This is a genomic window from Variovorax atrisoli, assembly GCF_014195185.1.
Classification (GTDB): domain Bacteria; phylum Pseudomonadota; class Gammaproteobacteria; order Burkholderiales; family Burkholderiaceae_C; genus Variovorax; species Variovorax atrisoli.
Window position 1 is genome coordinate 56,534 of record NZ_JACIBG010000004.1, and the last position, 57,368, is coordinate 113,901.

At 70.1% G+C, this 57,368-nt stretch carries 44 protein-coding genes (2 of these 44 running past the window's edge); 19 read left to right on the top strand and 25 right to left on the bottom strand.

Going from position 1 to position 57,368, the window contains the following annotated elements:
- From tssM to phnD, 5 genes are all read right to left on the bottom strand, one after another.
- Positions 1 to 3,106 carry the 5' portion of a type VI secretion system membrane subunit TssM gene (gene tssM, locus FHY06_RS15520; protein ID WP_184605716.1) on the bottom strand. Its footprint begins 497 nt before the window's first position, so the window shows 3,106 of its 3,603 coding nt (coding positions 1–3,106); the start codon lies at positions 3,104 to 3,106; its stop codon lies off the left edge, out of view.
- Positions 3,103 to 4,473, bottom strand: a complete 1,371-nt coding sequence (locus tag FHY06_RS15525) for a DotU family type VI secretion system protein (RefSeq protein ID WP_184605717.1) — start codon at positions 4,471 to 4,473, stop codon at positions 3,103 to 3,105. The genes tssM and FHY06_RS15525 overlap by 4 nt, the downstream gene beginning before the upstream one ends.
- A gap of 121 nt (positions 4,474 to 4,594) precedes the next feature.
- Positions 4,595 to 5,926, bottom strand: coding sequence for a type VI secretion system baseplate subunit TssK (gene tssK, locus FHY06_RS15530; RefSeq protein ID WP_019655681.1), 1,332 nt, complete (start codon positions 5,924 to 5,926; stop codon positions 4,595 to 4,597).
- Positions 5,927 to 6,115: 189 nt separating this feature from the next.
- On the bottom strand, positions 6,116 to 7,177 hold the full coding sequence (locus tag FHY06_RS15535; RefSeq protein WP_184605718.1) for a phosphate/phosphite/phosphonate ABC transporter substrate-binding protein: 1,062 nt from the start codon (positions 7,175 to 7,177) through the stop codon (positions 6,116 to 6,118).
- Entirely contained in the window at positions 7,174 to 8,211 is a 1,038-nt protein-coding gene (phnD, locus tag FHY06_RS15540) for a phosphate/phosphite/phosphonate ABC transporter substrate-binding protein (protein WP_019655679.1), read from the bottom strand. The genes FHY06_RS15535 and phnD overlap by 4 nt, the downstream gene beginning before the upstream one ends.
- A 162-nt stretch (positions 8,212 to 8,373) precedes the next feature.
- Here phnD and FHY06_RS15545 point away from each other — a divergent pair, with 162 nt between their 5' ends.
- From FHY06_RS15545 to FHY06_RS15555, 3 genes are all read left to right on the top strand, one after another.
- On the top strand, positions 8,374 to 10,266 hold the full coding sequence (locus FHY06_RS15545; protein ID WP_019655678.1) for an ATP-binding response regulator: 1,893 nt from the start codon (positions 8,374 to 8,376) through the stop codon (positions 10,264 to 10,266).
- Between the two features lie 479 nt (positions 10,267 to 10,745).
- Entirely contained in the window at positions 10,746 to 11,816 is a 1,071-nt protein-coding gene (locus FHY06_RS15550) for an ABC transporter substrate binding protein (protein WP_311733700.1), read from the top strand.
- Positions 11,813 to 13,804 (top strand): hybrid sensor histidine kinase/response regulator, encoded by a 1,992-nt coding sequence (locus tag FHY06_RS15555; protein WP_184605720.1) that lies wholly within the window; start codon positions 11,813 to 11,815, stop codon positions 13,802 to 13,804. The genes FHY06_RS15550 and FHY06_RS15555 overlap by 4 nt, the downstream gene beginning before the upstream one ends.
- 321 nt (positions 13,805 to 14,125) lie before the next feature.
- Here FHY06_RS15555 and FHY06_RS15560 read toward each other — a convergent pair whose 3' ends face one another.
- Positions 14,126 to 15,091: a GlxA family transcriptional regulator gene (locus tag FHY06_RS15560; RefSeq protein WP_145760143.1), complete on the bottom strand. Its 966-nt coding sequence runs from the start codon at positions 15,089 to 15,091 to the stop codon at positions 14,126 to 14,128.
- A gap of 99 nt (positions 15,092 to 15,190) precedes the next feature.
- Between FHY06_RS15560 and FHY06_RS15565 the strand changes: the two genes are divergently transcribed.
- A complete protein-coding gene (locus FHY06_RS15565; RefSeq protein ID WP_184605721.1) occupies positions 15,191 to 15,829 on the top strand; it encodes a cysteine hydrolase family protein in 639 nt (212 codons plus the stop codon).
- A 213-nt stretch (positions 15,830 to 16,042) separates the two neighbouring features.
- Here FHY06_RS15565 and FHY06_RS15570 read toward each other — a convergent pair whose 3' ends face one another.
- From FHY06_RS15570 to FHY06_RS15590, 5 genes are all read right to left on the bottom strand, one after another.
- On the bottom strand, positions 16,043 to 21,409 hold the full coding sequence (locus FHY06_RS15570; protein ID WP_184605722.1) for a two-partner secretion domain-containing protein: 5,367 nt from the start codon (positions 21,407 to 21,409) through the stop codon (positions 16,043 to 16,045).
- A gap of 255 nt (positions 21,410 to 21,664) precedes the next feature.
- Positions 21,665 to 23,383, bottom strand: coding sequence for a ShlB/FhaC/HecB family hemolysin secretion/activation protein (locus tag FHY06_RS15575; RefSeq protein WP_184605723.1), 1,719 nt, complete (start codon positions 23,381 to 23,383; stop codon positions 21,665 to 21,667).
- 22 nt (positions 23,384 to 23,405) lie between these two features.
- Positions 23,406 to 25,460: a CHAT domain-containing protein gene (locus tag FHY06_RS15580; RefSeq protein WP_260310460.1), complete on the bottom strand. Its 2,055-nt coding sequence runs from the start codon at positions 25,458 to 25,460 to the stop codon at positions 23,406 to 23,408.
- Positions 25,461 to 25,713: 253 nt separating this feature from the next.
- Complete coding sequence (katE, locus tag FHY06_RS15585) at positions 25,714 to 27,915, bottom strand: catalase HPII (protein WP_132752048.1); 2,202 nt, start codon at positions 27,913 to 27,915, stop codon at positions 25,714 to 25,716.
- A gap of 66 nt (positions 27,916 to 27,981) precedes the next feature.
- A complete protein-coding gene (locus FHY06_RS15590) occupies positions 27,982 to 28,131 on the bottom strand; it encodes a hypothetical protein (RefSeq protein ID WP_019655668.1) in 150 nt (49 codons plus the stop codon).
- 224 nt (positions 28,132 to 28,355) lie between these two features.
- On the opposite strand from FHY06_RS15590, the gene FHY06_RS15595 reads away from it, so the two are divergent.
- Entirely contained in the window at positions 28,356 to 29,174 is an 819-nt protein-coding gene (locus FHY06_RS15595) for a transglutaminase-like domain-containing protein (protein WP_184605724.1), read from the top strand.
- Positions 29,175 to 29,195: 21 nt separating this feature from the next.
- Here the strand turns inward: FHY06_RS15595 and ligD are convergent, their stop codons facing one another.
- From ligD to FHY06_RS15610, 3 genes are all read right to left on the bottom strand, one after another.
- Positions 29,196 to 31,808, bottom strand: a complete 2,613-nt coding sequence (gene ligD / locus FHY06_RS15600) for a DNA ligase D (RefSeq protein WP_184605725.1) — start codon at positions 31,806 to 31,808, stop codon at positions 29,196 to 29,198.
- Between the two features lie 21 nt (positions 31,809 to 31,829).
- Positions 31,830 to 32,852, bottom strand: coding sequence for a non-homologous end joining protein Ku (gene ku, locus FHY06_RS15605; RefSeq protein WP_184605726.1), 1,023 nt, complete (start codon positions 32,850 to 32,852; stop codon positions 31,830 to 31,832).
- A gap of 72 nt (positions 32,853 to 32,924) precedes the next feature.
- Complete coding sequence (locus tag FHY06_RS15610; protein ID WP_019655664.1) at positions 32,925 to 33,932, bottom strand: succinylglutamate desuccinylase/aspartoacylase family protein; 1,008 nt, start codon at positions 33,930 to 33,932, stop codon at positions 32,925 to 32,927.
- Between the two features lie 172 nt (positions 33,933 to 34,104).
- Here FHY06_RS15610 and FHY06_RS15615 point away from each other — a divergent pair, with 172 nt between their 5' ends.
- Positions 34,105 to 34,371 carry a hypothetical protein gene (locus FHY06_RS15615; protein WP_126183953.1) on the top strand — a complete coding sequence of 89 codons (267 nt, stop codon included), beginning with the start codon at positions 34,105 to 34,107 and terminating at the stop codon, positions 34,369 to 34,371.
- Here FHY06_RS15615 and rpe read toward each other — a convergent pair.
- Positions 34,361 to 35,056: a ribulose-phosphate 3-epimerase gene (gene rpe / locus FHY06_RS15620; protein ID WP_019655662.1), complete on the bottom strand. Its 696-nt coding sequence runs from the start codon at positions 35,054 to 35,056 to the stop codon at positions 34,361 to 34,363. The two genes, FHY06_RS15615 and rpe, sit on opposite strands and share 11 nt — an antisense overlap.
- Positions 35,057 to 35,116: 60 nt before the next feature.
- Between rpe and apaG the strand changes: the two genes are divergently transcribed.
- The 5 genes from apaG to thiL all read left to right on the top strand — a co-directional run bounded on the left by apaG (position 35,117) and on the right by thiL (position 41,028).
- Entirely contained in the window at positions 35,117 to 35,512 is a 396-nt protein-coding gene (gene apaG, locus FHY06_RS15625; RefSeq protein ID WP_019655661.1) for a Co2+/Mg2+ efflux facilitator ApaG/CorD, read from the top strand.
- 69 nt (positions 35,513 to 35,581) lie between these two features.
- Positions 35,582 to 37,573 (top strand): transporter-like protein TlpB, encoded by a 1,992-nt coding sequence (locus FHY06_RS15630; RefSeq protein WP_184605727.1) that lies wholly within the window; start codon positions 35,582 to 35,584, stop codon positions 37,571 to 37,573.
- A 17-nt stretch (positions 37,574 to 37,590) separates the two neighbouring features.
- On the top strand, positions 37,591 to 38,835 hold the full coding sequence (locus FHY06_RS15635) for a cation:proton antiporter (RefSeq protein WP_184605728.1): 1,245 nt from the start codon (positions 37,591 to 37,593) through the stop codon (positions 38,833 to 38,835).
- Entirely contained in the window at positions 38,832 to 40,040 is a 1,209-nt protein-coding gene (locus FHY06_RS15640; RefSeq protein WP_019655658.1) for a YbdK family carboxylate-amine ligase, read from the top strand. The genes FHY06_RS15635 and FHY06_RS15640 overlap by 4 nt, the downstream gene beginning before the upstream one ends.
- Before the next feature lie 31 nt (positions 40,041 to 40,071).
- Complete coding sequence (gene thiL / locus FHY06_RS15645) at positions 40,072 to 41,028, top strand: thiamine-phosphate kinase (protein WP_184605729.1); 957 nt, start codon at positions 40,072 to 40,074, stop codon at positions 41,026 to 41,028.
- Between the two features lie 120 nt (positions 41,029 to 41,148).
- On the opposite strand, the gene FHY06_RS15650 is transcribed toward thiL, so the two are convergent.
- Together FHY06_RS15650 and FHY06_RS15655 are read right to left on the bottom strand one after the other, a co-directional pair.
- A complete protein-coding gene (locus FHY06_RS15650; protein WP_019655656.1) occupies positions 41,149 to 41,859 on the bottom strand; it encodes a DUF3053 domain-containing protein in 711 nt (236 codons plus the stop codon).
- 36 nt (positions 41,860 to 41,895) lie between these two features.
- Entirely contained in the window at positions 41,896 to 42,792 is an 897-nt protein-coding gene (locus tag FHY06_RS15655; protein WP_184605730.1) for a LysR family transcriptional regulator, read from the bottom strand.
- 97 nt (positions 42,793 to 42,889) lie between these two features.
- On the opposite strand from FHY06_RS15655, the gene FHY06_RS15660 reads away from it, so the two are divergent.
- Together FHY06_RS15660 and FHY06_RS15665 are read left to right on the top strand one after the other, a co-directional pair.
- Positions 42,890 to 43,924, top strand: coding sequence for a Bug family tripartite tricarboxylate transporter substrate binding protein (locus FHY06_RS15660; RefSeq protein ID WP_184605731.1), 1,035 nt, complete (start codon positions 42,890 to 42,892; stop codon positions 43,922 to 43,924).
- Positions 43,925 to 43,945: 21 nt separating this feature from the next.
- Positions 43,946 to 45,661 (top strand): FAD-dependent oxidoreductase, encoded by a 1,716-nt coding sequence (locus tag FHY06_RS15665; RefSeq protein WP_184605732.1) that lies wholly within the window; start codon positions 43,946 to 43,948, stop codon positions 45,659 to 45,661.
- Between the two features lie 21 nt (positions 45,662 to 45,682).
- Here the strand turns inward: FHY06_RS15665 and FHY06_RS15670 are convergent, their stop codons facing one another.
- Positions 45,683 to 47,152 (bottom strand): MFS transporter, encoded by a 1,470-nt coding sequence (locus FHY06_RS15670; protein WP_184605733.1) that lies wholly within the window; start codon positions 47,150 to 47,152, stop codon positions 45,683 to 45,685.
- Positions 47,153 to 47,353: 201 nt separating this feature from the next.
- On the opposite strand from FHY06_RS15670, the gene FHY06_RS15675 reads away from it, so the two are divergent.
- Positions 47,354 to 47,881 (top strand): phosphatidylglycerophosphatase A family protein, encoded by a 528-nt coding sequence (locus FHY06_RS15675; protein ID WP_026346494.1) that lies wholly within the window; start codon positions 47,354 to 47,356, stop codon positions 47,879 to 47,881.
- Positions 47,882 to 47,921: 40 nt separating this feature from the next.
- Positions 47,922 to 48,434, top strand: a complete 513-nt coding sequence (locus FHY06_RS15680; RefSeq protein WP_184605734.1) for a CinA family protein — start codon at positions 47,922 to 47,924, stop codon at positions 48,432 to 48,434.
- A 20-nt stretch (positions 48,435 to 48,454) separates the two neighbouring features.
- On the opposite strand, the gene FHY06_RS15685 is transcribed toward FHY06_RS15680, so the two are convergent.
- Positions 48,455 to 49,639 (bottom strand): Acg family FMN-binding oxidoreductase, encoded by a 1,185-nt coding sequence (locus FHY06_RS15685; RefSeq protein WP_038115207.1) that lies wholly within the window; start codon positions 49,637 to 49,639, stop codon positions 48,455 to 48,457.
- A gap of 88 nt (positions 49,640 to 49,727) precedes the next feature.
- Between FHY06_RS15685 and FHY06_RS15690 the strand changes: the two genes are divergently transcribed.
- Together FHY06_RS15690 and FHY06_RS15695 are read left to right on the top strand one after the other, a co-directional pair.
- A complete protein-coding gene (locus FHY06_RS15690; RefSeq protein WP_184605735.1) occupies positions 49,728 to 50,222 on the top strand; it encodes a nuclear transport factor 2 family protein in 495 nt (164 codons plus the stop codon).
- The gene (locus FHY06_RS15695; protein ID WP_126183961.1) at positions 50,219 to 50,539 is read left to right on the top strand and encodes a GNAT family N-acetyltransferase; all 321 of its coding nucleotides are present in this window, start codon (positions 50,219 to 50,221) and stop codon (positions 50,537 to 50,539) included. The genes FHY06_RS15690 and FHY06_RS15695 overlap by 4 nt, the downstream gene beginning before the upstream one ends.
- Before the next feature lie 202 nt (positions 50,540 to 50,741).
- Here FHY06_RS15695 and FHY06_RS15700 read toward each other — a convergent pair whose 3' ends face one another.
- A complete protein-coding gene (locus FHY06_RS15700; protein ID WP_440870528.1) occupies positions 50,742 to 51,995 on the bottom strand; it encodes an MFS transporter in 1,254 nt (417 codons plus the stop codon).
- A 102-nt stretch (positions 51,996 to 52,097) separates the two neighbouring features.
- Complete coding sequence (locus FHY06_RS15705; RefSeq protein WP_019655645.1) at positions 52,098 to 52,889, bottom strand: YecA/YgfB family protein; 792 nt, start codon at positions 52,887 to 52,889, stop codon at positions 52,098 to 52,100.
- A gap of 58 nt (positions 52,890 to 52,947) precedes the next feature.
- Here FHY06_RS15705 and FHY06_RS15710 point away from each other — a divergent pair, with 58 nt between their 5' ends.
- Complete coding sequence (locus FHY06_RS15710; RefSeq protein WP_184605736.1) at positions 52,948 to 54,735, top strand: FMN-binding glutamate synthase family protein; 1,788 nt, start codon at positions 52,948 to 52,950, stop codon at positions 54,733 to 54,735.
- The gene (locus FHY06_RS15715; RefSeq protein WP_019655643.1) at positions 54,732 to 55,652 is read left to right on the top strand and encodes a BUD32 family EKC/KEOPS complex subunit; all 921 of its coding nucleotides are present in this window, start codon (positions 54,732 to 54,734) and stop codon (positions 55,650 to 55,652) included. The genes FHY06_RS15710 and FHY06_RS15715 overlap by 4 nt, the downstream gene beginning before the upstream one ends.
- On the opposite strand, the gene FHY06_RS15720 is transcribed toward FHY06_RS15715, so the two are convergent.
- From FHY06_RS15720 to FHY06_RS15735, 4 genes are all read right to left on the bottom strand, one after another.
- The gene (locus tag FHY06_RS15720; protein ID WP_260310461.1) at positions 55,649 to 55,846 is read right to left on the bottom strand and encodes a hypothetical protein; all 198 of its coding nucleotides are present in this window, start codon (positions 55,844 to 55,846) and stop codon (positions 55,649 to 55,651) included. The two genes, FHY06_RS15715 and FHY06_RS15720, sit on opposite strands and share 4 nt — an antisense overlap.
- A 465-nt stretch (positions 55,847 to 56,311) precedes the next feature.
- The gene (locus FHY06_RS15725; protein WP_020723168.1) at positions 56,312 to 56,557 is read right to left on the bottom strand and encodes a hypothetical protein; all 246 of its coding nucleotides are present in this window, start codon (positions 56,555 to 56,557) and stop codon (positions 56,312 to 56,314) included.
- Positions 56,554 to 57,150, bottom strand: a complete 597-nt coding sequence (locus FHY06_RS15730) for a type VI secretion system amidase effector protein Tae4 (RefSeq protein ID WP_244164351.1) — start codon at positions 57,148 to 57,150, stop codon at positions 56,554 to 56,556. The genes FHY06_RS15725 and FHY06_RS15730 overlap by 4 nt, the downstream gene beginning before the upstream one ends.
- 32 nt (positions 57,151 to 57,182) lie before the next feature.
- Positions 57,183 to 57,368 carry the end of a PIN domain-containing protein gene (locus FHY06_RS15735; protein WP_019655639.1) on the bottom strand. 243 nt of this gene lie beyond the right edge of the window, so the window shows 186 of its 429 coding nt (coding positions 244–429); its start codon lies off the right edge, out of view; the stop codon is at positions 57,183 to 57,185.

Genomic DNA, 57,368 nt, shown 5'->3' on the forward strand with positions numbered 1-57,368 from the left:
AGCGCCACGGGCGCGTGCTGGTGTCGACGATGGCGGCCAGGCGCTTCTGGAAGAAATCGTCCATCAGGCCGCCGGGGCCGAACATCTGGCCGAAGTCCTCGGGCAGCACGTCGCGCTTGCTGCTCTGCACGAAGGGATAGCGGCCAGCGATCGCACGCGCGCAGAACTCGGTGACGGGGCGCAGGTCCTGGCTGAGGTTGCCGCGCTCGGCCACCTGCGCCTGCGCGGCGCCGGCCTGGCTCAGGTTCTCGACCATGGAGCGCACGGGCTCCGGCAGGCGGCCGGCGTCGGACTTGAGCTTGCCGGCCACGTCGCCCGGCGGCGGCGAGGTGCGGCCCTTCACAGCCGTGTCGACGGCGTTGAGGTACACGTAGACCTCGTTGAAGAGCTTCAGCGCGTCGTCGATGGGCGCCGGCTGGTTGGGGCCGCCCGCGGTGACGAGCCGGCGCAGCGCCTCGAATCGGTCGTCCACGATGCTCTCGATGCGCTTGCCTGGGGCCACCTGCCGGCCGGGGTCGGCGCCGAACAGGTCTTCCAGGCCCTTGCGGGTGTTGCGCACGGTCTCGGTGGCCTTGCTGACCACGTCCTTGTTGGCGTCGGCGGCGGGGATCAGCGTGGTCTGCTTGACCACGGCGCGCAGGAAGTTCGCGAGCGGCGAATCGACGCCCGAGAGGATGCGCGCGGTCTCGATGTTCTTCTCCAGCCCGTTCACGCGGATCAAACGCACGTCGGCCAGCAGCGCCTCCCATTGCTTGACGTACTCCTCCAGGTAGAGGCGGCGCACGCGGTCGGTCAGCGCGCCGAGCGCGGCGGCGTCGCGCAGGCGGTCGGCGGCGTTGCGGTCCTGGCCGAGCACCCACGGGTCTTCGTTCGCGAGCAGGCCGGTGAGCACCACCACTTCGTTCTGGAAGCGCTTGTGGTAGCCGTCGTAGGTGAACATGCCCGGCACGCCCTCGGACAGCGGCTTGCCGCTGATGCGCTCGAACACCAGCGGACCCGACGGGCCGGTGGCTGCCGCCACGCTGAAGGCCGGGATGTCCTTGCTGGCGCGCTGGCGCTTGAGGCGGCTGAACACGCGCTGCTCCAGCGGATAGCTCGCGAGCACGGCGCGCACGCTGCGCACAAGGTTCTCGTCCATCTTCAGCGGCGAGCGCGGCGGGCCCTGGGCGATGAGCACGTCGAGCTGGTCTTCCAGCTGCTTGCGCTGGTCCTCGGGAATGCCGCGGTCGAGGTTGCGCGCCCAGTCGAGCGTGATCCAGGCCTTCAGCGCCTCGGCGTCGAAGTGCTCGGGCTGGTAGAGCATCAGGTAGCTCTTGAGCGCCTCGTAGGTGAACTCGAGGTTGTCCTTCTGCGCGGTGCGCAGCTGGTCCTCGATGCGCTTGGCGATCTGCGGCAGGAAGGCGTCGTTGAGCGCACGCTGGTGCGTGAGCATGGCGGCGGCGTCGAGCTTGTCGCCCTGGTAGAGGCCCAGCGTCATCGACAGCGGCTCGTCGCCCTGGCGGTTCTCGGGCGTCTTCCAGATGTCGCGCAGGCTCTGCAGCACGGGCGCGACTTCCACCAGGTTCTGCACGCGCGCGGGCAGCGCCGCGAGGTTCTGCCGGGCGGGCTCCACGCGGGCCTCGACCGACTTCAGGTAGTTCATGTTCTGCAGCGTGCTGTAGCCCCAGGCCGCGAGCAGGCCGACGGTGACCAGCGTCATCGCCGTCACGCCGATCACGCGCAGCGTGTGGCGGCGGCGCTCCAGCTTCACGTCGGCGCCGGCCAGGCGCTGCTCGGGGAACACCACGTCGCGCAGCAGCGAGGTAAGGAAATAGCTGCGCCCGCTGGACTTCTGCGGCGCGAGCATCGCGCGCTCGATGCCGAAGCTGCGCGCCAGGCTGCCCATCACGCGGTCGATGGGACTGCCTTCCTGCGTGCCGCTGGTGAAGTACACGCCGCGCACCCACGGCGGCTGCGCGAAGCGCGAGCCGGTGAACACCTGCTCCAGCAGGTCCGAAAGCAGCGGCCCGATGGAGCCGAACTGCGCGGGAAAGCCGAAGATCGCCGCGCGGCGGTTGCCGTCGGTCTCGCGCTGCATGCGCGCGATGAGGCCGTCGTTCACGCGGTTGTGCAGCAGCGCGAACTCGCGGTTGAAGGCGGCGGAGAGTCCCTTCTCCTCCACCTGCAGGTTCTCGTCGGCCGGCAGCGTGAAGCCGAAGACCTGCGCGCGCTGCTCCTTGCCGAGGTCATCGAAGTAGTCGGTGAAGCCGTAGAGCAGGTCGCTCTTGGTGACGAGCACATACACCGGCAGCCGCGTGGTGAGCTTGCCGTCGAGCTCCAGCAGGCGCGCGCGGATCGATGCCGCGAGCTGCGTGCGCGCCTCGGGGCCCTGGCTCAGCAGGTCGGCCACGCTGACGGTGAGGAACACGCCGTTCAGCGGCCGGCGCGGGCGCACCTTCTTCAGCAGCCCCAGGAAGCCTTCCCACGCGCTCTTGTCTTCCGACTGGTGGCTGTCCTGCGTGGTGTAGCGGCCCGCGGTGTCGATGAGCACCGCCTCGTCGGTGAACCACCAGTCGCAGTTGCGCGTGCCGCCCACGCCGCGGATCGCGCCGGGACCGAACTTCTCGGCCAGCGGGAAGCTCAGGCCCGAGTTGACCAGCGCGGTGGTCTTGCCCGCGCCGGGCGCGCCGATGAACACGTACCAGGGCAGGTCGTAGAGATAGCTGCCGCCCGATATGGAAAGCCAGTCGCGCCAGCCCGGCTTCCTGCCGGCGGCGTGCAGCCGCATCTGCTTGAGCGTGGCAACGGCCTCGCTGAAGCGCGTGTCGAGGATCTTCTGCTCGCCGTTGACCGGCGCATCGGCCTTGGCGGCCGGCGCCTTCATGAGGCCGTCGGTGAGGTGCCGGCTCGCGCGGCGGGCGCGCCAGCGGCGGTACAGCGCGCGCAGCACCACGACGAGCACGATGACGCCGATGACGATGGCGCGCGTGGTCTCGCTCTCCAGCGGCGCGAGCGAGCCGATCTTCACCAGCGGGCCGATCCACCAGATCAGCAGCGCGACGACGATCAGCGCCAGCAGTGTGAGCAGCAGCGGGCTGAAGAGGAAGCCGAAGATTTTCTTGATCATTTCGTCGCTCCCGTGGCCGGAGCAGGAACGGCGGCCGGCGCGACAGCAGTCGGCGCGGGTGTGACGCCCTCGGGGCCCGTCAGCAGCACGATCTCGACGCGGCGGTTGCGCGCGCGGTTGGCCGGCGTGTCGTTGGGCGCCACCGGCTCGGCGTCGGCCTTGCCGTCGGAACGCATGCGGGCCGGGTCGACCAGCGTGGAAAGCGCGCCCTTCACCGCATCGGCGCGCGCGGCCGACAGGTGCCAGTTGGACGGATAGCGCAGCGAGCGGATCGGCTGGTTGTCGGAGTGGCCGGTGATCAGCACCTCGCCCTTCACCTCGGACAGCGCCTGGCCGATGCGGCGCAGCACCGGCAGCGACTGCGGCATCGGGTCGGCGCTGCCGGAGCCGAAGAAGGAGTCGCCGCGCAGGCGCACCAAGCTGCGGTCGGCCTCGTCGGTCACCGTCACCAGGCCCTGCTTCACCTCGGGCTCGAGGAAGCGCGCGAGGCGCGGCGTCTTCGCCGGCAGCGCGGGCGGCGCGATCTGGATGTTGGGCGCGCGCAGGCTCGACACCGCGGCGTAGGTGGTGTCGGAGCGGTGGTTGAGCGTGAGCCGCAGCCCGAACCATGCGAGCGCCAGCAGCAGCGCGAAGCCCGCTGCGAACACCCACAGCGGCAGCGACTCGCGCAGCCGCACCGTGCCGGCGCCCTGCCCGCGCCAGTGCGGCGAGAGCTCGGCTTCCACGGGCGGACGGTCCTTCGCGATGAGGTCGGCCAGGCGCTGGCGCACCGAGTCGAGCTGCGCGCGGCCGTTGTCGATCACGCGGTAGCGGCCCTCGAAGCCGAGGGCGAGCACGCTGTAGATCAGCTCCAGCAGCTGGCGGTGCGTGGGCACGTCCTGCGCGAGCTTGGCCAGCAGCTGGAAGACCTTCTCGCCGCCCCAGGTCTCGTTGTGGAACTGCACCAGCAGGCTCTGCTTGTTCCAGCCGGCCTGCACGCCCCAGGGCGTGTTGGCCACGGCCTCGTCGAGCGCGGTGCACAGCACGTAGCGCGCGGCCAGCACCGATTCGTTGCCCACGCCCGCACGGCGCGCGCTTGCGTCGAACTGGTTGACCGCATCGGCGGTCGATGCACGCAGCGCCGGCACGTTGGGCGGCTGCGCGAGGTTGCGCAGCTTGCCGATCAGAACCAGCAGCTTGCCGGCGGCCGACACCAGCGGATTGAGCAGGCCGAGCTCACCAACGTCGGCGGCGGGTGTCGGATCGGCCCCTCCGAAGAAAGGCGCAGGCGCGGGCGCACTCGGCGTGCCCGCCGGCGTGCGCGGCTTGGGCTTGATGACCGTGCGCTCCGACTCGAAGGCGGCGAAGGGATCGGGAGGTGTGCTCATGATGGCTCCACGCTGACGGCGCCGATTCGTGGAATGCCGCGGAACCGGCCTTGCCGGGCCACAGGCGTTGCGCCCTCGAAGGAGGTTGGCGCAGCGGCACGAAGTGCGCGAAGACTGGGGGTCATGCTCGTATTGCCCAGAACTGGAGATCGAGCCCGGGGAAATCGCCCGCGATGTGCATCGCGATGCCCCCCGACTGCTCTAGCTGCCGCCACAGGTCGCTGTTGCGCGTCTCCAGCTCGAAATAGCTGGCGCCCGTGTGGAAGGGGATCTGCCTCGGCGCCACCGGCATCGGCGTGAGCGTGACGCCCGGCAGCGCGAGGTTGACGAGGTCGCGGATGCGCTCGACCGGCCCGATCTTGACCTGCGTGGGAAAGCGCGCGCGCAGCGCCTCGCTGGGCATGCTCGCACTCACCGCGAGCACGAAGGTGGCCTTGCGCTGCAGCTCCACGTCGGTGACCACCGCCACGCGCACACCGTGCTTGCGGTCGTGCAGGTCGATGCGGATGGCCGACTGCTCGAACACCATCGACAGGCTGCGGCGCAGGTCGTCCATGAGCGGACGGAAGCTCATCGCGAGGTCGTCGTGGATGTAGGGACCGAAGCGCGACACGCGGCGCGAGTCGCGAAAGCTCGCGAGGTCGCCCGCAAGGCCCAGCGCATGCTCGAAGAAATGCTGCGGATGCAGCATCGCGCTCTTCGCGAGGTGCGCGAAGACGGCCTCGTTGCGGTTGACGGCCTGCAGCAGCATGAAGTCGGCGATCTCGGCCACGCCGCCGGTGCCGCCCTGCGTGAGCCGGCCGGCCAGCGCCTCGCCACGCTGGCGCAGCAGGCCCAGCAGTTCGTCGAGCCAGGCGCGGATGACGGCATGGCCGGCCACGTCGAGCAGCGGCGGCAGCATCGCGCGATCGAGCTGCACCTGGTTGTCGACGCGGCGCTCGACCACGCGGGCCACGCCGAGAGTGGTCCACGCATCGGTGGCCTCGCTCGCGCGCATCAGGCGCGTGTGGAGCTGGCCCAGCTGCAGCATCGCGGTGCGCTCGCCGGCGGTGTTGGAGTCGGGCACCTCCGACTCGAGCACGCGGTGGCGCACCAGCTCCTCATACTCTTCCGCGTCGGCCTCGCGCGCGCCCGCGCGGCGCAGCGGCAGCGCGAGCACCACGGCCTCGTCGCGCATGGTGGATGGAATGTCGATGGGCTCGGGCAGCGGGTCGACCGCAGGCATGTCGAAGACGGTGCCGTCGCCGAACAGGCCCACCGCGCGCACCAGCGCCAGCTTGCCCAGCGTGAGCGCGGCCGGGTCGATCTCCAGCTCGGCGAAGCCCCAGGCGTAGGGTGTGGTGGAACGCAGCAGCACGTGCCGCGCGTGATCGGCATGACGCTCGCTCTGCTGCAGGTGCTGAGGCTGCAACAGCATCCCCTCGCTCCAGACCACTTTTGTTCGCCAACTCATCCGCACTCCGTCAACGGCAAGGGTTGCCTGAAAGAAACACGAAGTTTCCGGCTCGGGGGGCTGGTGGCAAATCCGCCTTAAGGCCTAGCTAACGGCCTAGGCAGGGGCTCTGGAGCTACGGCGAAGGGAGTAGAGATTCGCCCTGCGCAGGCGGGCGGCCCGGCGGCCGGGCAGCGGAGGACGGACGCTTCAGCGGGAGGCGGGCCGCAGCATCTCGACCTGCTCGGCGTAGGTCTTCTCGATGCGCTGCAGCCGCTGCTCGCGCGCGGCCTCGTTGACCCACGCGGCGGCCATGGCGTGCTGCCTGCCGAGCTGGCGCTCCAGCTGCGCCTGCGGCAGCAGCGCGCTGTCGTCGGCGGCGATGTAGCCGTAGGCCGCGCGCAGGCTCTTGAGCACCTCGCGCTCGGCGTCGCCGCGCGTGCCCTTGGCCTTGCCGTAGCCGGTCAGGAAGTTCTGCAGCCGCGCCTGGAACTCGGGCGGGAAGTCGCGCCGCACCACCATCTGCGCGCCGGGCGGCGGCTGCGACTCCCAGATCACCTTCAGCCGCTCGGCCTCGATGGGGAACTGCTGGCGGAAGCGCTCCAGGTCGGTGGTGTTGTTGGTCGCCACGTCGGCGTCGCCGTTGGCCACGGCCAGCGCGGTGGCCTGGTGGGTGCCGACGAACTCGCTGCGAAAGCGCGTCTCCATCTCGATGTTGTTCGGCAGGAAGAGCTGGCTCTGCGGCACGATGAAGCCGGTGACCGAGCGGCTGTCGCCGCGCGCCAGGCGCCACTTCTCGGGCTGCGCGAGCAGGCCCTCGAGCGTGTTGAGCGGGCCTGCCTTGCGCACCAGCAGCACCGCGCGGTGCTCGGGCATGCCGGGGTGCCGCGCGATCTGCGCCACCACCTTCATGCGACGCTGCATCACGGCGTCCAGCGCCATCTTTCCGGAGAGGAAGGCCATGTCGATCTCGTCGCGCCCGATGGCGCGGTCGAGCTCTTCGTAGGTCGGCACCGAATACATGCTGACCGGCATGCCGAGCGCGCGACCCAGGTCGTTCATGAGCGGCGTCCACAGCGCGCGCGACTCGACGGTGCCGCCCAGCGGCAGCACGCCGAAGCGAAGCATCCGGATGGCGGGCGACGGCGCGCCCTTCTCGGCCGGCGCCACCGCGGCTCCTGTCGCCGTGCCCTGCTGCGCCACGGCCGGCATCGCGATGAGGAAGGCCAGCAGCACGGCGACCGCGCGCCGCAGCCCGGTGCGCAGCGTCATGGCGACACGTCCTTCAGCACGCTGACCTGCTCGGCGTAGCCGCTCTCGATGCGCTGCAGCCGGGCTTCGCGCGCGGCGTCGTTCACCCACTGCGCGGTCATGGCGTTCTGCTTCGCGAGCTGGTAGGCCAGCTTGGCGGCCGGCTGCAGCGAGCTGTTGTCGGCCGCCACGAAGCCGGCCAGATCGTGCAGCGACTTCAGCACCACGCGCTCGGCGTCGCCGCGCGGGCCCTTGCCGCGCCCGTAGGCCACCAGGAAGGCCTGCACGCGCTTGCGCAGCTCGGGCGTGTATTCGCGCCGCACCACGATCTGCGCATGCGGGATCAGGTCGGACTCCCATAGCACCTGCAGCCGCTCGGTCTCGGCTGGAAAGCGCGTCTTGAAGCGCTCGAAGTCGGCGGTGTTGTTGGTGGCCACGTCGGCCTCGTTGTTGGCCACGGCCAGCGCGGTCGCTTGGTGGGTACCCACGATCTCGCTGCGGAAGCGCGTCTCCATCGCGATATGGTTCGGCAGGAAGAGCTGCAGCTGCGGCACGATGAAGCCCGACACCGACTGCTTCTCGCCGCGCGCGAGCCGCCAGCGATCGGGCTGCTCCAGCAGGTTCTTCAGCGAGTTGAAGGGCGGCGCCTTGCGCGACAGCAGCAGCGCGCGGTAGCCCGGCAGGCCGTCATGGCGCACCACCTGCGCCACCACCTTCATGCGCCGCTGGGTGACGGCGTCGAGCGCCATCTTCCCGGAGAGGAAGGCCATGTCGACCTCGTCGCGCTGGATGGCCTGCTCCAGCGCCTCGTACGAGTTGACCGACAGCACGCTCACCGGCCGGTTGATCGCGCGGCTGAGCTCGGCCAGGAGCGGGTCCCAGTCGCTGCGCGATTCGAACGCACCGCCCAGCGGCAGGATGCCGAAGCGCACCGGGCCGTCCAGCGGATTGACCTGGGCAGGCGCCGCGAGGGGCAGCGCCGTGAGCAGCGCCAGGGTGCCCGCGCGGAGCACGGCGGCTGAGAACTCGGCGAATCGGCGCAGGGAAGCCAGCATTTCTGAAGCGAAAGACATAGGGCCGGCGCGCATCGGCGGGTCTAACATGGGCAGCGCGGACGCCATTAAATATCAATTGCAAACATTTGTTGTGATGTTTTTCCCAGCTTTCCTGCCCCGGAACGCCCTCCTAAGCTCGGCGCCCATGCCTGCGATGCCCTCATGAACTGGAACTTCCGCGTCATCCGGAGCCTGGGGCGCCTGACCTTCGCCCAGCAGCTGATCCTGCTGGCGATGGTGCCGGCGGCCCTGGCCACGCTGGCGGCCATCGCCGTGCTGACGCGCCAGCACCTGGGCAACCTCACCGAGCTGATGCGCGCCAACGCGCAGACCGTGGCGCTGCAGGTGGCCACGGTGGCGCAGGCGCCGCTGGCGCGCATGGACCGCCGCGCGCTTGCGCGCACCGCCCAGTCGGGCACCTACCAGCCCAACGTGCAGCAGGTGCAGATCTGGACGGAGGACGGCGAGATCGTCGCCAACTCCGAGACCATGGACCGCGCCCGCGCCGAGGGCCTGCAGGTGGTGGTGCCCATCGTGAGCGACGACGGCCGCCACAACGGCAAGGTGATGGTCGAGATGAGCCTGGCGGCTGTGCAGAGCGCGCGGCGCTCGGTATGGCTCAACGTGGGGCTGGTGCTCGCGATCAGCCTGGTGGGCGTGGGCCTGGCCGGCTGGTGGGCCGCCAGGCGCATCAGCGAGCCGATCCGCGCGCTGGGCAAGGCGGTCGACAGGCTGGGCGCGGGCGAGGACGCGAGCGTGGCCATCGAGGGCACGGCCGAGGTGCGCCACCTGCAGCAGGGCTTCAACGAGGCCGCGCGCGCGCTCGCCGAAAGCCACCGGCTGCTGCAGAGCCGCATCAACGAGGCCACCGCCGAGCTGGCGCGCAAGAACCAGCTGCTCGAAGTGGCCAGCCAGGCCAAGACCCGGCTGCTGGCCGCCGCCAGCCACGACCTGCGCCAGCCGCTGCACGCGCTCACGCTCTTCTCCGACGGGCTGGCCAACGGCGAGAGCGATCCGGTGAAGCTGCAGCGCATCGGCCACATCCGCGAGTGCGTGGATTCGCTGGACCGCCTCTTCTCCGAGCTGCTGAACCTGTCGCAGCTGGACGCGGGCGTGCTGCAGCCGCAGTGGATCGACTTCCCGCTCGACCGGCTCTTCGAGGAGATCAGCCGCAACTTCCGACCGGTGGCCGAGCAGCAGGGCCTGCGGCTGGTGGTGCGCAAGACCGACGTGTGGGTGCGCTGCGACTACGTGATGCTCTCGCGCATCCTGAACAACCTGGTGTCGAACTCGCTGCGCCACACCATCGAGGGCGGCGTGCTGATCGGCGCGCGGCGGCGCGGCCGGGGCGTGCGCATCGACGTGGTCGACACCGGCGTGGGCATCGCCGCGCACCACCAGGCGCGGGTGTTCGAGGAGTTCTACCAGGTCGAGCCCGCGGGCCGGCAGGCGGCATCGCGCGGCGCGCGGGGCATGGGGCTGGGCCTGGCCACGGTGCAGCGACTGGCCGAGCTGCTCAACACGCGGGTGGATCTGACATCGAAGCTGAACAAGGGCACCTGCGTGCGGGTGCTGGTGCGCTCGGCCGCCGCCGCGCTGCCGGTGCCCGCGGCGGCGCCCTCCCTCGCCGCCATCGAGGAAGAAGAGAGCCTGGCCGGCGTGCGCATCCTCGTGATCGACGACGAGCGCACCATCCTCGAGGGCCTGACGGTGGTGCTCTCCAACTGGGGCGCCGAGGTGCTGCCCGCGCAGACCCGCGCCGAGGCGCTGACCATGGCCGACGGCTGGGCGCAGCCGCCCGACGTGGTCATCAGCGACCTGCTGCTGCAAGGCGGCGACAACGGCCTGGACGTGATCGCCGCGCTGGAGCGCCATCCGCGCGGCATCGGCCCGGGCACCGCCCGCCTGCTTGTGACCGGCGAGACCAAGCCCGACCGCCTGCGCGAGGTGGCGAGCGCCGGAATCACGGTGCTCTACAAGCCGGTGTCGCCGCGCGTGCTGCGCCAGGCGATCCAGGCGCAGCGAGCCGCGGCAGCGCAGGCAGCCAGCGCTTAAAAAGCGCTCTCCTAGCGCGAAACACCGCGGAACCGGCTTTGCCGGGCCGCAGGTGTTGCCCCCGGAAGGGGGGTGGCGAAGCGACACGAAGTGCGCGAAGCCTGGGGGTGAGCCAAGTGCTACCGCGGAACCGGCTTTGCCGGGCCGCAGGTGTTGCCCCCGGAAGGGGGTGGCGAAGCGACACGAAGTGCGCGAAGCCTGGGGGTGAGGCAAGTGCTACCGCGGAACCGGCTTCGCCGGGCCGCTGGTGTTGCCCCCGGAAGGGGGAAGGCGCGCGCGACACGAAGTGCGCGAAGCCTGGGGGAGAACCAGCTACTCCGTCAGGCATAGGCCTTGCGGCCATCACCGCGAGGAATTCGTCACACCGGCAGGGCGCCGCGGACGCTGACATAAGCCCTCCGCCTTATCGCGCGAAGAAGGGGACGTCCTTACATTGGGTCATTCGCCTCTCGCTGCGGAAGCAGTCCATGTTTGTTGCCGTGATTCCCGTCCTCCCGCCCTCCTCGAGAAGGCCGTGGCGCGCCGTCCGCATCGCGCTGGCGGCGATGCTCGCCTGGGCCGCGGCGGCCGGCGGCGCGGCGGCCGCAAGCCTCACGGTGCTGATGGGCGACGACATGGCGGCCTCCTCCGAGTTCGTGCAGCAGCTGCGCGCCGACCAGGAGCCCGGCGGCAGGTTCGAGCTGGTGCGCATCCCGCCCGGCGGTGCGGCCGTCGCGCAGCCCGAAGCGGCGGCCCTCGCTCCCGCCCCCGATCAAGAGCGCGCCGCCAACGCGGGCGTGCGCACGCGCAGCCTGCGCAGCGCGGCCGCCGATGCGCCGCTCACCATGGCCGTCGGCCCTGCCGCCGCGCGCGCCGCCATTGAGCGGCCGGGCCAGGAGCCGCTGGTGCTGGCGATGCTCAGCCGGCTCGAATACGAGACGCTCAAGGCATCCAGTCCGGCATTGCGGCGCGGCGACCGCCGCGTGGGCGTGCTGCTGCGCGACCCGGCCATGGCCGACCAGCTCGCGCTGGTCAATGCGGTGCTGCCGCAGAAGCACCGCGTGGGCGTGGTCGCCACGCCGGAGTCGGAGCCGCTGGTGCGCGAGCTGCAGCGCGCCGCCCAGGGCGCGAACCCGGCATGGGACCTGCGCGTGGAATACGTGCCCGACGCGCGGTCGATCGCCTCGGCGCTGCGGCTGGTGGTGCCGCAGAGCGACGCGCTGATGGTGCTGCCCGACCTGATCGGTGACAACCAGGCGGCCACGCTGTCGGTGCTGCGCGCCGGCGCGAGCGCGGGCCTGCCGGTGTTCGGCGCCAGCGAGGGGCTGGTGCGATCGGGCGGGCTGGCAGCGGCGGTCTCCACGCCCTCGCAACTCGCACAGCAGGCGCGTCAGCTCGGGCAGAAGGTCGCGAGCGCCGCCGCGGCCGGGGCGGGCAGCAGCAACAACGCACCGCTGGTGGAAGCCGCTACGCCGGCCGCCGTGCGCGTCAACGCCACCGTGGCACGCGGACTCGGCCTGCGCCTGCCGGAGGAACGGGAACTGACCGACCGGCTCGCGGCCCCGCGATGAGCAGCGCTCCACCTTCCCTCGACCCGGCCGAGCCCACGGGGGCGGAGGGTGCGGATGCGCCGGCCGCTTCGGCTTCGCCGCCGCCCGCGTCCTTCCGCTCGCCGCACACGCTGGTCCTGCGCGGCAACCTCCAGCGCGACCTGTTCCGCCTCGGCGTGGTGCCGTGCGCGGCGGTGGCGCTGGCGCTCACCGGCTGGTTCACGCACAACCGGCTGCAGACGCTCGAAGCCGCCTTCGACGCCGAAGGCCAGTCCGTCGCGAAGCAGGTGGCGGCCATGTCCGACCTGAGCCTCTACGCGGGCGATGTGCCGGCCCTTCAGAACGTGGCCAATGCCGCGCTGCGCGGCGGGCAGGTCACGCGCGTGGAGATCAGCAACAGCGCCGGCATCTACGTGACCGCCGGGCCCAAGACGCCGTCGCTGGGGCAGCTGCGCATGTTCACCTCGCCGGTCACGCTGCGCGAGGCCTCGCGCGCCAGCGCCTTCGCGCCCGCCGGCTCCACCGCGGCGGGCGATGCGCCCATCGGGCTGGTGCAGACCTTCCGCGACACCACGGCCTACACGCGCGAGCGCAGCCGCTCGCTGATCGCGGGCGTCGGCATCGCGCTGGTCGCGCTGATCGCGGCGTGGGCCTCGGTGCGGCACATGGCGCGCACGGTGGCGCGGCCGCTGCGGCGCGTGTCGCGCACGGTCGCGGCGCTGGAGGCGGGGCATTTCGAGGTGCGCTGCGACGTGGCGGAAGGCGGCGCGCGCGGCACGCACGAGCTCGCGGTGCTCGCGCACGACATCGACCGGCTGGCCGAGCGCCTGCAGCGCAACCGCCAGGTCAGCGAGGAGCAGGTGCGCGAGGCCACCGCCGTCGCGCTGCAGCGCATGGCCGAGGCCGAGCAGGCGGCCCTCTCGCGCGCACGCTTCCTCGCGGCCGCGAGCCACGACCTGCGCCAGCCGCTGCATGCCATGGGCCTGTTCATCGACGGCCTGCTGCCCGGCGCCTCGCCCGCGCAGCGCCCGGCCGTGCTGCGGCTGCAGGAGAGCACCGAGTTCATGGGCGTGCTGCTGGACGACCTGCTCGAGATCTCGCGGCTCGACGCGCAGGTGCTCACGCCGGCCATCGCCAAGGTGCCGCTCGCGGAGCTGTTCGACCAGCTCGATGCACAGCACGCCGCAGCCGCCGTCGAGGCCCGCGTGTGGCTGCGCTGGAGCGACCGCGGGCTGGCCGTGCGATCCGATGCGTCGATGCTGCGGCGCATCGTCGGCAACCTCGTCACCAACGCGCTGCGCCACGCGCCCGAGGGCGGCACGGTGCTGGTGGCGGCGCGGCGCAGCGCGGGCGGCGTGCGCATCGAGGTGCGCGACAACGGCGTGGGCATCGCGCCCATCCACCAGGGACGCATCTTCGAGGAGTTCTACCAGGTGGCCAACACCGAGCGCGACCGGCGCCGCGGCTTCGGGCTGGGCCTGGCGATCTGCGCGCGCATCGCGGCGCTGCTGGGCACGCGCATCACCGTGCGCTCGGCGCTGCAGGCCGGCAGCACCTTCGCCTTCACGCTGCCGGCCGCGCGGCTGGCCGACGTGACGCCGCCCCAGCCGCCGCAGATCGCACCCGCGCCGCTGGCCGGACTGCGATGCCTGGTGGTGGACGACGACCCCGCCATCCTCGACGGCAGCCGCGCGCTGCTGGAGCAGTGGGGCTGCCAGGTCGAATGCGTGAGCACCGGCGCCGAGGCCATCGCGCGGCTGGGCACCGGCGACATCCACTACGACGCGGTGCTGTGCGACCTGCAACTCGCGGGCGACGGCGATGGCGTCGACGTGATCGACGCCGCCCGGCGGCTGCAGCCCGATGCGCTGGCGGTGCTGGTGTCGGGCGCCACCGGGCCCGAGGTGCTTCAGCGGCTGCGCCACGGCGGCGTGATGCTGCTGACCAAGCCGGTCGCGCCGGCCAAGCTGCGCGCGCTGCTGACGACGCGGCGTCAAATCATGGTCTGACCCCCAACTTCGTGTCGCTTCGCCGACCCCCTTCCAGGGGGCGATACCTGCGGCCCGGCAAAGCCGGTTCCGCGAGAGCTTGAACTCACCCCCAGGCTTCGCGCACTTCGTGTCGCTTCGCCAACCCCCTTCCAGGGGGCGATGCCTGCGGCCCGGCAAAGCCGGTTCCGCGAGAGCTTGAACTCACCCCCAGGCTTCGCGCACTTCGTGTCGCTTCGCCACCCCCCTTCCAGGGGGCGATACCTGCGGCCCGGCAAAGCCGGTTCCGCGGTATCCCTGGCACTCAGGGTTTCCTGATGCGAAGCACGCCCTCTTTCTCGTTCATGCGCGCGAGAACTGCTGGCGGTAGGCGGTGGGTGACAGCTTGAAGGCCGAGACGAAGTGCTTGCGCAGCGACACCGCCGAGCCGAAGCCGGCGCCGGTGGCGATGCGTTCCACCGGATGGTCGGTGGTCTCGAGCAGCCGCTGCGCGAGCGCGAGGCGCTGGTTCTGCATCCACTGGCCGACGGTGGTGCCGGTGGATTCGCGGAAGCGCCGCGTGAAGTTGCGCCGGCTCATGAGCGCGCGCCGCGCGAGGTCGTCGAGATCGTGCGGCCTGTCGAGGTGCCGGCCCAGCCATTCGAGCAGCGGCGCGAGCCGGTCGCGCTCGGCGGCGGCGGGCACGGGCTGCTCGATGTACTGCGCCTGCCCGCCCTGCCGGTGCGGCGCCACCACCATGCGGCGCGCGGCGCGGTTGGCCGTCTCGGCGCCGTAGCGCACGCGCAGCAGGTGCAGGCAGCAGTCGATGCCCGCCGCGGTGCCGGCAGAGGTGAGCACGTTGCCGTCTTCCACGTAGAGCACCTCGGGCTGCAGCTTCACCTTCGGGTACTGCTTCGCGAAGGCGGGCGCCAGCTTCCAGTGCGTGGTGGCCGGGCGGCCGTCGAGCAGGCCGGCCTCGGCCAGCACGAAGGCGCCGAGGCACAGGCCCATCACGGTCGCGCCGCGCCGGTGCGCCGCCTGCAGCGCCCGGATGAGCGCCGGCGGCGCCGCGCTGCAGTCGTCGCGCCATGAAGGCACCACCACGATTCGCGCGCGTCGAATCGCCTCCAGCCCGTGCGGCACCACGAGCGAGAAGCCCGCGTTGGTGCGCAGCTCGCCGGGCTCCGACGCGCACACCTGCACGCGGAAGCGCGATGCGCCCGCGTCCGTGCGGTCTTCGCCGAAGACCATGCAGGGCACGGACAAGTGGAAGGGGCTGATGCCATCGAAGGCGACGACGGCGACGGTTTCCGCAGCAGGCGAGCTCATGGCCCGATCTTATCGATGAATGGCTTTCGGGCCACTTTCGGGCGGCGGTGCCGGCAGGAAGAATCAAGCCATCCGAACCGACAGCAGAAGGAGCCACTCATGAGCAGCAACACGCCCGCGCCACGCCGCGCCCTCGTCGTCATCGACGTGCAGAACGAATACTTCGAAGGCGGCGGCCTGCCCATCGAATACCCGCCCATCCTGCAGACACTGCCCAACGTGACCCGGGCCATGGACGCCGCCCACGCCGCCGGCACGCCCGTGGTGGTGGTGCGCCACCATGCGCCCAAGGGCGCGCCCGTGTTCCAGGCCGATGCGCACAACGGCCAGCTGCATCCCGAGATCGCGAAGCGGCCGCACGACCACCTCGTCACCAAGAGCTTTCCGAGCGTGTTCACCGGCACCGACTTCGCCGACTGGATCGCGCGCCACGGCATCGACACGCTGAGCGTGGCCGGCTACATGACGCACAACTGCGACGCCTCCACCGTGTACGAGGCCATGCACCGCGGCCTGGCCGTCGAGTTCATCTCCGACGCCAGCGGCGCCCTCCCCTACGAGAACGCCGCGGGCAAGGTCACGGCGGAGGAGATCCACCGCGTCTTCAGCGTGGTGTTCCACAGCAACTTCGCGGCCGTGACCACGACGGACGCCTGGATCTTGGCGATGCGCGAGGGCCAGGCCATTCCGAAGGACAACGTGCTGATGTCGAACCGGCGCGCACGAGGCATCGCATAACCTGCGCGAGCTTCGCGGGGCCGCGCGCCCCGCGCAAGGCGCTCACCTCGATAAGCCGACCTCCAAAAGATCATTGCAGGGCCTCTCGAAATGCCGGCGAACCCGGTGTTGACGGTCTGGTTGCTCTCGACGCTGAAGACCATGTGCATGAGGCGGCCTTGCCTCCTTGCACAACGGTTCGCCACCGCCGCTCCGCAACAGCGCTCACTCGCCTCAGAAATCGGCGCAGCCGTTGCGCTTCTCGGTGTCGACGCAGCTCGAGAGGTTGGGCCGCGAGCGCACGCGCGACCATTCGCGCGCCAGCACGTCGCCGCCCTGCGATGCGCGGTCGCCGTCGAGCGGGCCGGTGGCGAAGCAGATCGGCGGCGGACCGATGTTGCGGTCGTACACCCAGGTGGCGGGCAGGTCGCGCAGCGCATCGGGGCGCGGCAGGTCGGGCATCTGGTTGACGAACAGGTTGCCCGGCACCACGTTGACCGCATAACCCTCGGCCGAGGTGAAGCTGCCGTTGATCGGGTACACGCCCGGCGGACTGGTCTGCAGCGCGGGCGAGAACATGAATCCCGCGAAGCCGGCGCCCGTGTCGCCCAGGATCAGCCCGCCGATGCCGTAGCTGAACAGCGGATTCGGAAAGCCGAAGGGCCTGCTCGCGTTGCCGATGACCACCGTGGCCACCGGCTGCTGCGCGTAGATGAAATGGTTGGCGCCCGCCGGAATGCTCACCGCGCACAGGCCAGAGTAGGCGCAGTGGTAGAGGTTCGGATACAGCCCCGATCCCGCGAGCCCGCCGCGCGTCTCGCCCACCCAGGTGTTGGCCCACACGCGCCAGGGCGCGCCGGTGATGCCGTAGCTGCCGGTGTTCTGGAAACGCGAGCCCGCCACGAGGTCGACCCCGCCGGTGCTGCTCACGTCGGTGCCCAGCAGCAGGTCGCCGGTGAGCGTGCGCACCGCCACGGTATTGGCGGCCATCGATGTTGCCGACACGACCTGCGGCGCATTGCCCGCGGCGTCGTAGCCGGTGACGCTCACCGGGCCGAGCTTGACCGTGTCGACGTCCACGTAGCGGAAGGCACCGGCCGCGCCGCCGCCCAGGGTGTCGGCGCTGACGTTGTTCGCGGCCTGGTCCAGCAGCACGCTGCCGCCGGTGGAGCGCGCCAGCAGCGTGCCGGCGGTGATCGGTGCCGCGGCCGTCTGCGTGATGTCGCCGGCGGAGACCAGCCCCACGGTCGATGCGGTGATCGCACCGCCGAGTTGGATGCCACCGCCACCGCCGTTCTGCAATGTCAGTGCGCCTGGCAGGGTGAGCGGACCCACCACGGAGATGTTGCCGGCGTGCGCGTTGCTGCCGGCCACGATGGTGGGCGCATCGAGGCGCGTGAACTCGTCGGCCGATACGGCGAAACCGTTGGCTGCGGTACCGCCCAGCGTGATGGGGTTGGCGGTGCGATCGACCGCGTTGCCCGCGGCGTCGACGCCGCCGGGGCGCAGGTTCAGTACGTTGCCGGCGCGGACGTTTCCGGCCAGCACCAGCGCGTCGGAGCTGCCGTTGTTGCTGGCGCGCAGCACCACGTTGTTGTTTCCGCTCACCCGCGCGCCGGCAGCGACCGTCAGGCCCGTGCCGTTGGCCTGGGATTCACCCGCGATATCGATGCTGCCGAGGCCCAGCGTGGTGACGAGCGTCGTGCCGCCCACCAGAACGCCGCCGGATGGCGCATCGAGCGGGCCCGGCGTCACGAGGCCGCGGATGCCGATGTTGCCGTCGACGCTGCGGATCACCGTTGCGCCGGTGATGTCCACGCTCTGCACGGAGAGCGGCGAGAGGCTGTAGGTGTAGCTGGCGCCGACGCCGGCGATGGAGATGTCGCCGCTGGTGGTGAGTATCTGGCTGGGTGCCGTGCCGTTCTGTATGCGCACGCCGTCGCCGTGCTGGCCGATGCCCGAGATCGTCACGTCGCCGGTGCTGCTGGTGATGGTGACGCCGGTGAGGTCCACCGTGGGCACCGTGTTGACGATCGTGGTCGGCAGGCTGCGCGTGCCGGTGATCGACACGGAGCCGCCCGGTCCGGCGTCGCCTGCCGTGGTGCGCGTGTCGATGGTAGTGCTGTTGAGCGAGATCGCAGAACCGGAGCTCGCGCCGGCGGCGGCGTTCATCGTCACGTCGCCACCGTTGGTGGCGATGCTGCCGTTGTAGCTGATCGCCCCGCCCTGCCCGCCCACGCCGGCGTTGAACACGACGTTGAGCGCGCCGCCGGTCGACTGGATCGAGTTGGTGGCGCCGGAGCCGCTGATGTTGTGTGCCGCGTCGAGCTGGAAGGTCACCGGCGCGCCGCCGGTGGTGCGCTGGATGGCCGCGAGCGTGTCGAAGCTGATGTTCCCGTCGGTCGCCAGCCCGCCCGTGCCGGTGGTGATCGTCACGCTGGTGCCCTTGTCGAGCGCCGCGTTGATGTCGCCGTCCTGCACGGTGGAGTTCGCGATCGGCACGAAGGGGTCCCCGGTGAGGCTGCCGCTGGCGGTGCCGTGGGCGATGGTGACGTTGTAGGGATCGATGGTCCACGTACCCGCCTGGCCCGCCGAGCCCGACTGCGCCGACGCGTCCACACGCAGCCCCGCCAGCGCGAAGTGCGGTGCCGACGTCTCGATCTTGCCGCCGTTGCCTGCGCCCGCGCCGCGTGCGGAGATGCTGCCGTAGGCGCGCAGCGTGTCGCCCGAGATCACGTTGATGGTGCCGCCGTTGCCGCCCGCCGAGCCGGCGCTGGCATCCAGGCTGCTGTTGCTGCCGAGGGCGATGACATTGCTTGCGGTGATGTCGATGCTGCCGCCACCGGTGGCACCGCCGGCATCGAGAGTGGCGGGCAGGACCGTACCGTCGAAGTTCTGCGAGCCTTCCACCAGCACGTTGCGCCCGGTCAGCGAGATATGCCCTCCCTGGCCGGTGCTGCTGGCCACCGACAGCATGGCGCCGTCGGGCGCGGCGCCGAGGCCGGAGCCGAAGGTGTTCATGCGCAGCGAGATATCGGTGCCCTGGGCGTCGAGCGCGATGGTGCCGCCCGCGGTGCGCAGCGGATTCGGCTGCGACGAATCGGCACTCACCGCCACGCCATAGACCGGTATGCCGGTGGGCGTGGTGACCACCGCGCCGCCGCCGTCCAGTGCGGCGGTGAAGCCTGCGCTGCCGGCCTTGCCCACGATGTCGATGCGCCGGCCGTCGCCCGCGCTCACGCTGCCCGACAGCGCCACCCCGTTGCCGCCGCCGGCCGTGCGGCCATTGGCCGCGAACTGGAGGTACTTGGTCAGCGCCTGCAGGTTCGCGCCCGTGCCTTCGATACGCACGTCACCGCCCGCTTCGATGGATGAGCTGTCGATGTTCACGGCCGTGGTGGTGTCGATGGAGCCGGCCGGCAGCGTGTTGTCGGTCCAGTCCACGCCTCGTCCGGTGACCGTGACGTTGCCCGGTGTCGAGACCTTGGTGCCGTTGCTCAGGCGCACGCCGTCGCCGCCGAGCGAGGCCAGTCCGTCGATGCTGACGCCGCCGCTGCCACCCTGCACGGCGCTGTCCTGCAGCGACACGCCGCCGGTGCCCACGTAGACGAAATTGGTGTCGCTGTCCTGCGAGTCGACCCGCGTGCGTCCCTGGCCGCGCAGCGAGACCTGCCCGGCGCCGCTGGTCGCGAGCGTGCTGTTGCTCAGGAAGATGCCGTCGCTCCACGTCAGTTCGCTGTGCGACAGAGAACCGCCGACCGCGCGCCCGTTGTTCGCGTCGCCCTGACCGAAGAAACGGATGTTGCCGCCGTTGGCGTCGATGGTCGCGCCGCTCATGATGATCGACGCACCGTAGTCGAGTTCGAAGCTCGGGTTGCCGCCGCCGACGTTCACCTGCGCGGCATTCTTCGCCACCAGCCCGGTCGAGTCGGCGTTGAAGTCGACGTTGAGCGCACCCACGCGCGCGTCGATGGCCGAGCCGCTGTTCATCGCGATGCCGCCAGCCGAGTCGACGCGCAGCGTGGCGCTGCCGCCCTCGTTCTTGACCACCTGCGCATCATTGCCGAAGGTCACGCCCGCGCTGTCGCCGGTACGGGTGCTCGACAGCGTCACGTCGGTGCCGCGCCCGAGCGTGGCGCCCACGGCGCGCGCGCTCACGTCGCTGAAGGACAGGGAGGGATAGGCGCCGTCGTAGGCCGGCATGTCGGCATCCGCGTCCACGGTGAGGTTGTTGCCAGTCGACACCGTCCATCGCCCGTTGGCCCCGCCCTGCGCACCGCCTGCGGCGTCGACACGCGCCGGGTCGATGCGCACGAAGTCGCCGCTCGTGGTGATGCTGCCCCCGGCAGCGCTGCTGGCGCCCCGCGCGGTGAGTTCGCCGAAGACCTGCACATGCGACTCGCGCTCCGGCAGCGGGTTGGCGGCATCGCCTGCGAAGGCAGCGCCGGTCGCGGTGCCCACGCTGATCGTGCCGCCGGCGCCTGCGCCCGTGCCGTCGGCGCGCAGCACTGCGTTCGGCGAAAGTGCCACGTCATAGCCCTGCACCGTGACCGAGCCGCCACCGGCCTGGCCGCTGGCATCGGCCACGCCCTTGGTGCCGTCGGCCAGCCCCTGCACGGTCACCTTGCCGCCCAGCACGCGGATGTCGCCGCCGCGTTCGCCTGCGGCGGCGCCGGTGGCGTCGAGCGTGCCGCCGGTGAGCTGCACTTCGTTGTCCTCGCCACCGCCCAGGAAGATCTCGCCGTTGCGCGTACCCACGCTGCGCGCGCGCACCGTGCCTCGCTGGTTCACCACCAGCTCGCCGACCGTGGCCGAGCGGCCGACGAGCGCCACGCGCCCGCCATCGGCCTGGAGGGCGCCGCTGTTGCTCACGCTGGCGTGCGTGGCCATCGCATCGGTCGCGATGACGATGTTGGTCAGGCCGTCTCCGGCAAGGTCGAGCGTGATCTTGCGGCCCGAGGCCAGCGCGACGGTGCCGCCGTCGGCCGTGATGCGGCCGCTGTCGTCATCGCTGCCGATGCGGGCATTGGCCACCGTGGCGCCCATCAACACCACGGGGCCGCCGCCCGTCGCAGTGATGCGGCCGTTGTTGATGACCGATGCCGTGCTGGCGTCCGCACGCTCGAAACTGAACTTCGTCGTCGCCGGGTTGAGGAAATCGGCTTCGCTGGTCGTCATGGCCAGCGTGGACGCGATGATGCCTCCCACGTTGACCGTGGAGCCCTGGCTGAACAGCACCCCGGCGGGGTTGACCAGCACGATGCGCCCGTTGGCGTTGAGCTGACCCGCGATGGTGGAAAGCTCATTGCCCGTCACACGGTTGAGCAGCACGCTGGAAGCGCCCGGCTGCACGATGTTCACCACACCGCCCACGCCGATGGAGAAGCTCGTCCAGTTGACGATGCCGCGCGCCAGGCCCTGGTTGATGGTCATCACGTTCGCCGCCTGCGACATGGTGACGTTGCCGGCCAGCGGCGTGAAACCCGTGGGCAGCACCTGCGCCATGGCGGGCGCCGCACCCGCGCAGATCAGCGACAGCGCGATGGGCCGCAGCTGCAGGCGCCGCGCGGGAGCTCGCGAAGATGGATTGCGTTGTTTCATTTCAGTGTTCCACGACGTTCTCGCTTGAGCGCAATGCATGAAACCGGCGTGCGCAATTCGCGGGACACCGCCGAACCGGCTCTGCCGGGCCGCTGGTGTCGCCCCGGCGAGGGGGTTGGCGAAGCGACACGAAGTGCGCGAAGCCTGGGGGAGAACCTGGTCTCCGCGGAACCGGCTCTGCCGGCCGCTGGTGTCGCCCCCTGGAGGGGGGTGGCGAAGCGACACGAAGTGCGCGAAGCCTGGGGGAGTGCCATGTCAGAACGCCTTGATGAGCTGCACGAACAGCCGCGGGTTGCGGCCCCCGCCATCGGTCTGCGCGGGCGGCGTGCCGGCGCGCCAGGCCAGCGTCGCGTTGATCGAGAAATTGCCCGGGCGCGACCAGCTCAGGCCCACGCCGTAGCCGCGCAGGCTGTGGCTGTTGACGCCGTCGTAGGGCGTGGGGTTGCGCACGATCTTTCCGTGCGCGGCGTCGTAGAACAGGAAGGGCGTGAGCTCCTCGTTGAACGACCAGCGCCATTCGACGGTGCCGATCACGCCCTGGTCCACCAGCAGTTCGCCCGAGGGGTAGGCGCGCACCGCGCGCGCGCCGCCCAGCGAGAGCTTCTCCGACGCGTCGAGGTTCTTGCTGGCCCACTGCCCGCCCACCGACAGGTACAGCGAATGGCGCGGCACGATGGCCTGCAGGCGCGAGAACTGGAAGCTCAGCTTGGTGAAGCCGCCCGCTGTGTTGTGGCCCGTGGTGCTGCGGTCGAAGTCGCGGCTCTCGGGGTCGCGGATGGAGAGGTTGCCGTGGTACAGCGTGCCGGAGCTGGCCCAGTAGCCACCGCCGAGCAATTCGTCGCGCCGCTCCCACGTCCAGCCCAGGCTCAGGCCGTTGACGCGCTTCTTCGAATTGAAGTCGGCCGCGCGCAGCTCGTCGGTGAGGTCCTTCACGTCCACGCCCAGGCGCAGGAAGAGGTTCTGCTGGCGCTGGCGGATCAGCGGATAGCTCAGCGAGAAGTCGAGCACGTTGGCGCGCCCGCGCGCGTCGAGGTCGGCGAACTGCCCGCCCAGCTCGTAGCTCACGCGCGAGAGGCCGACGCCCGCGCGCAGCCCGCTGGTGCCGATGGGCGCCTCGTAGGCGATGCGGCCGAACTGCAGCGCATTGCTGTTGGACACCATCAGCCGCATGTCGAGGTTGTCGCCGATGCCGAAGGGGCTGAGCCAGCGCGCGGTGCCGCCTACGCGGTAGCGGCCCGATTCCTTGGTGCCGTGGTTGTCGCCCTCGGCGGTGAAGGCCCAGCGCGGCGCGGCGGCCACCTCGACCGAGAGATCGGTGGTGCCGGGCTGCGTGCCTTCCTGCAGGCCCGACGACACCTTGATGCCCGGCTGGTCCGACAGCAGCAGCATCGCGCGCTCGTAGTCGGGTGCGCTCACGGCGGCACCCGGCTGCAGCGGCGCGAGGAAGCCGCGCACGCGCGACTCGGCGATGGGCGCATCGGGCGCGACCGTCACATCGACCTTGCCCAGGCGGCCCTCGATCACGCTGATCTCGACGATGCCGTCGCGCACCGTCTGCACCGGCACCACGGCCTGCGCGAGGAAGTAGCCGCGCTCCTTGTAGCGCGCGGTGATGGCCTTTGCGAGTTCCTCCAGGTCGGCGAGCGACACGTCGCGGCCGATGAAGGGGCCGGTGATGGCCTGCAGCTCCTCGTTGCTCAGCGCCTTCACGCCGTTCAGGCGCAGGTCGTTGAGCCTGAAGCTCGCGCCGGCGGCACCGCCCCTGTCGCGCGGCGGCGCGGGCAGGCTCTGCGGCGCAACGGTGCCAGTGGGCGCCTGGGCGACCGGCCGGTCGCAGGTGCCGCAAGGGTCCGTGGTCGGCAGCAGTTCGGTGGCGTTGCCGTCCGCTTCGGCTGCGTGCGTGCGCTGGGCTGCAACGAGCAGCGTGGCGCCGACCAGGGCCGTGACGGCAAAGGCGATCGGCGTGATCGACATGGGGCGTTGGCAGGTTTTCATGTCAGCTACCCACCGTGAGACGCCAGTTGCCGATCAGGTTGAACGGCGCCCAGAAGAAGGGGTGGGACATCTTGGGATCCTTCAGCACCGCGAGCTGGCCGGCCTGCATGGCCTTCTGGATGTCGCGGCCCTTCGAGAGCTCGCCGTAGAGCGTGCTCATGAGCACGGCGGTGGCGTCGTCCGACACCGGCCACAGCGACGCGATCAGGCTGGAGCTGCCGGCCGAGAGAAACGAGCGCGTGAAGCCCAGCACCTCGTCGCCCTGCGCGATGCGCCCCAGGCCCGATTCGCAGGCCGAGAGCGTGACCAGCGCGGTGCCGTCCATCGGCAGCCCGAGGATCTCGTGCGCCTCCAGGAAATTCTGCTTGCCGCCCTCGTTGGCCAGCAGGATGCGCGAGTACAGCGGATCGACCGCATCGGCCTCGGCATGGGCCGCCACGTGCATCAGCGGGGAGCGCGCGGCCACGTCGCGGAACTGCGTCTTGGTGGCGGCCGCGCCCATGTAGACGGCGTTGCGCGGGAAGAGCTGCGCGAGCTGCTTCACCTCGGTCTCCGCGCCGGGCAGGTCGTACTTGTCCTCGATGCGCGGATTGCCGAACGCGGTGAGCGAGGCGTTCACGCGCGGCGTGCGCTGCGCGAGCTGCACCGCGATGCTCATGGAAGGCGCCACGGCCACCGGATGCGTCTCGATGATGTAGCGGCCGTCCAGCCGCAGCGCCTGGAACGGCAGGTAGTGCAGCGGCCCGTGCGGCACCACCACCAGCCGCTGGCCCGGTGCGATGCCCAGCGGGCCGAGCAGTGCGGCACCCAGCTTGTCGGCGTTGGTGATGGCGGTGCGCCGCCCGCGCACGATGGAGTTGCGGAAGGTCTCGACCAGCTCGTTGAGCTCGTCGCGCTTCACCGCCACGGACTTCTCCACGATGCTGTCCGGGCCCACCACCCACACCACGAGGCGGTCGGGCAGCGAATGGAACTGCACCACGCGCTCGTCGGCCGCGAGCGTGCGCTGCAGCGCGGGGAGATCGACGGTGGCGGCGGCCTGCTCGCTGATCTTCGCGCGGCCGCGCACCGCGTCGAGCAGGGCGCGCGCACGGCTGCGTTCGCTCACCTCGAAGGCCTGGCGTGCATCGCCCGCGTCGCTGTAGACGGCCACGCCGCGCTCGAACACCGTCTGCAGGTCCGAGAACAGGCCCATCTTGAATTCCTCGCTGCGGAACCTCGCGCGCACCTTGTCGACGTCGCCCAGCGCTCGGCCCACGGCCTCGGCGGCGGCCTGCTTCTGGCCCAGCGCGAGTTCGCTGCGCGCCACGCCGTCCCAGGCCCAGAGGCGGTAGTACTCGGTGTCTGCGCCCACCTGCCGGGCGGTGAGCGCGCGGTAGGCATCGCGCGCCTCGGCGGGCTTGTTCTCCGCCAGCAGCAGCCGGGCGCGGGTGCGGTCGAGCTGCGCGGCGAGCGGCGCGTCCTTGGGCGGCCCCATGGTGCCGAGCACCTCGCGCGCCCGCGCCGCATCGCCCGATTCGATCAGCGCGTTGACCAGCGATGCCTGCACCAGCGGCGCATAGCGCTGCGAGCTGTTCGCCAGCGCCTCGTCATAGCTGAGCACCGCGCCCGAATAGTCGCCGCGGCGCGAACGCACGTCGCCGATCACCTTCTGCACCGGGCCGACCACCAGCTTGGGGTCGCGCGCCTGGTGCCTGAGCGCCTCGCGCGCGAACTCCTCGGCCTTCTCGAGCTGGCCCGAGTAGCTGTAGACGATGGCCAGGTCGCGGTTGGCCATGGCCATGAGGTTGGGATCGTTGGTGGCGTTGGCCAGGTGCAGCGCCTTGCTCGCGGCACGTACGCTCTGGCGGAACTCGCCCGCCTCGGCCAGCGCGACGGCCTGGCTGCAGTACTGATAGCCGGAGAGCTTGACCGAGTCCTGCCCGTAGAGCACCGCGCCCTCGCTGGTCAGCGCCAGCAGCGTGTCGGTGTCCGCGAGGCGGGCCTGCTCTGCCTTGCTGGCGGCGGCTTCGGCGCTCGTCGGCTGCTGTGCCCACGCCACGGAGCCATGGCCCATCAGAAGAATGCCTGCAAGACCGAGCGCACCTGCGATGCCGGCACGACGACGTGCAGGGCGCTCCCTTCCCCATCTCGAAAACCACGCCATTGGACCCCCGCGTATGGCCCTGTGGGTCCGCCTCGGCGGACCATCGACATCGCGGGAGTGCGCGCCGTTCAGGCCTCGGGGGGAAAGTCTAGGAGCGCCCCTGGGGCGCGCCTATTCGCATTACGGTCTAGCCCTAAAGGACTAGGAACGCGGGGCCTGCGGCCTATGCAGGAACGGCGTCGATGTTCGCGCGGTCCCAGTGGCGATGCTTGGCGATGGCGGCAATGAAGCGCTGCGCGATCTCGGTCGCGGCCGTGTTGTCGCCCAGGTTGGTGACCGGCGTCGCCGCAGCCACCACGCCGGCGGGCGTTTCCTCGGGCGGCGTGTTCTCGTCGATGCCCAGAGAGGACAGCAGCCGCGCACCCTCGCCCACCGTGCAGATCGCCTTGCAGTGCTTGTAGGCCTCCAGCACGAAGTGCACCGCGTCGCCCATGCCCGCGAGCGCCGCGGCGCCCTCGGCACCGGCGGGCACGAGCACCGCGTCGAACATCACCGAGGGCGTGTTGACGAAGGTCGCATCCACCTCGATCTGGCGCCTGGACGCGCTGGCGACGGTGCCCAGGCGCGGGCCCACCACCTTGCATTGCGCGCCCGCATGCTCGAGCGCGTCGCGGATCGGCTTGAGCGAGGCCGAGTCGACGCCGTCGGCCACGAGGATCGCGATCTTCCGCGTGCGGATGGAGCCGTCGCCGGTGTCGGCCATGCTCAGCGCGGGCGACTCGTCGATGGGCAGCGACATGCGGTGGTCGCGGAAGCCCGCGCGTCCCGCCGCCGCCCTCGCATCGGGCTCGCCGATGCCCAGCGGCTCGGCCACGCGACGCGCAAGCTTCTCGTCCACATGCGCGAGGTTGTCGACCATGCGCTGGCGGATGGCCGGCACCTCCAGCTTCGACAGCTCGAAGCGGAAGGCCGCGATGATGTGCTCCTTCTCGGCCGCGCTCTGGCTGTCGAAGAACAGGCGCGCCTGCGTGAAGTGGTCGTCGAAGGAGGCGCTGCGCCGCCGCACCTTGGGCGGATCGATCTCCTCGGGGAACGACTGGAAGCCGTGGCTGCCGCCGTCCACGCGGAACTCGGTGCCGCTGCCCAGCGTGTTGGGCTCGTAGGCCACCTGGCCGCGCGCGATGGTCTGGCGGTGCATGCCGTCGCGCTGGAAGTTGTGGAAGGGGCACACGCCCTTGTTGATCGGCAGCTCGTGGAAGTTCGCGCCGCCCAGCCGCGAGATCTGCGTATCGGTGTACGAGAACAGGCGCCCCTGCAGCAGCGGGTCGTTGGTGAAGTCGATGCCGGGCACGAGGTGACCGGGATGGAAGGCCACCTGCTCGGTCTCGGCGAAGAAGTTGTCGGGGTTGCGGTTGAGCACCAGCCGGCCGATCTTCTGCACCGGCACCATCTCCTCGGGGATGAGCTTGGTGGGGTCGAGCAGGTCGAAGCCCAGCGAGTGTTCCTTGTCCTGCGGTATCAGCTGGACGCCGAGCTCCCACTCGGGGAAGTCGCCGTTCTCGATGGCTTCCCACAGGTCGCGGCGGTGGAAGTCGGGGTCCTTGCCGGCGATCTTCTGCGCCTCGTCCCACGCGAGGCCGTGCACGCCGAGCTTGGGCTTCCAGTGGAACTTCACGAAGTGGCTTTCGCCTCGGCTGTTGATGAAGCGGAAGGTGTGCACGCCGAAGCCTTCCATCATGCGCAGGCTGCGTGGGATGGCGCGGTCGCTCATGGCCCACATCAGCATGTGGGTGCTCTCGGGCATCAGCGAGACGAAGTCCCAGAAGGTGTCGTGCGCGCTCGCGGCCTGCGGCATCTCGTGGTGCGGCTCGGGCTTGACGGCGTGGATCAGGTCGGGGAACTTGATCGCGTCCTGGATGAAGAACACCGGGACGTTGTTGCCCACGAGGTCGTAGTTGCCCTCGCGGGTGTAGAACTTGACGGCGAAGCCGCGCACGTCGCGCACCGTGTCGGCAGATCCGCGCGAGCCGGCCACGGTGGAGAAGCGCACGAACACGGGCGTCTTCGCCTCCGGGTCCTGCAGGAAGTCGGCGCAGGTGAACTGCGACATCGACTTGTAGACCTGGAAGTAGCCGTGCGCCGCCGAACCGCGCGCATGCACCGCACGCTCCGGGATGCGCTCATGGTCGAAGTGCGTGATCTTCTCGCGCAGGATGAAGTCTTCGAGCAGCGTCGGGCCGCGCACGCCCGCTCTCAGCGAGTTGTGGTTGTCGGGAAACTGCAGGCCCTGGTTGGTGGTGAGCGTGGTGGGGTGCTCGACGGTGAAGCCTTCGAGCTGCTGCTGCTTGGGGTTCGCAGCATCGCCCGAGCCGGTCTTCGAGGCACTGGCGCGACGGCCTGCGGCGGCCTTGTTCTGAGGTGACATCGGGGACTTGCCAGGATCTTTCTTCATTGGTGGAGATTCGTGACGGAACAAGAAGGAACTGCTTCGTCAGCCTGCCTCGCCGTTGTCCAGGAACATGTCCAGCACGTTCACCAGGGCGATGAGGCAGATGCAGCCCGCCACCGCGGCGACACCCCAGACGAGGATTTCATCTCCCCAGGTGCTGGTGAATGAATCGAAAAGCGTCGAAAACTCCATGATTTCCCCTCCGGATTTCGCCCCTCTGGTGGCGGATGACTTGCAAGAGAGCAAAGGTTATGTTTTGCAACGCCTGCACACCGTAGTGGCGCCCCCTTCGCGTCTGTGGGAGAAAACGCGGGTGCGCGGTAGGAGCCCGCCGACAGCGCAGCGCACCCGCCTACGAAGCTTCGCGAGTCCGGCCCGTGGGCGCAACGCGCGGCGCTGCATAGGATCGGGCGACCATGTTGATCAGAATCGGCTTCGACATCGAACTGCAGGTGACGGCACCCACGGCGCTGATCCACATGCTGCAGGTGCACCCCTCGCGCGCAGGTGACCTGCAAGGCGGGGAGAACCTCGAACTCAGCCCCGCGCTGCACACGGACCACTACATCGACGGCTTCGGAAATCGCTGCGCCCGCGTACGCATACCGCAGGGCGTGGACAGCGTGCGCCTGCGCAACCACGCGCTGGTGTACGACACCGGCCAGCCCGACCCGGTGCATCTCGAAGCCCGCCAGCTCGCTGCGGCCGAACTGCCGGTGGAGACGCTGCCCTTCGTGCTGCCCAGCCGCTACTGCGAGGTCGACAGCGAACTGCTGGCCTTCGCCTGGGACCACTTCGGGCAGGTGGCCTCCGGCTGGCCGCGCGTGCAGGCGATCTGCGACTTCGTGCACAGGCACCTTCGCTTCGACTACGGCAGCGCCCGCGCAACGCGCACCGCGCTGGAGGGCTTCCGCGAAGGCACGGGCGTGTGCCGCGACTTCGCGCACCTGGCGATCACGCTGTGCCGCGCCATGAACATCCCGGCGCGCTACGCGACCGGCTACCTGGGTGACATCGGCGTTCCGATCGCACCCTACCCGATGGACTTCAGCGCATGGTTCGAGGCCTACCTGGGTGACCGCTGGTACACCTTCGACGCGCGGCACAACACGCCGCGCATCGGCCGCATCGTGATCGCGCGCGGACGCGACGCGGCGGACGTGCCCATCACCATGGTGTTCGGCGCGAACACGCTCAAGCGCTTCGAGGTGACGACGGAGGAAGCGCTCGGCTGAAGCGCTCCCTCGCGCCGGGCTTCAGCCCGGCGGGTAGCCCAGCAGCTTCATCGCTGCGGTGAGGCTCTTGCGGCGGCGCTCCATGCCGGCCCAGGGCTTGTTGCCGATGTCGAAGCGCTCCGCCACGTTGGCGACCGTCCATTGCGCGGGGCCGGCGAGCGAGGGCAGCTCTTCCCAGTCGAGCGGCACCGACACGCCCAGCCCGGGGCGCGAGCGCGCCGACCATGCGCTCACGGTGGTCGCGCCGAAGCCGTTGCGCAGGTAGTCGACGAAGACCTTGCCCACGCGGTTGCGCGGCCCGCTCTTGGCGACGAAGCGCGCCGGGATCGTCTTCGCGAGATGCGCCACCACGGCCTGCGAGAAGCCCTTGACGGTGTCCCAGTCGTACTGCCGGCGCACCGGCACCACCACGTGCAGGCCCTTGCCGCCGCTGGTCTTCAGGAAGGCCGGCAGGCCCAGCTCGTCGAGCAGCGTGCGCACGAGCATCGTGGCCTCCTGCACCTGCGGCCACTCGACGCCTTCACCGGGGTCGAGGTCGAAAGTCATGCGGTCGGGCCTGCCGATGTCGTTCGAGGTGGCGTTCCAGGTGTGCAGCTCGATCACGTTCATCTGCGCGGCGCCGAGCAGCCCCTCCTTCCTGTCGATCTGCAGCAGCGGCTCGTGGCCGGGGTCGAGCGCGGGATCGAGCTGGTTCACGCCGGGAATCTCGCGTGCCTGCAGGTGCTTCTGGAAGAACAGTTCCCCGCCCACGCCCTCTGGCGCGCGCACCAGCGACACGGGCCGCCCGCGCAGGTGCGGCAGCATGAGCTTCGACACGCTGTCGTAGTAGGCGGCGAGCTCCCCCTTGGTGATGCCGCTGTGCTTGTCGATCACGCGGTCGGCGTGGGTGATCTTCTGGGCCATGGACTTGTTTCCTGCTCCTTCGTTGCGGGTGGTGCCGGTGCTCTTTCTCTTCATGGGGGCCTTGGTCGCCTTCGCCTCGATCGCGCGCACGCGCTGCGGCTGCTCTCGCCGGATCTCGCGCGCCGGCTTGTCGCTGCGCAGGCCCTGGAAGACGGCCTGGCGCACGCGATGCTCGCGCGTCCATTCGCCGAAGGAAACCTCGGCCACCAGCGACGGCTCGACCCACTGCGCCTTCACGCCGCGCGGCACGGGCTCGAAGGGGCAGCCGTCCACGGCCAGCCTGTCGAGCTTCGCCTTGACGTCGGCCAGGCGGCTCGCATCGAAGCCGGTGCCCACGTTGCCGCAGTAGCGCAGCCGGCCGCCGTCTTCGTCGTCGTACACGCCCAGCAGCAGCGCGCCGAAGCCCTCGCGCGAGCCCTTGGGCGCGGTGTAGCCGCCGATGACGAACTCCTGGCGCTGCTGGTTCTTGAGCTTGATCCAGTCGGGCGAGCGCCGCGACACGTAGGGTGAACCCTTGCGCTTGCCGACGATGCCCTCGAAGCCGATGCGCGCGGACGACGCGAGCAGGTCGCGCGGCGAGACCTCGAAGGCATCGCTCAGGCGCAGCGGCGCGGGCGGCCTGCCGCCGAGCAGCGCGGCCAGCCTGCGGCGGCGCTCCTCCACCGGCAGTTCGCGCAGGTCCTCCCCGTCGATGAAGGGCGCGTCGAAGAGCCAGTAGACGATCGACGAGGTGGCGCCGCTGTCGAAGGCGTTCTGCAGCGCCTGGAAGTCGGGCGCGCCATTGGGTCCCTCGACGGTGATCTCGCCGTCGAGCCACGCCGAGCGGGTGTCGAGCCGCGAGAGCGCCTCGACGAGCCCCGGCAGCTTCGCGCTCCAGTCGTGGCCGTTGCGGGTGAAGCACCGGACCTTGCCCTTGCCGTCGATGCGCGACAGCAGGCGGTAGCCGTCGAACTTGAGCTCGTAGAGCCAGTCGTCCGGCGTGGAAGGTGGGGATGAGGCCAGCGTCGCAAGCTCGGGTCCGAGCGTGGCGGGCAGCGCGGTCTTCCCGCCTTTGCGCTGCGCCTGCACCTTCTTCGCCTTGGCGGGCGCGGTGGCGGGCTTCGCGGCCTTCGCCGTCTTCTTCGGCGCCTGCCCCACCTCGTCGACGCCCAGCCCGGTGATCACGCTCGCGGGCTCCTGCGCCAACACGTCGTACTCGTCGAGCGGGCGCGCCTCGTCGTCGCGCTCCTTGATGAGCAGCCAGGGCTCGTGCGATTCGTCGCCCTTGCCGCGCATGCGCACCAGCGTCCAGTGGCCGTGCAGCTTCTCGCCGCGCAGCTCGAACTTGAGCTTGCCGGCCGCCAGCGCCTTGCGCGCGTCGCCCTCGGGCAGCCAGTCGCCGCGGTCCCAGACGATGACGGTGCCGGCGCCGTACTGCTTCGGCGGAATGGTGCCTTCGAAGTCGGCGTACGAGATCGGATGGTCCTCCACGTGCACCGCCATGCGCTTCACGCCGGGGTCGAGGCAGGGGCCCTTGGGCACGGCCCAGCTCTTGAGCGTGCCGTCGAGCTCCAGCCTGAAGTCGTAGTGCAGGTGGCTCGCATGATGCTTCTGGATGACGAAGCCCAGCGCGCCCTTGCCGCGCCGTCCGCCGGACTTCGGCTCGGGCGTGCGGGAGAAATCGCGCTTGCCGTGGTAGCGCGCAAGCGCCTTGCGGGCGGTGGAGGAGGAAGAGGACGCGTTGCGTGCCATGGCGTGCGGCGCTCCCCGGGATCAGGCGGCGCGCCGCTGGCGGGCCGATGCACTTCGCGCGGTGCTGCCGCTGCTGCCGCTGCTGCTCCTTGCGGCGGTCTTTCGCTTCTTCGCCGCCGGGCGCCGGGTTCGCGGCGCTTCGGGTTCTTCCTCCTCTTCTTCATCCTCCTCTTCGGCGTCGGCGTTCCTCGCCCTGCCACCGCCACCGGCCCCGCCCTTGCGCAGGCTGCGCTTGAGCAGCTCGGTCAGGTCGATGACCTTGGCGCCGCGGCCGGTGTCCTGCGCCTCGCCTTCTTCCGGGTCGGGCCGGATCACGGTCTCGGTCTGGCCGGCCTTCACCTTCTTGTCGACCAGTCGAAGGATCTCGTCCTTGAACTCGTCGCGGAAGGCTTCGGGGTCCCAGTCGGCGCTCATGTCCTCGACCAGCTCCTTCGCCATCTCGATCTCGCGCTCGCGCAGGCCGGCCTTCTTCACGTCTTCCGAGGGCAGCGGCAGGTCGCTCCAGGGGCGGATGTCGGCGCCCCAGCGCAGCAGGTTCAGCACGAGGCCGGGGCCGACGGGCACCAGCGCCGCGAGGTGCTGTTTGGTCTGGATGACCACGCGGGCCACGCCCACCCGGCCGGTGCGCTGCAGGGTCTCGCGCAGCAGCGCATACACCTTGGCACCGCGATTGATCGGCGCCACGTAGTAGGGGCGCTCCAGGTACACGAAGGGAATGCCGTTGGCCGGTACGAAGCTCTCGATCTCGATGGTCTGCGTGGTCTTGGGGTAGGCGGCGGCGATCTCCTTGTCGCTGAGCACCACGTACTCGCCGCTCTCGTACTCGATGCCCTTGACGATCTGCTCGCGCGCGATTTCCTTTCCGGTCTTCTTGTTGACGCGCTTGTAGCCGACGGGGTCCATGGTCCGCTTGTCGAGCCAGTCGAAGTCGATGCCGTGGTCGACGGTGGCCGAATACAGCGCCACCGGGATGTGGACGAGGCCGAAGCTGATGGCACCCTTCCACAGGACGCGCGGCGCGGGTGCTTTCTTGGTGACGGGCATGTGCGCACTCCTTCATCCTCGAATGTGCGCCGCCCCGGCGGCAGCGCTGTAGGAGCGCGGCCCCAGGCGCCGTCAGGGCGCGCCGGTGCCGCCCAGGGGGCCCAGCTGGCGCTCGCTCGGGCGCGCGAAGTAGAACCACTCGGCGCCCGGCAGCGCCATCGCGTTGGGGAACACGATGAAGCCGTCGTCGGGCGCGCTCAGCAGCGTGCCGTCGTGCCGCATGCCGATGGGCTCGCCGCGCTGCACCTCGTCGAAGGTGGCCCAGTCGCGCACGAAGCTGTCTTCCTCGTGCAGGCGGTCGGTCACGCTGGCCAGGCGCAGCAGCCTGGGCGGCTGCGCGGGACCGCCGGAGAGCCCCTCGGGCAGTTCCGCCATGCCCAGCAGCGCCAGCGTGCGGCGGATGGCGCGCCACGCCACCTCGGGCGCCTTCGGGTCGAGATGCTGGCCGCATTCGAGCGTGACGCCGTAGCCGCCGCGGCTGCGGATGTACTCGTTGGTGCCGCGGCCGAAGTCGAGCTCGGCCTCGCTGGCCGGCGTGCCGCCCGCGCGCTGCGCGAGGCCGGCGGCGTAGATGTCGAGCCAGCCCTCCACCACGATCGGCGTGCCGATGTGCAGCGCGAGCTGGCCTTCCTCGTACGAACGGGCGAAGGGCTCCAGGGTGCCGGTGTTGTCGCGCGGGCCGATCATCGCGAAGGCCTCGCCCTCGCTCTGGAAGGAGTGCAGGTCCAGCAGGACCTCGTGGCGTTCGATGATCGGGGCCAGCACGTTGGTCACGCGGGCTTCGTAGTCGGCCGGCGACCCGCTCGGGCGGAACATGCGGTTGAGGTTGCGCTCGCCCTCGCGCTGCAGGCGGCGCCGCGCGAGCGGGTTGGCCACCGGCACCATGGTGAGTTCGCCGCGCAAGAGCCGCAGCGAGCCCGACTCGAACTCGCCCAGCACGCGCTCGATGCCCAGGGTGCCGGAGATCTCGTCGCCATGCACGCCTCCCATCACGAGCAGCCGGGGACCGGGGTTCAGCGAGGCGAACGAATGGATGCGCAGGCTGTCGGTGGCCGCGCCGGCGAAAGGATCGGAAGACATCCGGGGATTATTGCGGAGCCCCTTGCCCGCAGGCAAAAGCGCTATGCGTTCGATAGCAGAAAGCCACGGCCCGCAAAGGCCGAGGCGAGACCTACAGGGAGTGCCTCGCCCGTCCTACCGGGCAGGCCGGGGCGGCGGCGCAGGCTCGGTGGCTATCAAAAGGAGTCCATGCATGAACAGCAAGAGCAACGCCGGCAAGGCGCAGCCCACCGACCCGCTGAAGGATGCCGGCGGCGGCGACACCAAGGTGGAGCAAGGCGGCGAATCGTCGCCGCGCCTGCCGCACGAGCGCGACCAGTCGTCCGACAGCCAGCAGACGCGGGAGGGCCGCCCGCCCGAGGTGGGCCGCAAGGCCCATGACGACGTGGAGCGCGGCTTGGTCGACACCGACCGCGGCCCGGTGACGGACCGCGTCTACAACGACAAGGTCAGGCGCTGACGACGCCGGCGAGCTGCCTGCGCATCTCGGAGATCACGGCGCCGTAGTCCTTGGCGTTGAAGATCGCGCTGCCGGCCACGAAGGTGTCGGCGCCCGCCGCGGCCACGCGCGCGATGTTGTCGGCCTTGATGCCGCCGTCCACCTCCAGGCGGATGTCGCGCCCGCTCTGCTCGATGCGCTTGCGCGCCTGCTCGATCTTGCGCAGGGCCGAGTCGATGAAGCTCTGGCCGCCGAAGCCGGGGTTGACGCTCATGATCAGGACGAGGTCGATGTCGTCGATCGCCCAGTCCAGCGCCTCCAGGCCCAGCCCGGGGTTGAACACCAGCCCGGCCTTGCAGCCGGCCGCCTTGATGGCCTGGATGCTGCGGTGCGTGTGGGGCGAGGCGTCGGGGTGGAAGCTGATGTAGTCGGCGCCCGCTTGCGCGAAAGAGGCCGCCAGTGCATCGACCGGCTGGATCATGAGGTGCACGTCGATCGGCACCGGCGTGCCGTCCGCCGTCTTGGCGTAGGGCTTGAGCGCCTGGCAGATCATCGGGCCGAAGGTCAGGTTCGGCACGTAGTGGTTGTCCATCACGTCGAAGTGGATCCAGTCGGCACCGGCCGCGATCACGTCGGTCAGTTCTTTGCCGAGGTGCGCGAAGTCGGCGGACAGGATGGAGGGCGCGATGCGGAACGGGGTGCTCATAACCCTCGATTCTCGCAGCCGGCGCAAGCCCGACCAAAGGCCTCCGTTACCATCCGCCCCATGTCACACAGTCCCTTCAGCGTCCAGGTCGAACCGCGCTACCTGGCCGACCAGTCCTCGGCCAAGGACAACATCTACACCTTCTCGTACACGGTCACCATCACGAACACGGGTCCGGTGTCGGCCCAGCTGATCGCGCGCCACTGGCTGATCAACGACGCCTCGGGGCATTCGCAGGAGGTCAAGGGACTGGGCGTGATCGGCCAGCAGCCGCTGCTGGCGCCCGGCGAGACCTTCCGCTACACCAGCGGCTGCCGCCTGCAGGCCTCGAGCGGCACGATGCACGGCAGCTACTTCGTGGTGACGGAGGAAGGCGACCGCTTCGACGTGCCCATTCCGATGTTCGTGCTCGAGGCAGACATAGGCGGAGCACCGGTCTCCCGCGTCCTGCACTGATTTCCCCATGCGCTGATGCCCAGATGAGCACGGCGCGCCCGCTTTCTCCCTTTCTCCCCGCCCCCCGACATGGCTGCCGCATCGCGCGACTTGCAGGGGCTGCTTGCCGGCCTCGATCCCTCGGCCGATGTGGCGCAGCGCCACATCTGGCTCATCGACATCTTCGACTGGGTGCGCGGCGACCGCGCCTCGCCACAGGCGGCCATCGGCCGCGTCCAGCTGCTGCTTGACGCCGTCGAGGCGCGGCCCGAGCTGCGCGAGCGGCTGCGCGCCTGGTGGCGCGTCTTCACGCAGACGGTCGACCTGACGACGCTGCTGGCCGACTACGGCTTCGCACCGCGCACCGCCTTCGCGAGCGAGCTGACGGAGAGGCTGCGCCGCAAGATCCTGCCCGGCACGCCCGAGACCACCGACGCCTCCGACCTGTTCCGCATGGTGCTGCCGGGCGTCTTCGACGCGGGATGGATCGCGCTGCTCGACGAGACGCAGCTCGCCCGCATCGGCGCCCTGCTGGCCGGCGCCGCCCCCGACACCGACGGCGCGCCGCGCTGGCGCCACACGGTGATCGACGCCGTCACCTACTGCGCGAGCCAGGTGGTAGCGGCAGGCTTCTCGCCCGAGCTGCGCCTGCGCATGAGCGCCGACGCGGTCGGCAGCGCGCGCCCCTTCCACGCGCTGATGGCCGACCTGGACGAACTGCGCGAGCAGATGTTCGACCGCCCCGGCCAGCCGCGCGACGAGGAGGCGCTGCAGGCCGCCTTCATCGCCTTCCGCGACCGGCTGGACGCCTGCCGCGCGGCCGCCGCCTCGGTCTACACCCACCTGGAGGACAACGGCATCTCGGTGGGCCTGGTGTTCCGGCTGCGCCAGCTGCGCGAGCGGGTGCTGCGCATCCGCGAGCTGCTCGACTGCCTGATGGCGCCCAACCCCGGGCCCAGCGTGGCGCGGCTGGTGGGCCGGCTGGTGCTGGCCGGCGGCGAGCGCAACAGCATCCGGGCGCTGATCGCCTCCAATTCGTCGATGCTGGCCGCCAAGGTGACCGAGCGCAGCGCCGAGACCGGCGAGCACTACATCACCCGCGACCGCGCCAGCTACGTGCAGATGGTGAAGAAGGCGGCCGGCGGCGGGGCTTTCACCTCCCTCACGGTGCTGATGAAGTTCGGCATCTACGCGCTGGGCCTGTCGGCCTTCTGGAGCGGGCTGAGCGCGGGCCTGATGTATGCGGCCAGCTTCGTCGCGATCCAGCTGCTGCACCTGACGCTGGCCACCAAGCAGCCCGCGATGACGGCGCCGGCCCTGGCGGCCCGGCTGCGCGACATCAGGTCGGACGCGGGGGTGGACGATTTCGTCGACGAGGTCGCCAACCTGGTGCGCTCCCAGGTGGCGGCCGTGCTGGGCAACGTGCTGGTGGTGGTGCCGGCGACGGCGGCCGTCGCGCTGCTGATCCAGTTCGCGCTGGGCCGGCCGCTGCTGGACGCGGCGCATGCGGCTGCGACGCTGAAATCGCTCTCGCTGGCCGGGCCGACCGCTCTTTTTGCGGCAATCACCGGCATCCTGCTGTTTTCGGCCAGCATCGTCGCCGGCTGGACAGAAAACGCCTTTGTCCTGCATCGGATCGACTCTGCAATGCGTTACAACCCCCGCATCGGCGCTTTTCTCGGCGCCGCACGGGCTCGCCGCTGGGCCGACTTCATGCGCAAGAACATTTCAGGCTTCGCCTCCAACATCTCGCTGGGACTCATGCTCGGGCTGCTGCCCGCGGTCGCGGGTTTCTTCGGGCTCGGGCTGGACGTGCGGCACGTGACACTGTCGGCCGGACAGATCGCCGCCGCGGCGGCGTCCACCGGCCTGGCCGTGTTGCATCAACCTGCGCTGTGGTGGGCGGTGGCGGCGATCCCGGTGATCGGCGCGCTCAATGTGAGCGTGAGTTTCTATTTCGCTTTCCGCCTGGCGCTGCGAGCGCACAGCGTGAGCCTGGACGACCGCGCACGCATCCGCAGCGCGATCTGGGCCCGCTGGCGCAGCCGGCCGGTGAGCTTTTTCCTGCCTGGACGAATTTGACGAGCTTACTCAACGATATGCTGGGTTTCTGGTCCGAGTGGGTGCGCCCCTCGGCCGGCCTGCCCACCGTGCTGTGGTCGCTGCTGCTGGCGGCCGCGGCGGCCTCCGGCCACCTCGTGCAACGCTACCTCGGGCTACCCAAGGTGATCGGCTACTCGCTGGTCGGCGCGGTGGTGGGTTTCGCGGGCTTCGAGGGCGCGATCTGGCCGCTGCGCGGCATCAGCCTCTTCCTGCTCGAACTCGCCGCGGCCGTGGTGCTGTTCGAGGCGGGCGGGCGCCTGCCGCTGCGCTGGTTCCGCCACAACCCGATGGTGCTGGTTCAGAGCCTGCTCGAAGCCACGCTGACCTACTTCGGCGTGTACTGGGTGCTCACGCTGCTGGGCCTGCCCGAGCCCGTGGCCAACCCGATCGCGCTGATGGCCATCGTCGCCTCGCCAGCGGTGCTCAGCCGCGTGATCATCGACACGCGCGGCGCCGGCCCGGTGACCGAGCGCGCGATGACGCTGGCCACGCTCAACACCTTCTATGCGCTGGCCCTGGGCTACGCGCAGGCCGGCCTGATCGAGCGCGCGCCGCAGACCCTGCTGCAGAAGCTCTACCCGGTGGCGGTGGTGCTGGGCCTGTCGTTCGTGGTGGGCGCGATCATGGCGCTGGCGCTGCGCTCGGCGCTGCGGGTGATGAGCCCGACGAGCGAGAACACCTCGATCCTGCTGCTGGCGATCATCGCGGCGGGCGCGGCCCTCACCGCGCACATCGGCGGCTCGGCGCCGCTCGCGGCTCTGATCGGCGGCGTGCTGCTCAAGACGCTGAATCCCAAGCCCTGGGCCTGGCAGCGGCAGCTGGGCACGGCCGCCTCGCTGCTGACCATGCTGATGTTCGTGCTGGTGTCCATCGTGGCCGCGCAGGCCGACTGGACGCTGCCGGTGGCCAGCGTGGTGCTGGCCGTGATCGCCGTGCGGCTGCTGACCAAGATCGCCGGCGTGGCTGTGGCCAACCCCGGCAGCGGCGCGAGCTGGAAGCAGGCCTTCTGGGTCGGGTGCGCGATGTCGCCGCTGTCGTCGATCGCCTTGCTCATCGCATCGAATTTCGCCACCGCCTCGCCGCTGCTGGGCACGATGATCACCCAGGTGGCCCTGCCCTCGATCCTGCTGATGGAGGTGGTGGGCGCGGTGCTCGCCACCCTGGCGATCCACGCGGTGGGAGAGAGCTCGGTACCCTGGGCGCCACGGGCCTTCAGCATCACGGAGGACACGCAGCGATGAGCACCACCGCAGCCACCCCCATCGATCCGGACAGCGACGACGTGCGCTCCGCACCGCTGCCTGCCGACCCGGCCAGCCGCGCGGTCAAGCTCGAGCCCTTCAACAAGTCGGAGGCGCTGTCGCTGGGCGTGGAGCTCGAGCTGCAGCTCGTGAACACGCACGACTACGACCTCGCCCCCTACGCCGAGGACATGCTGCGCCTGATGGCCCAGACCCCGCTGCCCGGCAGCGTGGTGCCCGAGATGACCTCGAGCATGATCGAGATCTCGACCGACATCTGCCACTCGGCGCAGGACGTGATCACGCAGCTCTCGCCCATCCGCGAGGCGCTGATCCGCAATGCCGACAAGCTCAACATCGCGGTGGTGGGCGGCGGCACGCATGCCTTCCAGCAGTGGCACGAGCGGCGCATCTACGACAAGCCGCGTTTTCGCGAGCTGTCGGAGCTGTACGGCTACCTGAGCAAGCAGTTCACCATCTTCGGCCAGCACGTGCACATCGGGTGCCCCGATGCCGACGCGGCGCTGCTGATGCTGCACCGCATGTCGCGCTACATCCCGCACTTCATCGCGCTGTCGGCGTCCTCGCCGTTCGTGCAGGGGCAGGACACGCAGTTCGACTCGGCGCGGCTGAACTCGGTGTTCGCCTTTCCGCTGTCGGGCCGCGCGCCCTTCACGCTGAGCTGGAAGGAGTTCGAGGCCTACTTCGAACGCATGACCCGCACCGGCGTCGTGCGCAGCATGAAGGACTTCTACTGGGACATCCGCCCCAAGCCCGAGTTCGGCACCATCGAGATCCGCGTGTTCGACACGCCGCTGACGGTGGAGCGCGCCGCCGCGCTCGCCGGCTACGTGCAGTCGCTGGCCGCATGGTTCCTGCAGGAGCAGCCCTTCGAGCCGACGGAAGACGACTACCTCGTCTACACCTACAACCGCTTCCAGGCCTGCCGCTTCGGCCTCGACGCGGTGTACGTCGACCCCGCCACCGGCCAGCACATGCCGCTGCGCGACCACATCCTGATGACCATGACCCAGCTCGAATGGCACAGCGAGGCGCTCAACGCCACGAAGGCGCTGGGCGAGCTGCGCACCAGCGTGGAAGCCAACCGCAACGACGCACGCTGGCTGCGCGAGAAGCAGGGCAAGGAGCGGCTGCTGGCCGAGGTGGTACGGCAGGCGGCGCTGAGGTTCCGGGGGCAGGCCTGAGCCGCGCCGCAGCGCTTATGCTCTCACCCCCATGGGTGAATTCGACCTGATCGCACGCTACTTCAAGCGCCCCGCCACGCGCTCGCCGCTGGGTGTGGGCGACGACTGCGCATTGCTCGCGCCGGCTGCCGGCATGCAGCTGGCCGTCTCCTCCGACATGCTGGTCGAGGGCCGGCATTTTCTTTCCACCGTCGATCCGGCGCGGCTGGGCCACAAGGCGCTGGCGGTGAACCTCAGCGACCTGGCGGCCTGCGGCGCGAAGCCTCTGGCCTTCACGCTCGCGCTGGCGCTGCCGGGCGTGGACGAGCCCTGGCTCGAAGGCTTCTCGCGCGGGCTGCTCGCGCTGGCCGATGCGCACGGCTGCGAGCTGGTGGGCGGCGACACCACGCGCGGCCCGCTCAACATCTGCATCACGGTGTTCGGGGAAGTGCCGGCGGGCGCCGCGCTGCTGCGCTCGGGCGCGCGCGCGGGCGACGACATCTGGGTGAGCGGGACGGTGGGTGACGCGCGGCTGGCACTCGAGATGTTCCGCGGCACGATCTCGCTGCGCGCCGAGGCCTTCGAGTCGGCGCGCGAACGCATGGAACAGCCCACGCCGCGCGTGGCGCTCGGGCAGGCCCTGCGCGGCATCGCCACCTCGGCGGTGGACGTGAGCGACGGGCTGATCGGCGACCTGGGCCACATCCTCGCATCGAGCGGCGTGGGCGCCACGCTCGACGCCGATGCGACCACTGCGCTGATCTCGGTCGACACCGGCACCCTGGGCCGCGAAGTGCTGCGCACCTGCGCGCTGTCGGGCGGGGACGACTACGAGCTGGTGTTCACCGCGCCCGCTTCGGCACGCGAGGCCGTCATGCAGGCCGGCCTGGGCAGCGCCACGCGCGTCACGCGCATCGGCCGCATCGAGGCCGATGCGGGCCTGCGCATCGTCGACGCGGCCGGAGCGACGGTGTCGCAGCGCTTCGGCTCGTTCGACCATTTCATCTAGTTTTCCTTCGGCGCCGCTTTCCCGGGAAGCACCGAGAAGCCGGCTTTGCCGGGCCTCTGGTGTTGCCTCCGAAGGGGTTGGCCCGCGCGAAACGAAGTGCGCGCAGCCTGGGGGGAGAGCCTATCCCCCTCGCACTACCGCCTGCATCTTCTGCTGCGCCGCATTGATGGCGGCCGACTGGCCGTTCAGCTGCTGCAGCATCTTGTTGAGCTCGGCCTGCACCGCCGGGTCGGTCACGGCGACGCTGCTGCCGCTGATCTGGATCTTCGACTTGTTCTTCTCGATGAAGTCGCCGATAGCCAGTGCGCTGTCGAACACGTTGTCGAGCGCGGGGAACACCTCCTTGAAGGTGGCCGAGGGCGTGGTCACCGTCTTCTCATAGGCCTTGTCGTAGACCTGCTTGAGGTCGTCGGGCTGCTTGAGCTGCGCGTGCGCGGCGTCGGCCTTGGCGGACTGCTGGTCGAGCGCGGTGCGAAGGCCGCCGAGGCCTTCCTTCGCTGCCTTGAGGTCGTCGCGGCGCGCGGGCAGGTCGGCGATGGAGCGCAGCGCGCCCTTGGCCATGATCTGTGTCATGGGCTGGCTCACGGACTTGTTCATGCCCTCGTTGAAATCGGTGATCACCGCGTAGTGCTGCGCATAGTCGCCGAACGAGGCCTTTTCTTCCGGCGTGGGCACCGGTACGCGCAGGCCGGGCTTGTCGAGCACGCGGGTCTGCAGGAAGGAGATGAAGGCCTTGCGCTGCTCGGCCTCCTTGTTGCCGCAGGCCACCAGCGCGAGGCTGAAGGCGACGAGGAGCGACATGGCCCCGAGACGTTGAATGAAAGTTCTCATGGGCCGAGCCCCCTCTGTGTTGTTGTTCCTGAAAAATTATAGGGCGCGCTTCAGCGCCTCCACGAAGGCGCGCGCGGCGGCCGAGAGCGAGTGGCCGCGCTTGGTGACGATGGAGATGTCGCGCGCCACGCGCGGCGAGCTCAGCACCTTGATGACCAGCGACGGATCGGCCTCGGCGCGCGCGAAGGCGGAGGGCATGATCGACGCGCCCATGCCGGCCCCCGTCATCCAGATGGCGGTGGAGAGGAACGACACCTCGTTGACCACGTCGAGCGCCACGCCCGCCTCGGCGGCAGTGCCGTCTATGAGCGGCCGCACGCCGTAGCCCGGGCGCACGGTGATGAGGGGGTGGCCCGCCAGGTCGCTCCAGCGCACCACGCGGGCCTTGGCCAGCGGATGGTCTTCGCGGCAGACCAGGGCGAGGTGGTCGCGCATGAGGCGCTGCACCTCGACCTCGGCGCCGGGCCGCTCCGGCGTGCCGATGCCGAAGTCCACGTGCTCGCCGATGATGCGCGAGACGAACTGGTCGGGCGCGCAGTCGTTCACCAGCACGCGCACGCCGGGGTGCTGCTCGTTGAAGGCGCGCATCGCATCGGGCAGCAGGAAGGCTGCGAGCGTGGGCGTGATGGCGAGCGTGACGCGGCCGCGCTCGAGCGCGGCGAGTTCGCGGAAGTCGTTCGACAGCGAATCCACGTCGCGCAGGATGCGCTCGACCGTCACCATCATCTGCTCGGCCGCCGCCGTGGCCTTGAGCGAACGCGTGGTGCGGTCGAACAGGCGCGTGTCCAGCCCCTCCTCGAGCTGGCGGATCAGCATGCTCACCGCCGACTGCGTGACGAACAGCCGCTGCGCCGCCGCGCTGAGCTTCTTCAGCTGGTAGACGGCGAGGAACGCGCGCAGCTGGCGAATCGTAGGACTGAAGTTCGCATTCATTAGCAAACATGATATTTCATTAGAAATTTCTTGATTTACGAATGAATCCGCCCATCGTTCAATCGTCCGAAAGACGCATCACATTCAAGGAGACCCGATGCCCGCTGCACCTCTTGCACCCGGGAAGAGCGCGCTTCGCCGACGGCTGCTGCTGCTCACCGCGGCGGGCGCGGCGCTGACCGGCGGCAGGAGCTTCGCGCAGGCGCTCGCGTCGCCGCCGCAGCCCGGGGGCGACTTCCCGAACAAGCCGATCCGCCTCGTCGTGACCTTTCCTCCGGGCGGCAGCGCCGACGCGGTGATGCGCCTGCTGGTACCGCGCCTCAACGACAAGCTGGGCCAGCCGGTGGTGATCGACAACAAGCCGGGCGCGGGCGGCAACGTCGGGCTATCGCTGGTGGCGAAGGCGCCGGCCGACGGCTACACGCTGGGCCTGGGCGCCGCGGGCGCGCTGACGGCCAACGTGAGCCTCTATGCGCAGATGCCCTTCGATCCGGTGAAGGACTTCAAGCCCGTCGGAATGGTCGCGGCCACGCCCTTCGTGATCGTGGGGCATCCGTCGATCGCGGCGCGCACGCAGCGCGAGCTGATCGCGCTGGCGAAGGCGAGCCCCGGCACGCTGTCGATCGGCCATGGCGGCAACGGCACGGCCATGCACCTGTCGGCCGCGCTCTTCGCGCAGATGGCCGACGTGAAGCTGGTGGAGGTGCCCTATCGCGGCTCGGGGCCGGCAGCGCTCGATGCCATCGCGGGGCAGATTCCGCTCGCGCTGGTCGACCTGCCCGCATCGCTGCAGCAGATCAGGGCCGGCAAGCTCGTCGCCTTCGCGGTGACGAGCGCGCAGCGCGTGCCGATGCTGCCCGAGGTGCCCACGGTGACCGAGGCCGGGCTCGCGGGCTACGACTCCACCGGCTGGTTCGGCGTGGTGGCGCCCACCGGCACGCCCGCGCCGGTCGTCGCGCGGCTCAACGCCGAGATCGATGCCGCGCTCGGCGACGAGCAGATCAAGGCCTCCATCCGCAACCTCGGTGCCGAGCCCGCGCCGACCTCGCCCGCGGCCTTCGAGGCCTACATCCAGTCGGAAACGAAGAAGTGGGCGAAGGTGATCCAGACCGCCCGCATCCGGCTCGACTGACGACGACGCCACCGCCAGAGCATGACCAACCACAACCACACCTCCGCACTCGAGGCCGACGTGATGATCGTCGGCGCCGGCCCCGTGGGCCTGACCCTGGCCATGGACCTCGCCTCGCGCGGCGTCTCGGTCGTGATCTGCGAGACGCGCCGCTTCGCCGAGCCGCCGAACGTGAAGTGCAACCACGTGGCTTCGCGCACCATGGAGCAGTTCCGCCGCCTCGGCGTGGCGCAGAAGCTGCGCGACGCGGGCCTGCCGCCCGACTACCCGAACGACGTGGCGTTCCGCACCACCGTCACCGGCACCGAGCTCACGCGCATCCCGATTCCGTGCCGGCGCGACCGCTACACCGAGACCGAAGGTCCCGACGCATGGTGGCCCACGCCCGAGCCGCCGCACCGCATCAACCAGATGTACCTGGAGCCGATCCTGCTGAAGCACACGGCCGCGCTGCCGGGCGTGCAACTGCTCAACCGCACGCAGTTCGCAGGCTTCACGCAGGACGACAGCGGCGTGACCGCGATCGCCACCGACATGGACAGCGGCGTCACGCGCAGCATCCGCTGCCGCTACATGGTGGGCTGCGACGGCGGCTCGTCGGCCGTGCGCAAGCAGATCGGCGCGAAGCTCGAAGGCACGGCGGTGATCCAGCGCGTGCAGTCGACCTTCATCCGCGCGCCGGGGCTGCGCGCGCTCATCCCTGGCAAGCCGGCGTGGTCGTACTACGCGATGAACCCGCGCCGCTGCGGCACGATGTTCGCCATCGACGGGCACGAGACCTGGCTGGTGCACAACCACCTGAACGCGGAGGAGCCGGAGTTCGATTCGGTGGACCGCGACCAGTCGCTGCGCAACATCCTTGGCGTGGGCCCCGACTTCGAGTACGAGATCATCAGCAAGGAAGACTGGATCGGCCGCCGCCTCGTGGCCAACCGCTTCCGCGAGGGCCGCGTGTTCCTCGCGGGCGACGCGGCGCACCTGTGGGTGCCCTACGCGGGCTACGGCATGAATGCGGGCATTGCCGACGCGCTCAACCTCTCGTGGCTGCTGGGCGCTGTGGTGCAGGGCTGGGGCGACGAGGCCATGCTCGACGCCTACGAGGCCGAGCGCCTGCCGATCACCGAGCAGGTGTCGAACTTCGCGATGAACCATGCGCAGAAGATGATCCGTGCGCGACGCGCGGTGCCGCAGAACATCGAGGAGCCCGGCTCCGCAGGCGACGCGCTGCGCGCCGAGGTCGGCCACGAGGCCTACGAGCTCAACGTGCAGCAGTTCTGCTGCGGCGGCCTGAACTTCGGCTACTTCTACAGCGGCTCGCCGATCATCGTGGCGGACGGCGAGCACACGGCGCCGCCCTACTCCATGGGCGAGTTCACGCCCTCCACCGTGCCCGGCTGCCGCGCGCCGCATTTCTGGCTGGCCGACGGCCGCTCGCTCTACGACGCCTTCGGCCCCGGCTACACCATGCTGCGCTTCGACCGCAGCGTGGACGTGCGTCCGCTCGAACGCGCCGCAGCCGCCTACGACATGCCGCTCACCGTGCTCGACATCGAGACGGAGGACGTGCCCAAGGCCTACACGCACCGGCTCGTGCTCTGCCGCGCCGACCAGCACGTGGCCTGGCGCGGCGCGCACCTGCCGGCCGAGGTCTACGACCTGGTGGGCACGCTGCGCGGCGAGGGCCAGCGCGTCCGGGCGCGCCGCAAGGCGCTGGCCTGGGAAGGCGTGGTGGCCTGAGCCTCCCGCAGCCTTGCCGGCTCACCAGCCGCGCCGCGCGACCACGCGGTACGCGAGCCACGCCGCTGCAGCGGGCGCGAACGCGAAGCCCGCGAACAGCCACACGGCCGCCGACTTCGCGCCGTCCACGCCGCCCGGCACGCTGAGCCCCGCCGCATTCGCCACCAGCCCCGCCACCGCCGCGCCCACGGCCATGCCGTAGAGCTGCACGGTGGTGATCGAGGCCGAGGCCAGTCCCTGCTCGCCCTTCGGCGCCAGCGACATCACGCGCGTGATCAGGTGCGGCCAGCCGATGCCCACGCCGAGTCCCACGGCCGCGAGCGCGATGGCGATCAGCACGGTCTGGGCGCCTGCGTCGACCGCGCCCGGCGAAGGCAGCAGCCACGCGAGCGCGAGCAGCCCCAGCGTGCAGGCCACCGGGCCCATGCGCAGCATGCGGTCGGCGCCTGTGCCGCTTCGTCCCGACGACAGCAGCGAGCCCGCGCTCCAGCCGCCCGCCATCGCGGCCGTGAGATAGCCCGCCGCCAGCGGCGAATGGCCGTGCAGCAGCTGCAGGAAGTACGGCACGAAGATCTCGGTGGTGCTGCCGATCAGCAGCAGCGCCACGCTGGCGTAGATGGCGCCCAGCGGCGCGCTCACCGCATAGGCGCCGCGCGGCAGCACGCGCACCGTGGCGCGGCCGTCGATGCGGGTGGCGACGAAACCGATGGCCAGCCCCGCCGCCACGCCGGCGGCCTGCCAGCGCAGGTCGGGCACGAGGCCGCTGGCCGCGATGGCGAGCACCGAGGCCGCGAGCAGGCCGATCTGCAATGCCGGCACGCGCGGCGGCGCGGCGGGCCGCTCGTGCCTCACGCCCATCAAGGGCCGCAGCTGCACGAGCACCAGCAGCGCCTGCGCCGCCGCCACCGGCAGCAGGAACCAGAAGGCCCAGCGCCAGTGCCCGGCCTGCGCGAAGAGCCCGCCCACGGCCGGCCCGCACAGCGTGGCCACGCCCCACATGCCCGACACCAGCGCCACCGCGCGCGGCCACAGCCGCTGTTCGAACACCAGCTGGATCAGCCCGTAGCTCAGCGCCGCGAGCAGCCCGCCGCCCAGCCCCTGCACCGTGCGGCCCGCCAGCATCCACGGCATGGCCGGCGCGAGCGCACAGCCGACCGAGCCGGCGCTGAACACCGCCAGCGCCGCCAGGCAGGCGCCGCGCGGGCCGAGCACCGCGAGCAGCCGCACCGACAGCGTGGCGCCGAGGATCGAGCCGATCACGAAGAGCGTGGTGCTCCAGGCGTACCAGTCGAGCCCGCCGATCTCGCGCACCACCGAGGGCAGCACGGTGGTCACGATGTGCACGTTGACCGCGTGCAGCGCGACGCCGCCCGTGAGCGCCAGCGCGCGCCAGCCGTTGCGGCCGCTGAAGAGTTCGCCCCAGGCGGCGGTGGACGTCGGCGGATGCAGGGCTGTGGAGGAAGAGGAAGGCGAGGAAGACGCGGAAGCCATGGGACGCGGGCCGGAAGGCACGAAGAAGCGGAACGAGCCCGGATACTAGGCGTGATAGACCAATTAAACAAGCTATCTCTTTGATAAATAAACGTCGCCGCGCCGGCCCTACCCCGGATGCGCGACACTCCCTCCCCGATGCAAGCCGCTTCCCCCCATACTTCCTCTTCGTCTTCCTCGTCCACCACGACTTCCGGCGCCATGCCCCGCCCTCCGATGCGCCGCGCCACGCTGCGCTTCCTGCTGTCCCACCCCGCGCACTTCATCGCGCTGGGCTTCGGCTCGGGCATCTCGCGCATCGCGCCCGGCACGGTGGGCACGCTGTGGGCCTGGGTCGCGTTCTCGGTGATGCAGCTGTGGTTCACGCCGGCCGCCATCGGCTGGATCATCGCGGCCTCGCTGCCGATCGGCTGGTGGGCCTGCACCGTGACCGCGCGCGACATGAACGTGGCCGACCCCAGCCCCGTGGTGTGGGACGAAGTGGTCGCCTTCTGGATCGTGCTGTGGCTGGTCACGCCGGCGGGCCTGCTCGCGCAGACCGTCGCCTTCGCGCTCTTCCGCTTCTTCGATGCCGCCAAGCCGGGCCCGGTGGCCTGGGCCGATTCGCTCTTCAAGCAGCGCGACTCGACGGAGGTGGGCTGGTGGCGCGCAGGCTTCGGCATCATCCTCGACGACCTGGTGGCGGCCTTCTGCACGCTGCTGGTCATCGCGCTGTGGCGCGCGTGGTGAGCGCGATGATTTCCCTGTCTTCTTCTCCTGTTCTTCCTCCATGCAACTGAACAAAGCCCTCGCGGACCATGACACGCCCGAACTGGTCGTGGTGCTGGCCGAGCTGCTGCAGAAAAAACGCTGGATGCTGGCCACCGCCGAGAGCTGCACCGGCGGGCTGATCGGCGCCGCCTGCACCGACCTGGCGGGCTCGAGCGTGTGGTTCGAGCGCGGCTTCATCACCTATTCCAACGAGGCCAAGACCGAGCTGCTGGGCGTGGACGCAGGCGTGATCGCCGCGCACGGCGCAGTGAGCGAGCCGGTGGCGCGGGCCATGGCCACGGGTGCGATCGCGCATTCGCCGCCCTCGCGCGTGGCGCTGGCCGTGACCGGCGTGGCCGGACCCACGGGGGGCACGCCCGAGAAGCCTGTGGGCACGGTGTGGTTCGGCTGGTCGGTGGACGGCGAGGTGCGCACCGAGCGCCGCCGCTTCGACGGCGACCGCGCCACGGTGCGCGCGGCCACGGTGCATCACGCGCTGCAGACGATGGTCGAGCTGCTGCTCGCGCACTGAAGGCGCACCGAGCGCGCAGCTCAGGCCGCCATGAAGTCGCCCAGCGGCCGGCGCGGCGCGGGCGGCACCGGCGCCATCGGGTAGCCGACGCGGCACATCATCTGCAGCGTGGTGCTGTGCCTGTCGCGCGGCGGCGCAACGCCCAGCAGCATGTGGTGCGCGGCGGCGTGGTGCGGCGCCATCTCGGCGAACTCCTCCAGCGGCTGGCTCATCGGGTGCATGCCCAGGCCCAGGTCGGTGGCGCGCAGCTGCTGGCGCACGTAGGTGCGGCCTGCCGCGATCTGCTCGGTGCGGCTGTTGCCGCGCGTGCTGAGCCAGATGAAGCCCATGGCGGTGTTGGCCTGGTCCTCGTAGAGCTGCAGCGTCCGGCGGAAGGCCAGGCTGTCCTCCGGCGCGGGCCCGCTGCGGTCGAACCGGCCCAGTGCCACGGCCACGCGCAGCGCCGGGTCGTTGAGCGAGAGGCCGTCGCGATGCGCGAGGATCTCCTGCGGGCCGACGCGCAGCAGCCGCAGGTTTTCCATCGCGGTGCCGGGCGTGGTGAGCTCCACGCGTGCCGCCTCCGCGCAGAGCTTGCGCAGCGCGAGCACGCGCGCCGTGTCCACCGTGCCGGCCGAATTCACGATGCCGCCCGCGGGCACCATCGAGGACAGGCCCTGCAGGACATCCGCGGACACCGGCCGCATGAGGTCGAAGCGCTGCTTGGGCGTGCGCCGCCGCAGCACCTGCGCGAACAGCGGATCGGGCACGCCGCCGCCTGCCAGCCGCAACCGCGCCACCGGGATGTGCGGCCATCGCACCGGCTCGCCGGTCAGCTCGCCTTGAGGCCACAGCTGCACGCTGGCCTGCACGCCGTGGTGGGCCAGCGCCATCACCAGCAGTTCGATGAAGGCGCCATGGCCGATGACCACCTGGCGGCCGAAGGGGTCGCTCTCGGGCTGCACGCGCTCGCGGTCGCAATACACCACGATGGCGTCGGGCTCGCGCAGGTCGACCAGCCAGGGCTGGCGGTTGTAGGCGGTGGGTGCGGTGACGGCGTAGGCGATGGCGCGCCTGCGCAGGTCGGGCTCGTCGCCGGGGCCGTTCCATATCTCCAGCGCTGCCGGCGGCACTTCCGAGTTCAGCCACCAGGTCGCCAGCGCGGCCGCACCCGCTGCCATGACGACGCCGCCTCCCAGCAGCCGCACGAAGTTTCTGCGCTCATCCATCGCGCGGATTATCGAAAGGGCGCCAACAGTTAACAATGGCTTAAGCTCCGCCGACCGCCCCGAGGAACCCAACAACCATGAGCCTTCCATGACCGCAGCCACCAACGCACAGACCATCGAGCGCTTCTACAGCGCCTTCGCCCGGCTGGACGCCCCCGCCATGGAAGCCTGCTACGCGCCCGACGCGGTGTTCGACGACGAGGCCTTCTCGCTGCGCGGGCGCCGCGAAGTGGGCGGCATGTGGCGCATGCTGGCCGGCGGCACCAAGGCCAAGGGCGCCGACGTGTGGAAGCTCACCTGGCGCGACGTGAAGGCCGACGACAGCACCGGCAGCGCCCACTGGGACGCGCACTACCGCTTCACCGCCACCGGGCGCATCGTCGACAACAGCATCGACGCACGCTTCACCTTCACGCCCGACGGGCTGATCGCCACGCACCGCGACAGCTTCCCCTTCTGGACCTGGTCTCGCCAGGCGCTCGGTGCACCCGGCCTGCTGCTCGGCTGGTCGCCGATACTGCGCAAGAAGGTGCGCGCCACCGCCGCAGCCAACCTCGCAACCTTTCTCGCACGACAGCCATGAGCACCAACGACACCGCCCTCGCCCTCTCCAACAACGAAGCGCAGCACCGCTACGAGGCCACCCTCGACGGCAAGCTGGCCGGCTATGCCGAATACAACCTGCTGACCGACGCGATCATGTTCACCCACACCGAGGTGCTGCCCGAATTCGAGGGCAGGGGCGTGGGCTCGGGCATCGCGAAGCACGTGCTCGGAGAGGCGCGCGCCAAGGGGCTGCACGTGATTCCGGTGTGCCAGTTCATCGCAGGCTACATCCGCAAGCATCGCGAGTACGCCGACCTGGTGCGGCCCGATATCCAGCGCGCCTTCAAGATTTGAACGTGGCTCGCCCCCAGGCTGAGCGCACTTCGTGTCGCTTCGCCAACCCCCTTCCGGGGGCAACACCAGCGGCCCGGCAAAGCCGGTTCCGCGGTAGCACTGGCCTCGCCCCCAGGCTTCGCGCACTTCGTGTCGCTTCGCCAACCCCCTTCCGGGGGCAACACCAGCGGCCCGGCAAAGCCGGTTCCGCGGTGTTCCTTGATCAGGCTTGGGTGTTCTTCGGCGCGGGCAACCAGGCGAAGGCGGCGATGCCCGCCAGCAGCAGCGCAGCGATCGTGCCCAGCACGGCTGTCAGCGGGTCGGCGCCGTGCGCCGCTGCAATCGATGCGGCCACGCCGGTGCCCCACTGCATGAGCGCCACGCCGAGGAACATCGCCATCGTGAACACGGCCATCGCGCGGCCGGTGAGCGTGGCCGGATAGGCGCCGCGCACGTCGGCGTACTGCCAGACGATGAAGCCCGAGAGCACGCCGATCAGCACCATGCCGGCGATATCGAGCCATGCCGAGTGCAGCACGGCGATAAGCGCGAAGAGTCCCGCATAGCCGAGGCAGCAGACCGTGATCCAGCGGCGGCGCGAAGCGGCGTCTTCGCGGTCGAGTCGGCCGAAGAGCGGCGCGCCGACGAGCGAGATCACCGACACCGCCAGCGCCACGTTGCCGCTCTGCACCAGCGAGTAGCCGTGGCGCTCCATCATCAGCGGCCCCAGCCAGAGGCCGCGCAGCGAGATGAAGGCCGCATACGTGACGGCGCCCAGCACCATGATGCCGAGCGTGTGCGGCATCGCGAAGAGCGCGCCGAACTGGCGGATCGCCTCGGGGATCGACTCCCGCCTGCCGTCGGAAGCCACGGTGGGCTCGTGCACCCAGAACCAGATCGCCAGCCACGCCAGCGCCGCAGCGAGAGCCAGCACCAGGAAGCCCGCGCGCCATGAGTACGCCTGCACCAGCCACGCCAGCGGCGTGCCGGTGACCAGCATGCCCACGCCGCCGATGGCCAGCACCATGCCCGACACGGTGGCGAAGCGCGCCGCCGGAAAGTGCCGCGCGATGAACACCGTGCACACCAGGAAGGCCGGCGCGCAGCCCACGCCGATCAGCGCCTGCCCCGCCACCAGCACCAGGTAGCTGGACGACACCGCCGACAGCAGCGCGCCCGCGATCGCGACCGGAAAGGCCACCAGCACCGTGCGGCGCACGCCGTGCAGGTCGATGCCGATGCCCATGAAGAGCTGCATCGCGCCGAACGCGAAATGAAAAGCCCCCGAGAAGATCCCGAGGGCCTGTGCGGAAAGATGGAAATCGGCCTGCAGCGGACTCGCCATGATGGCGCCCACCGTACGGAACGCCTGGCTCAGCGCGACCCCGGCGCACAGCGCCAGGACCATCGCCCAGGCCGCGCGCGGCGTCAGCGGCTCGGCGGCCGGAGGCGGCGGCAGCGGCGCATCGGAGTTCATTCAGGAATACCGCGGAACCGGCTTCGCCGGGCCGCAGGTATTGCCCCCTGGAAGGGGGTTGGCGCAGCGACACGAAGTGCGCGAAGCCCGGGGTGAGCCAAGTCACTCACCGTGGCACTTCTTGTATTTCTTGCCGCTGCCGCAGGGGCAGGGGTCGTTGCGGCCCGGCTCGGGTTGCTTGCGGATCGTCTCGGCCTTGGGCCCGAGGCTCTTCCAGAGCTGGCGCAGGTCGTACACCGCCCAGATGGCGGCGCCGAAATCGTCGAGCCGCTGCTGGCTCACGCTGGGCGGGGCGTCGTCGCTGTACATCGACAGCACGGGCTTGCCGGTGTCGTCCTCGGTGAGGGCGACGATGTTGTCGAGCGCGTCGTTCAGCATGCGCGCGGCGTCCTTGTCGCGCGGCTCGGCCCAGTCTTCGGGCCAGTTCTCCACGGCGTACATGAAGCCCAGCGCCCAGACCTGGGCGAAGGAAGGAATGGCCTCGCCGGCCACTTCCGCGCGCTCCTCCTCCGGCAGCGAGGCGATGGCGCCGCGGGTGTCGAGCACCTCGGGCTGCCAGCTGCGCTCGTCGTCCAGCGATTCGACGGGGGCGTCGAGACCTTCCTCGATCTCGATCCAGCGGCGCTTCCAGTTCCAGACGAACTCCATGTGCTGGGCGGACGAGAAGTTCTCGCCCAGCAGCACGGGCCAGTATTCGGACGGCATGATGGGCCGGCGGGTGCAGATCAGGGCGGCCATGAAGCCTTCACAGAACTCCCACTGGGGGATTTCCTCGTCGTGCTCGCGCATGGCGTCGAGGGCCTGGTCGAGGGCGTCGAAATCGTCGGGACCGAGGGGGGTGCGGGCTGCGGGGGTGCTGTCGGGGGGCGAAATGGGGTCGGGAATGGTCGTCATGGCAAGTTCGGGGCAGCCCTCTATGATGCAGCAGGCCGCGGCCGAGACTATTTCTTCTATGCCCACGATTATTCCGTTTCCGACGCGCTACAGCGCTTTCGCCCTGTGCGTGGTCGGTCTGGTGGCCTGCCTGGCCTTCGTGCTGGTCTCGCCGCATCTCTGGCTGGCCTGGATCGGCGTGGTCGTCTTTGCGGTACTCACAGGTACCGGCGTGCACGATCTGCGGCAGGCCCGGCACGCCATCCTGCGCAACTATCCGGTGATCGGGCACCTGCGCTTTCTGCTGGAGTTCATCCGGCCCGAGATGCGGCAGTACTTCATCGAGAGCGACTCCGAGGCCGCGCCCTTCTCGCGCGCCCAGCGCTCGCTGGTGTACCAGCGCGCCAAGGGCGACCCCGACAACCGCCCCTTCGGCACGCAGCTGGACGTGACCCTCGCGGGCTACGAGTGGATCAACCATTCGATGCGCCCGACGAAGCTGGCGGGCCACGACTTCCGCATCGTGATCGGCGGCACGCCGCAGCCGGGGGGTGCGAACCCTGTCCAATCGGCCGAAGCCGGGCCGTCCCAAGGCGGCCGAGCCTCCCCCTCGGGGGGTGGCGAAGCACACGCAGTGGCGAGCCGGGGGGCCAACCATCCTTGCACCCAGCCCTACAGCGCGAGCGTTTTCAACATCTCGGCCATGAGCTTCGGTGCGCTGTCGGCCAACGCGATCCTCGCGCTCAACAAGGGCGCGAAGATGGGCGGCTTCGCGCACGACACCGGCGAAGGCTCGATCTCGCAGCACCATCGCGTGCACGGCGGCGACCTGATCTGGGAGATCGGCTCGGGCTACTTCGGCTGCCGCAACGACGACGGCAGCTTCAGCGAGGAGCGCTTCACCGCCAATGCGCGCGACCCGCAGGTGAAGATGATCGAGATCAAGCTGAGCCAGGGCGCCAAGCCCGGCCACGGCGGCGTGCTGCCGGCCCCCAAGGTCACGCCCGAGATCGCGGCCGCGCGCGGCGTGCCGGTGGGCGTGGACTGCATCTCGCCGGCCTCGCACAGCGCCTTCTCCACGCCGACCGAGATGATGCATTTCGTCGCCAGGCTGCGCGAGCTCTCGGGCGGCAAGCCCACCGGCTTCAAGTTCTGCCTGGGCCATCCGTGGGAATGGTTCGGCATCGTCAAGGCGATGCAGGCCACCGGCATCACGCCCGACTTCATCGTGGTCGACGGCGCCGAGGGCGGCACCGGCGCGGCGCCGGTCGAATTCAGCGACCACGTGGGCGCGCCGCTGCAGGAAGGCCTGCTGCTGGTGCACAACACCCTGGTGGGCGTGAACCTGCGCCACCGCATCAAGATCGGCTGCGCCGCCAAGGTGATCACCGCCTTCGACGTGGCACGCATGATGGCGCTGGGCGCCGACTGGTGCAACGCCGCGCGCGGCTTCATGATGGCCCTGGGCTGCATCCAGGCGCAGAGCTGCCACACCGGCCACTGCCCCACGGGCGTGACCACGCAGGACCCGCTGCGCCAGAAGGCGCTGGTGGTGCCGACCAAGGCCGAGCGGGTGCACAACTTCCACCGCAGCACGCTGCATGCGCTGCAGGAGCTGGTGCAGGCCGCAGGCCTCGACCATCCGCAGCAGATCACCGCGCATCACATCGTGCGCCGCATCTCCGACACCGAGGTGCGCCTGCTGAGCAACCTGGTGATGCAGGTGCAGCCGGGCGCGTTGCTCGGCCCGCTCGACGAGCAGCACAATGTCTTCCGTACCTACTGGCCGCTGGCCAGTGCAGAGAGTTTCCAGCCCGTCACCCAGGGCCCGAAAGGGCTGGTGGAGGGCTTCGCAATGGCCGCATGAATCCACTGAGTAGAGGCGCCGGCCGGCGCCTGCAATCGCGCAAGGGCGCAGCTTCGGCGCCCGCGCCCCTCGACGCAGTCTCCCCGAACCCGCCCGCGCCCGGCGACTACGCGGAGTTCCTGCGCATCACCCTGCCGCAGCAGAAGAAGAACGTGGCCAGCCACCGCTTCGGCAGCGAGCGCGTGTGGCTCAAGAAGGCCGGCCCGCGCCACGGCAAGTGGGGCTACCGCGTGATGGCGGCGGTCGCACGCATGGCGCGCCTGGACATCATCAAGCCCGTGCCCAACCCCGGCGGCGAGGCCGCCATCGCCACCGAGGCGCGCCGCCTCAAGCAGCTCGCGGCGGCAGGCCTGCGCGTTCCCGTGGTGCTCGCACAGCAGCCCGACGGCCTGCTGATCTCCGATCTCGGCGAAAGCGGCCGCGCGACGGTCGTGCTGCAGGAGCGGCTCGACCAGGCCGCGGCCGCCGGCCCCGCCGCGCTGCTGTCGGTATGGCGCGAGGGCCTCGCAGCCATCGCCGCCGTGCACGTGTGCGGACAGCACCTGAGCCAGGCCTTCGACCGCAACCTCGTGCAGTGCCCCGACGGCGTGATCGGCTACATCGACTTCGAGGACGACCCCGCCGAAGTCATGACCCTGGCCGAATGCCAGGCCCGCGACTGGCTCAGCTACCTGCACTCGACCGCCATGATGCTCGAGGCCGCGGCCCCGCAGGCCGCCGGCCAGCACTGGCACGCGGCCCTGGCCGGCGTGGGCGAAGAGGTGCGCGAGCGCATCGCCAACGCCGCGAGGCGCATGAAGTGGGCGCAGAAGCTGCCGGCCAGCCGTCGCTGGGGGCGCGACACGCAGCGCGTGCGGGCGGTGGCGCGGCTGCTGGGGCGGTGGCATCTGCAGTCTGCCAATGGGGTGCAGCACTAGCGGCGGCCGAGGCGCTTCTGCTGCCACTTGCGGAACAGCCGGTCGCCGAGCCAGCCTCCAGCGGGCAATGCGCCAAGCTGGATGGCAAGCGCAACCATGTACGCGCGACTCAAGTCGTCGTCATTCTTCGCGAAATTGAGTTCGTACCAATGGCCCACCGGGCCGATGAGCTTGTAGAAGAAGAGCCCGAGCATGCCCGCTCCGGCAACGATGAAAAGCACTCGGATTGCAGGGCTCATGACGCGATTCGGAAGAAGCTGCCCACGGGGCGGGGTGTCGCCGGGCGCCATTCGACATATGGAAACTGGCAGCGACGCGGCAGCCTTCTTGCAAGGCCCCAAAGCAACCGGAGCGCCAAGACGGCTATTGCCGATCGGCTCGTTTCTTCAGCCATTTGCGAACCAACCAATCGCCAAGCCAACCCCCAGCGACGAGACAAAGGACTTGTATTGCAAGGGCAATTGCGAAGGCTTGCGTCAGATCGCTCTCACTTTCAGCCTTGTTCATTTCGTACCAGTGGCCAATGGGTACGAGGAGCCCCTTGGTCACAACAAAGCCGAGTTCGAGTCCGCCCAACACGATGCCAATGAGGCGAAGCAGAATTTTCGATTGATATCCCGGAGTCATATGCGTTGCGGTGGCGACGCTTGGCAGAGGCTCTATTTGCGGTCGGACTGTCTCTTACGCCACTTGCGAAACAGCCGATCGCCGAGCCAGCCGCCGATGGCGGCGGCAATCGCCTGGACAGCAAGCGAGAGTGCATAGACATCAGACAGGTCGTCGAAACTCCGAGCCCGATTCACTTCGTACCATTGCCCCGCAGGGATAAGCACGCATACCGCAACGAGAAAGCTGAGCGCCAGCGCGCCGGCTACGATGCAGAGCACTCGAGCAAGTAGTTTCATAAGACAGGCCAGAACCATATGGCTTGTGCTTGGCGCATGTCGGTCAACACTCCTTCCCATGAGATGTGCCACTGAATCAGAAACCACGAAGACCGCTTCGTCATCCGCGAACCATTCCAGAGGTCGATGTGGTCACCCTGCCGCCCCTCGCCCCAGTAGTTCTGGATGAACACGATCCCTGTGCGCCCGGCGATTTTCTCGAACCCATCCTTGCCCGAGTACTTCTCGGTGCGAGACATCAGACCGGCCTTGCCCGAGTCCAGCCAGTTCGCCAGCTCCTGGGCCCTGATCGGGTACTTCGGCCTGTCCTTCTGCCAGGAATAGACGCCCGGAAAGCTGCCGAGGCTCAGGCTTGAGCGGATGAACGCCGCGCCCACGTTGATGGCACATTGATCCTTGTAGACGTCCTTGTCCAGCAAGGCGTCGTCTCCCTTGATCGTCGGATGGTTCGCCCAGAGGGTCGCGAAGGATGGCTGCATGAGTTCCAGTTGGTCGAGGCAAGCAGAAGCCTGCGATGCCATCACCGCAACCCCTCGCCCTTCTGAAAAATATAGAGCCGCTTCCAGAAATCCCGGCGATGGAAAGGTTGTCAATTGATTCCTGACGCCAAGAACCAACGTCGCCGCTAACCGCCGTACGCCGCCTGCACCACCACCCCGCGCAGCGCGAGACGCTTCTTCATCGACAGCACCGCCCGGTCCTTGCTCAGCAGCAGGGCCTTGTGCGCCACGGCGAGATCGATAAAGACCTGGTCGTCGGGGTCGCTGCATACGCAGGGCGCGCGCGGCGGCCTGCCTTCGAGCATGCGCAC

Coding starts and splice junctions, on each gene's coding strand:
- FHY06_RS15720 (WP_260310461.1), bottom strand. CDS start 55,846: ATGCTCGGGCTCTTCTTCTACAAGCTCATCGGCCCGGTGGGCCATTGG.
- FHY06_RS15695 (WP_126183961.1), top strand. CDS start 50,219: ATGAGCACCAACGACACCGCCCTCGCCCTCTCCAACAACGAAGCGCAG.
- FHY06_RS15560 (WP_145760143.1), bottom strand. CDS start 15,091: ATGAGCTCGCCTGCTGCGGAAACCGTCGCCGTCGTCGCCTTCGATGGC.
- FHY06_RS15670 (WP_184605733.1), bottom strand. CDS start 47,152: ATGGCTTCCGCGTCTTCCTCGCCTTCCTCTTCCTCCACAGCCCTGCAT.
- FHY06_RS15665 (WP_184605732.1), top strand. CDS start 43,946: ATGACCAACCACAACCACACCTCCGCACTCGAGGCCGACGTGATGATC.
- thiL (WP_184605729.1), top strand. CDS start 40,072: ATGGGTGAATTCGACCTGATCGCACGCTACTTCAAGCGCCCCGCCACG.
- FHY06_RS15700 (WP_440870528.1), bottom strand. CDS start 51,995: ATGAACTCCGATGCGCCGCTGCCGCCGCCTCCGGCCGCCGAGCCGCTG.
- FHY06_RS15610 (WP_019655664.1), bottom strand. CDS start 33,932: ATGTCTTCCGATCCTTTCGCCGGCGCGGCCACCGACAGCCTGCGCATC.
- FHY06_RS15535 (WP_184605718.1), bottom strand. CDS start 7,177: ATGACGCTGCGCACCGGGCTGCGGCGCGCGGTCGCCGTGCTGCTGGCC.
- ku (WP_184605726.1), bottom strand. CDS start 32,852: ATGCCCGTCACCAAGAAAGCACCCGCGCCGCGCGTCCTGTGGAAGGGT.
- rpe (WP_019655662.1), bottom strand. CDS start 35,056: ATGAGCACCCCGTTCCGCATCGCGCCCTCCATCCTGTCCGCCGACTTC.
- FHY06_RS15705 (WP_019655645.1), bottom strand. CDS start 52,889: ATGACGACCATTCCCGACCCCATTTCGCCCCCCGACAGCACCCCCGCA.
- FHY06_RS15630 (WP_184605727.1), top strand. CDS start 35,582: ATGGCTGCCGCATCGCGCGACTTGCAGGGGCTGCTTGCCGGCCTCGAT.
- FHY06_RS15660 (WP_184605731.1), top strand. CDS start 42,890: ATGCCCGCTGCACCTCTTGCACCCGGGAAGAGCGCGCTTCGCCGACGG.
- FHY06_RS15580 (WP_260310460.1), bottom strand. CDS start 25,460: ATGGGCCATGGCTCCGTGGCGTGGGCACAGCAGCCGACGAGCGCCGAA.
- apaG (WP_019655661.1), top strand. CDS start 35,117: ATGTCACACAGTCCCTTCAGCGTCCAGGTCGAACCGCGCTACCTGGCC.
- FHY06_RS15650 (WP_019655656.1), bottom strand. CDS start 41,859: ATGAGAACTTTCATTCAACGTCTCGGGGCCATGTCGCTCCTCGTCGCC.
- FHY06_RS15640 (WP_019655658.1), top strand. CDS start 38,832: ATGAGCACCACCGCAGCCACCCCCATCGATCCGGACAGCGACGACGTG.
- FHY06_RS15680 (WP_184605734.1), top strand. CDS start 47,922: ATGCAACTGAACAAAGCCCTCGCGGACCATGACACGCCCGAACTGGTC.
- FHY06_RS15615 (WP_126183953.1), top strand. CDS start 34,105: ATGAACAGCAAGAGCAACGCCGGCAAGGCGCAGCCCACCGACCCGCTG.
- FHY06_RS15570 (WP_184605722.1), bottom strand. CDS start 21,409: ATGAAACAACGCAATCCATCTTCGCGAGCTCCCGCGCGGCGCCTGCAG.
- FHY06_RS15565 (WP_184605721.1), top strand. CDS start 15,191: ATGAGCAGCAACACGCCCGCGCCACGCCGCGCCCTCGTCGTCATCGAC.
- FHY06_RS15575 (WP_184605723.1), bottom strand. CDS start 23,383: ATGTCGATCACGCCGATCGCCTTTGCCGTCACGGCCCTGGTCGGCGCC.
- FHY06_RS15715 (WP_019655643.1), top strand. CDS start 54,732: ATGAATCCACTGAGTAGAGGCGCCGGCCGGCGCCTGCAATCGCGCAAG.
- tssK (WP_019655681.1), bottom strand. CDS start 5,926: ATGAGTTGGCGAACAAAAGTGGTCTGGAGCGAGGGGATGCTGTTGCAG.
- FHY06_RS15555 (WP_184605720.1), top strand. CDS start 11,813: ATGAGCAGCGCTCCACCTTCCCTCGACCCGGCCGAGCCCACGGGGGCG.
- FHY06_RS15590 (WP_019655668.1), bottom strand. CDS start 28,131: ATGGAGTTTTCGACGCTTTTCGATTCATTCACCAGCACCTGGGGAGAT.
- FHY06_RS15690 (WP_184605735.1), top strand. CDS start 49,728: ATGACCGCAGCCACCAACGCACAGACCATCGAGCGCTTCTACAGCGCC.
- FHY06_RS15725 (WP_020723168.1), bottom strand. CDS start 56,557: ATGAAACTACTTGCTCGAGTGCTCTGCATCGTAGCCGGCGCGCTGGCG.
- ligD (WP_184605725.1), bottom strand. CDS start 31,808: ATGGCACGCAACGCGTCCTCTTCCTCCTCCACCGCCCGCAAGGCGCTT.
- FHY06_RS15635 (WP_184605728.1), top strand. CDS start 37,591: ATGCTGGGTTTCTGGTCCGAGTGGGTGCGCCCCTCGGCCGGCCTGCCC.
- phnD (WP_019655679.1), bottom strand. CDS start 8,211: ATGCTGGCTTCCCTGCGCCGATTCGCCGAGTTCTCAGCCGCCGTGCTC.
- FHY06_RS15675 (WP_026346494.1), top strand. CDS start 47,354: ATGCCCCGCCCTCCGATGCGCCGCGCCACGCTGCGCTTCCTGCTGTCC.
- FHY06_RS15710 (WP_184605736.1), top strand. CDS start 52,948: ATGCCCACGATTATTCCGTTTCCGACGCGCTACAGCGCTTTCGCCCTG.
- FHY06_RS15525 (WP_184605717.1), bottom strand. CDS start 4,473: ATGAGCACACCTCCCGATCCCTTCGCCGCCTTCGAGTCGGAGCGCACG.
- katE (WP_132752048.1), bottom strand. CDS start 27,915: ATGTCACCTCAGAACAAGGCCGCCGCAGGCCGTCGCGCCAGTGCCTCG.
- FHY06_RS15685 (WP_038115207.1), bottom strand. CDS start 49,639: ATGGATGAGCGCAGAAACTTCGTGCGGCTGCTGGGAGGCGGCGTCGTC.
- FHY06_RS15595 (WP_184605724.1), top strand. CDS start 28,356: ATGTTGATCAGAATCGGCTTCGACATCGAACTGCAGGTGACGGCACCC.
- FHY06_RS15545 (WP_019655678.1), top strand. CDS start 8,374: ATGAACTGGAACTTCCGCGTCATCCGGAGCCTGGGGCGCCTGACCTTC.
- FHY06_RS15655 (WP_184605730.1), bottom strand. CDS start 42,792: ATGAATGCGAACTTCAGTCCTACGATTCGCCAGCTGCGCGCGTTCCTC.